Raw genomic sequence first — 55931 nt, forward strand, 5'->3', positions numbered from 1 at the left:
GCGTCGAGCGCGGGTATCTCCTCGAGCAACGCCTCGGTGACCCCGTCCACGACCGACGTCATCTGCGTCGGGTCGGTCCAGAAGTGCGGATCGGTCGCGCCGGACGCGGTCTCGAGGACGTCGACGAGCGAGCCGGCCTCGACGATCGGCACCCCCTCGTCGGCCGCGGTCTCCAGGTGCTGGGTGAGTCCCTCCTCGAGTCCCAGGCCGTTCGACACGAGCAGCTGCGCACCGGTGATGCGCGCCGCCTGCCGCGCGGAGATCTCGAAGGAGTGCGGATCGGCGTCGGGCGGCATGAGGGTCATGACCTCTGCTTGGTCACCGACGAGTTCACCGACGACGTCGCCGAGGATGTTCGTGGTCACGACGACGAGTGGGCGGTCGTCGGCGCTCGCCGCACAGCTCGTCAGGCCGGTGCCCAGCACGAGGCCGGCCGTGAGGACGGCGGTCGTGCGCAGGAGGACGGTCGTCCGGGGGATGGTCGCTCGCATGGTCAGCGTCCCGTCTCGGCGAGGAACGCCGGTGCCGTGTCGAAGGTGAAGGTGCGGGCGATCCGCGCGGCGTCGCCGTAGTCGATCTCGGAGACGGTGCGCGTGCCCGGGGTGTTCAGGTAGGCGCGGTTCTGGTCGACCTCCAGCTGGACGCCCGTGGCGAGGTCGGCTGCACCGACGAGTGCGGCCGCGGTCCCCGTCACGGCGCCGGTGGCACCGTCGATGACGAGGAGGTCGCCGGTCGTCGTGAGGCCGACGACGTGCTGGTCGCGGTCGTCGACGGCGGTGACCAGCTGCAGGGGTGCGGGGGTCGGCAGCAGCGCCCAGCTGCGCTCGCGGGTGTCGAGCAGCCAGGCGCCGGAGGTGCCGGCGACGGCGGCGACCGTCGGACGGCCGGGACGCGCGTGGAAGGACGTCGCGCGGTCGGCGGCGGCGACAGCCTGCGGATAGGGGATCGCCTCGAACGTGGGGACCGGGTCGGCCCCGCTCGAGCTGCGGTCGACGACGGCGAGGAGCGCGCCCTCCGCGCAGCCGATGACGACGCCGACGTTGGTCGTGATGCTGCCGGCCGGATCGGTGCACCCGGCGAGCACAGTGTCGGCAGCGGTCACGGACGCCGACGAGGGGTCGAGGAGGTCGCCGTCGATGCCATGGAGATGCAGCTTGCCGGTCCCGTCGGTCGCGACGACCGTCTCGCCGATCGGCACGGTGATTCCGGGAGCACCGGGCGTGGTCCGGATCCGACCGGACTGCGTGATGTCGCCTGTGCCGAGTGCGGCGGAGTCGAGGAGGAGTGTCTCGCCCGAATCGGCGAACCGCACGGCGGTGGTCGTCGAACCGGCGGTGATCGTCGCAGGTCCGTCGCCCTCGATCTCGCCGACGACCCGCGCCTCGGCGCGGTAGTAGTGCTGGTGGTCCTCGTGGTCGACCGTCCACACACCGGTGTCGATGATCGTCACGGTGCCGGCGGGCTCGGACTGCGCGGCGACGAACCGGCCGTCGCCCGTGAGCGCCGAGATCGGGCCGAGCTCGGCGAGCGTCGTGCGCTCCTCGCTGAGCAGGTCGGTCAGCTCGACGGTGCCGTCGACGTCGGCGGTCGCGAGGTGCAGTTGCGGCTCGGGGAGCTCGCTCGCGCCCTCGACGTAGCCGTGTCCGCGAGGTTCGTCCGAGGCCGTCGCGGTGGGTGAGGCCGACCCCTGCGGCGCGCAGGCGCTGAGCGTCAGTGCGAGGGCGCCGAGAGCGAGCGCGGTGCGTGTGGCGCGGGGGAGCCGGTCGTCGGTCGGGCGGAGGCCGCCTGGTCGGATGGTCGGTCGGAGGAGTCGGTGCACGGTGCGCTTTCCAGGTGGGTCGGTTCGGTGAGGTGGTCGTCGGGGTGGTCGAGGTGTCGGTCGATGGGCCGCCGGAGCCGTCCGACGAGCGCCCGCGCGCCCCACGACACCGTGGCGAGCAGGATCGAGCAGGCGGCGATGGACGCTCCGGCCGCGGTGTCGCCGTACCAGGAGAGGAGCAGGCCGAGCAGCACGGCGAGGCCGCCGAAGCCCGCGGCGAGCAGCATGATGAGCGGGATGCGGCGTGCCCAGTGGGCCGCGGCGACGGCCGGCCCGAGGAGGAGCGCCACGACGAGCAGGGTGCCGACGGCGCTGTACGAGGCGACGACTGCGAGCGTCACGAGGCCGACGAGCATCGCGTGGGCGAGTCGCGGCCGGAGGCCCATGGTCTGAGCGACCCGGCGATCGAAGGCGAGGGCGACGAACGGGCGGTGGAATGCGACCGCGACGCCCACGGTGACGAGGAGTGCGATGGCGAGGCCCACCAGGTCCGCTGGCCGGATGGCGAGGATGTCGCCGAAGAGGATCGCCGTGAGGTCGGTGGCGAACGATCTGCTCGACGACACGATGATGACCCCGAGGGCCAGCATGCCGACGAAGAGGAGACCGATCGAGGTGTCGTGGGACAGCCTGCCGCGCCGCGAGACGAGACTGACGCCGGCGGTCATGACGACCGCGCTGACGGCCGCGCCGGCGACCGGCGGCAGGCCGAGGAGTGCCGCGGTGGCGACGCCGGGCAGCATGCCGTGGGCCATCGCCTCCCCGAGGAACGCGAGGCCGCGGAGGACGACCCAGGTGCCGACGACACCGCAGACGGCCGCCACCAGCAGACCGCCGATGAGGGCGCGCAGGAGGAAGGCCGCGGTGAACGGCTCGGTGATCCAGGTCATGGTCGAGCACTCTACATGAAAATGATTCTCAGTATTGATAGGGTGATGACATGCGATCCGCGACGAGCACCCCTCGCCCTCCGATGGCGGGACGGCCCGTCGTGTCCGGCATCCGACTCCACGACGTGTCGGCCGAGTACGACGGCGCGCGCGTCCTGCACGGGATCTCAGCCGAGGTCGGGGCGGCGGCCATCACCGTCGTCACCGGGGCGAACGGAGCGGGGAAGTCGACGCTGCTCGCGGTGATCGCGGGCCTCCACCGACCGACCTCGGGCGGCGTCGACGGCCTCGACGGTCGGTCCGCCGCCTACGTCCCGCAACGCAGTGCCGTGCCTGAGCGCTTCCCGGTCACGGTGCGCGACGTCGCGTCGATGGGACGCTGGCCGACGCTGCGTCGCTGGTGGGGTCGACTCGGGGCTCGGGACCGACGCATCGTCGACGAGAGCCTCGCCCGCCTCGACGTCCTGCACCTCGCCGGGCGCACCTTCGGTGAGCTGTCGGGCGGGCAGCGCCAGCGGGTCCTCGTCGCGCAGGCGCTCGCGCGTGAGGCCGACCTGCTGCTGCTCGACGAGCCGACCGTCGGCCTCGACCGTGTTGCCGGGCTGGCGATCCGCGAGGTGCTCCGGGCGGAGGCCGACCGTGGCGCGACGGTGGTGGAGGTGACGCATGATCCGGTCGCGGTCGCGGAGGCCGACGCGCGGGTGCACCTCGAGGCGGGATGTCTCGTCGAGGATCCGCGGTGAACCGGCTGGGGGATCGCCCGGTGACCCGGCTCCGGCCCCCGGCGCGTTGCTAGAGTTTTCGCATGAGCCAGGCCGAGCAGCAACCCGAACCCACGACCGGCGCCGCTGCGGCGGACGCCCAGGCGGCCACCGAGCGATTGGGCCGCCTGCGGAGCAGCATCGACAACATCGATGCGGCACTCGTCCACCTGCTGGCCGAGCGGTTCAAGTGCACGCAGGAGGTCGGTCGCCTGAAGGCCGAGCACGACATGCCTGCGAGCGACCCGGCGCGCGAACAGCGGCAGATCACCCGTCTCCGGGCGCTCGCCGAGGAGTCGCACCTCGATCCGGCCTTCGCCGAGAAGTGGTTCAACTTCGTCGTCGCCGAGGTCATCCACCACCACGAGCGTCTCGCCAACCAGCACTGATCCCGCGTGTTCCGTTCCGCCAGCGCGGTGCGCTGACGCGAGCGCGGGTCTGTGGCGTGAGCGCGGGTCTCCGGAGGGTCGCGCCCACGCGTGTGGCCCGCGGTCACGCCCGTTCGTGTGCGGTCAGGCCCGTTCGTCCACGGTCGGCCCGATTCGCGCGCGGTCACGTCGGCGCACCGCGCTGGCATCTCGGGTGAGCCAGGGCAAGGGGTGGTGCTTCTTCGGGAGGTGTCCAGCGTCCTGCGCCATCATGAGACCATGACCTGGAACGCCGACTCCCTGCCCGATCAGACCGGACGCGTCGTCCTCGTCACCGGAGCGAACGCCGGCCTCGGTTTCTGGACGAGCCTCGGGCTCGCGCGAGCGGGCGCGGAGGTCGTTCTCGCGTCGCGGAGTGCGACCAAGACGCAGGCGGCGATGCGGGCGATCCGGGTGAAGGTGCCCGATGCCCGACTCAGTCACCTCCCCTTCGACACCTCCTCCCTCGATTCGGTTCGAGCGGCGGGTGAGCGGATCGCGGACCTCGACCGACTCGACGCGCTCGTCGCGAACGCCGGCATGGTGCACATGCCGAAGGAACGCCAGGAGACCGCCGATGGCATCGAGTTGGTCTTCGCGACGAACGTCGTCGGTCACGCCGCGCTGCTCGCCGAGGCGCTCCCGATCCTGCAGCGCACGGCGGACGAGCACGACGTCGCGCCGCGGGTCGTCCTCCTCGGCAGCCTCTCCACCCTGCTCGTCCGGTTCCACGGTGACGACCTGCAGCTCCGCGACGGGTACAGCGGCTGGCAGGCGTACGCCCAGTCGAAGATCGCCCTCTCATCGCTCGGCTTCGAGCTCGACCGTCGGCTCGCGGCGTCGCACAGCACCGTCCGGGCACTCGTCGCGCACCCCGGCTACTCGGTCAACGGACTCGACCGTCGCGTCCCCGGCGTCAACGAGCCGACCCGCGGGCGCCGCTTCTCCGACGCCCTGCAGTCCGTCTACGCGCAGAGCAAGCAGCGTGGTGCCGAGCCGACGCTCCGAGCGGTCACCGACGAGTCGGCCGACGGTGGTTGGTTCTACGGTCCCCGGTGGCTCACGAAGGGCGACGCCGTGCGGCAGACCCCTGCTGCGATCACGACCGATCAGGACGTCGCGGCGGCGCTGTGGACCGACCTCGAGCGGCTCATCGGCACGCCCATCCTTCCGACCTCCTGACCACAGTCGTCAGCGCACCGCGCTGGCGCAACCAGACCTCAGTCGGCGGGGGTCGCCGGCGGCTGCAGGACCCGCAACCACTCCTCGGTCTGCGCGACGTGGGCTGACGCCGCCCCGGCCGCCCCGACGGGGTCGCGCGAGATGATCGCCTCGGTCATCGCCCGGTGGCCGCGGTTGCTGACCCGACGCAGCTCGTCGCCGGCGGGGAGGCTGAAGACGTCGTAGGCTCGCGAGCGCGACCGGAAGACCTGCAGCAGGGCCGTCAGCGTGGCGTTCCCGGCCGTCCGCGCGATGAGCTCGTGGAACCGGTGGTCCAGCTCGCTCGACTCGGCGGGGTCGGTCGTCCGTTCCATCGCCTCCACGAGTTCGGCGAGTTCGGCGCGCACCTCGTCGCTGGCGCGAGCAGCCGCCTGCGAGGTGGCATGGGTCTCGAGCACCCGCCGCAGCTCGTACATCTGCAGGAGACCGTCGAGGGGGAGGAGGTCGACCGTGAGCGACAGGCTGCCGATGATCTCCTCGGGCCGGAGCATCGACACGTAGGTGCCCGAGCCGTGCCGCGACTCGATGATCCCGAGGGCGGCCAGCATGCGGACGGCCTCACGCAGGGACCCGCGGGACACGCCGAGTTCGTCGCAGAGCTCGTTCTCGGCCGGGAACCGCTGCCCCGCCACGAGCCGTCCCGACGCGATCATGTGTCGCAGGCCGTGGAACGCGGTGTCGACTGCGGACATGCGGCTCCTCCTCAGGGGTCGTCCCGCCATCGTAGCGGGCCCTCACCGGTGATCCGCGAGCCGCCCTGGGCTGCGAGACGTCCGATGAATCCATGCTCGAACGTCAAGTCATCCGATGAATTGATCCCGAAACGACCTGAGTGATCACTTGTAACACGACAGAAACCCAAGTCATCAAACGTTGCCCCTATGGTTATCGGACAATCCACTGCATAATCGACTCGGAGGAACGTCACTGTGGACACTCGCACCATCGCACGGCCAGCGCCGCTCACGCTCGGCGACGGCCGACCGGCAACGGCCGGGTGGACGCTGGATCCGACCAAGCGTCACATCAACCACGGATCCTTCGGGGCGGTCCCGATCGTCGCGCAGGAGCACCAGCAGGCCCTCCGCCGCGAGATGGAGGCGGCACCCCTCACCTGGTTCCCGGCCCTCCCGGCCAAGGTCGGCGCGGCCCGTGTCGGGATCGCCGACTTCCTCGGGGCCTCGGTCGACCAGCTCGCCATGGTTCCGAACGCGAGCGCCGGGGCGAGCGTCGTCTTCTCCAGCCTCCCCGTGCAGCGCGGCCTCGAGATCATCGTCACCGACCACGGCTACGGCGCCGTCACGATGGGTGCCGAGCGACTCGCGCGTCGCTGGGGCGGCACCGTCCGGACCGCCCGCATCCCGCTCGACGCCGATGCACAGACCGCCCACGACGCCGTCGTCGCCGAGTTCAGCGACCGCACGGCGCTCGTCGTGATGGACCAGATCACCTCGCCGACCGCGAGACTCCTGCCGGTCCAGCAGATCGCCGCCACCGCGCGCGCCGCCGGCATCCCCACGCTCGTCGACGCCGCGCACGTCCCCGGCCTGTACGCCGATCCCATGCGCGACCTCGACTGCGACTTCTGGGTCGGCAACCTGCACAAGTTCGGGTGCGCCCCGCGCGGTGCCGCCGTCCTCGTCGCCCGCAGCCCGCTCGCGCAGGAGCTCTACCCGCTCATCGACTCCTGGGGTTCGCCGTACCCGTTCCCGCAGCGCTTCGACACCCAGGGCACGGTCGACGTCACGAGCTACCTCGCCGCGGCGACCTCGCTCGGGTTCATCGAGGACATGTGGGGCTGGTCGGCCGCAAGGGACTACATGACCGAGCTCGCCGACTACGCCGTCGAGGTGGTCGCCGACGCCGTGACCGCCATCACCGGCGAGGACAGCCACGTCGACGTGGGCATGCCCGTCAACGCCCTCCGGCTCGTCAAGCTCCCGACCGGCCTCGCGACGACCCACGCGACCGCCGACGGCCTCCGCGACCGCGTCTCCGCCGAGCTCGGGGTCGAGGGCGCGTTCACGAGCCTCGACGGGATCGGCTACGTCCGACTCTCCACCCACGTCTACAACACCCCCGAGGACTTCGAACACTTCGCCGAGCACGCCGTCCCGGTGCTCGCGCGATGGGCCGACGAGGAGCGCGCGGCCACGAGCTGAGCGCGGAACCGCCCGACCCGACACCACCACACCAGCACCACCGCACCGCACCGGCACCACAGCACCCACCCCCGCAGCACCCCCATCAGCACCACTCAAAGGAGAAGCGAGCATGAGGAAGTCACGCGCAACGGCAGCCATCGGCCTGTCCGTCGTCACCGGCCTCGCCCTGTCGGCCTGTGCCGGCGGCGCGAGCGACGGCACCGTCACCCTGCAGATGGTCGAGAGCCTGACCAACCCCGCCCGGACCGAGGTCCTGAAGTCGCTCATCGCGGACTTCGAGGCAGACAACCCCAAGATCAAGGTCGAGCTCATCTCGCCGCCGACCGACCAGGCCGACCAGAAGATCACCCAGATGCTGCAGTCCGGCTCGGGCGTCGACGTGCTCGAGGTCCGCGACATCACCGTCGGCCCCTTCTCCACCAACGGCTGGCTCGACGACATGAGCGGCGAGCTCGAGGACTGGAAGGGCTGGGACGACCTCACCGACAACGCGACGAAGTACGCGAAGGGCGAGGACGGCAAGGTCTACTACGTGCCCTACGGCTTCTACGGGCTGAGCCTGTTCTACCGCACCGACCTCATCAAGGAAGCCGGTTTCGACGGGCCCCCGACGAGCTGGGACGACCTCCTCGAGCAGGCCTCGGCGATCCAGGACCCCTCGAAGAACCAGTTCGGCTACGCCTTCCGGGGCGGCACCAACGCGAACAGCAACGTCGTCGCGGCCATCGAGGCCTACGTCGCCGACGACCTCGACACCGAGAACGCGTTCAAGCTGACGAACGGCGACACGATCTTCTCCGCACCGGAGGCGCTCGACGCCGTCAACACCTACTTCGACCTCTTCAAGGAGGCTTCGCCGCCGTCGTCCGTCGCGTGGGGCTACCCCGAGATGGTCGAAGGCTTCTCGAACGGTTCGACCGCGTTCCTCCTGCAGGACCCGGAGGTCATCGCGACCGTCGAGCAGTCCGAGGCGATCACAGCCGAGCAGTGGAGCACCGCTCCGCTGTTGACCGGTCCGACCGGCAAGGCTGCGCAGCCCATGGCGACCGCGGGCTGGGGCACGGCGGCGTCGAGCGAGCACAAAGCCGAGGCCGCGAAGCTCATCGAGTTCCTCTCCGAGGACAAGCAGGCCACCACCTTCGCCCAGGAGAACAGCCTCGTCCCGATCGTCAAGAGCGCGGCGGACAGCGACTTCTACAAGACCGGCCCGTGGGCCAGCTACGTCACCATGAACGAGAACCCGGACACCTACCTGAGCGTCACGCAGCCGCGCGGCTCCTCCTGGTGGACCGAGTGGATCCAGAAGTCCGACTCGGAGATCCAGCAGGTCCTCATCGGCCAGCTGACGCCGGAGAAGCTCCTTGCGGGCTGGGACGAGTACTGGACCGAGAAGTGGAAGAGCGAGTAACCGTCCATGACGACCACCACTGACGAAGCGGGTCGCACGCAGCAGCGTGCGACCCCGACACCCCCGGCCGGTCCCTCGCGGACCGCCGGTGGGCGTCGGCGGCGCACCTTCACGGTGCGCCGCGGCTTCGGCCTCCTCGCCTTCCTCGCGCCCGCGTTCATCTTCGTGGCGATCTTCATCTACTACCCGATGATCGCCGGCTCCCAGATGGCGTTCCGCAACTGGAACCTCGCCAACCTCACCGACACCTCCTGGGTGGGATTCGCCAACTTCCTGGCCGTCTTCGCCGACCCGGCCTTCGGCAAGGTCGTCGCGAACACCGTGCTCTGGGTGGTGGCCTCGATCGTCCCGCAGTTCGTCATCGGCTTCGGCATCGCCCTGTGGCTGCGCCGGAAGTTCCGTTTCCGCGGTCTCTACCAGGCGATGATCTTCTTCCCGTGGGCCATCTCGGGCTTCCTCATCGGCATCCTGTTCCGCTGGATGTTCAACAGCGAGTTCGGCGTGATCAACGACCTGCTCCAGAAGGTCGGGCTGATCGACACCCCGATCCCGTGGCTGGCCGACCCGAACACCGCGATGTTCGCCGTCATCGTCGCGAACGTCTGGTACGGCGTCACCTTCTTCGCGATCATGATCCTCGCCGCCCTGCAGTCGGTGCCGGAGGACCTCTTCGAGGCCGCGGCGCTCGACGGCGCGGGCAAGGCGCGCATGCTCTTCCAGATCACGATCCCGTACATCCGCACGACGCTCGCCCTCACGGTGCTGCTCCGCGTCATCTGGATCTTCAACTTCCCCGACATCATCTACGGCATGACGGGCGGCGGTCCGGCGAACCAGACCCACATCCTGACGACCTGGATGATCGCGACCACCCAGCGCGGCGACTACGGCCGGGCCTCCGCGATCGGCCTCATCGTCGTCGCGATCCTGCTGGTGTTCACCGCGTTCTACCTGCTGTCCATGCGTGAGAAGAAGGTGAAGGCATGATCGACCAGGAGACACGGACCGCGAAGGTCGTCAAGTTCCTCTTCCTCGGGCTGTGGCTCGTCATCACGGTGTTCCCGCTGTACTGGATCGTCGTCACCTCGTTCAAGAAGCCGGGCGCGATCTTCTCCTACCCGCTGACGTACTGGCCGGAGGTGTTCTCGATCGAGAACTACCTCGGCCTGTTCAGCAAGGCGCAGTTCGGCACCTACGTCGTCAACAGCCTCATCGTGGCGACGATCGCAGCCGTCGTGGCGACCTTCATCTCGATGCTGTCGGCATACGTGTTGGCGCGGTTCGAGTTCCGGAGCAAGGGGGCGATCCTGCTGGCGTTCCTCGCCACGCAGATGATCCCGTCGTTCATCGCGCTCGGCCCGCTGTACCTGCTGATGACGCAGCTCAAGCTCGTCGACAACCGGTTCGGGCTCATTCTCATCTACATCGCGGTGTGCATCCCGTTCTGCACCGTCATGCTCCGAGGGTTCTTCGAGAACATCCCCGACGCCCTCGAGGAGGCGGCCATGATCGACGGCTGCTCGCGGTTCGGCGCGCTCTTCCGGGTGCTCGTCCCGGTGCTGAAGCCCGGGATCGTGGCGGCGTTCATCTTCAACTTCGTGAACTGTTGGAACGAGCTGTTCCTCTCGGTGACGCTCATCAACAGCGACGCGAACAAGACGATCCCGACGGCGCTCAACGGCTTCATCACGAGCTACAACATCGACTGGGGCTCCATGTCGGCGGCCGCCGTGCTGACGATCATCCCGACGATGGTGCTGTTCGCGTTCGCGAGCCGGTACATCGTGCAGGGCCTGACCGCTGGAGCGGTGAAGGGCTGACCCGTCTCAGTCGCCCAAAAATGGGCCAGCCGACGCCCGTTCGCCCATTCCTGGGCGAGCGGGCGTCGTCATGCGAGGCCGTCCGGTGAACCTGTAAGCCAGCTGATAGTTCGATCGGCTAGCGACCGGCAGGTGGAAGATGAACCATGTTCGGTTCGAAGCAGACGACGAGGTCACTCCGCTATGCCCGCTACGGCGGGCCCGACGTACTCGAGTTCATCGAGTCCGAGATGCCGCATCCCAGATGGGGCGAGGTCGTGGTCGACGTCCTCGCGAGCGGCATCAACCACATCGAGGCGTTCGTCCGCGAGGGGCACCTCGCCGAGACGGTGCCGATCGAGCTGCCGACGGGGCAGGGGAGCGACTTCGCCGGACTGATCCGCGAGGTCGGGACCGGCGTCGAAGGCTGGAAGCGGGGCGACGAGGTGATCGGTCACGCCGTCCGCGGCGCCCACGCCACGCAGGTCGTCGTCCCGGCGTCGTCCCTCGTCCGCAAGCCGAAACGGGTGAGTTGGGAGGAGGCCGGCGGGCTCTACCTCGCTGGGCTGACGGCGCTCGACACGCTCGACGGGCTGCACCTCAAGCAGGGTGACACCCTCGTCATCTCGGCGGCGGCCGGTGGGGTCGGGAACATCGAGGCGCAGCTGGCGAAGTTCGCGGGCGTGCGGGTCATCGGCACGTGCGGTGAGCGCAATCACGACTTCCTGCGGGAGCAGGGCGTCAAGCCGGTCGTCTATGGCGAGGGCATGGCGGATCGGATCCGCAAGCTCGCGCCCGAAGGTGTGACGGCGTTCATCGACAACTTCGGTCAGGACGGCCAGGAGCTCGCGTTCGAGCTCGGTGTTCCACCGGAGAAGTACCGGTCGAGCGAGGATCGGAAGGCCATCGAGCTCGCCGCACTCGAGCCGGACGAGGAGTTCGCCGCGCACGCCACGAAGCAGCTGCAACGTCTCGCGGAGTATGCCGCCGACCACGCGTTGAAGGTCGTCGTCTCGGCGTTCTACCCGTTCGACCTGATCATCGACGCGTTCGAGGATCTCGAGCGGCTGCACGCGCGGGGCAAGATCATCGTCGGTATGCGCCCTGCGAACCCGGAGCGCATCGTCAAGCAGCGAGACCTGCACGACGCCCGACCCTGACGACGGTCAGCGCGGTGCGCTGACCCGAGACGTCGGGTTCCGGCGCCAGTGCGGTGCGCTGAACCGAGATGCTCGGTTCCGGCGCGGGCGCGGGTCCAGGGCGTGAGCGCGACCCTCCGGAGACCCGCGCTCGCGCGTGTGGGGCGCGCTCGCGTCAGCGCACCGCGCTGGCGACCGGGCAGGGAGGGCGGGGCTAGTTGAAGATGAAGCCGAGGACGGTCGCGCCGCCTCCACCGAGGACGAGCGCGACGACGAGGACCCAGGCGATGAGCCGCTGACGACGCTTGCGCTGCTCGCCCCATTCGGCCAGTTCCCGGTCTTCGCTGCTGCTCATCACCCCAGCCTACCGGCGGGGTTCTCGCCGGGCATCAGGCGGCGGCCGGGACGAGCGCCTTCACCGACGTGGTCCTCGCCCGGGCGATCGCGAACGTCGTCGCGGCTAGCGATCCGAGGAGCCAGAGGACGAGACCGACGACGCCGGCCGCTGCTCCCGTGTCGCCGATCGCGATCGCCTGCAGACCACCGAGCGCGGGTGCGATCGGCAGGAACCCGAGCACCTGGTCGAGCACCTGGGGAACCGTCGCGATGATCCCGGTCGCCAGGCCGATGATGGCGACGATCATCGAGATGAACCGTCCCGCACCGCCGAAGAGGGCGTTGAGGGCTTGGTTCGCCGCGGCGAACACGAGGCCCGCGAGCACGGCGATCCCGGCGAAGGCGGTCCACCCGGAGGGGTCCAGGTCGAGCAGCGGTGCGGTGATCACGGCGACGAGCAGGCCCTGCAGCATCCCGATCGCCCCCGCCGGCACGAAGGCACCGAGTGCGAGCCGCAACGAGGACCGCGTGGACCCGAACGCCCGCGAGGGGACCGGCCGCAGCACGAGGAAGCTCGCGAGCGCACCCAGCCAGAGGGCGAGGACGGCGTAGAAGGGAGCGCTGTTCGTGCCGAAGGACACCGTCGCCGAATCGCCGGCCGAGACCGGGTCGGCGACGACGTCCGCGAGCGTCTGCCGGTCGGAGCTCGTGTAGGTCGGCAGGCTGTCGACCGCGCTCTGCAGACCGGACGCGAGCGAGGTGATCCCGCCGGACAACGTTCCGGCGCCCGAAGCAAGCTGGTTCGACGCGTCGGCGAGCTGGGTCGTGCCGGTCGCCGACTGCGCGGCGCCGTCGGCGAGGGCGGATGCACCCGTCTGCAACTGCGCCGTCCCGGAGGCGGCCTTGGAGGCGCCGTCGGCAAGGCCTGCTGCGCCCGCCGCGATCTGTGCCGCCGCGGTGTTGATCTGCGCGATGCCGTCGACGAGTGCGGGCATCTGGCCGGAGAACTGCTTGGTCTTCGTCGCCAGGGAGGTGGTGCCGGGGTATCCGGTCGAGATGTCGCCGTCGGTGAGGGCGGTGGCGGTGCCGAAGGTCGTGAGGATGTCCTTGCACAGCGTCGGGTCGATCGCCGTCAACGCTGCCGCTTTCACCGGGTCCAGGCAGCGAGCCGCCACGGACGTCGCTGCAGCCTTCGTCGCGTCGGCGACGCGGGAGGTTCCGATCGCCGCCTCGGCGAGCCCATTGGCTCCGCCGACCAGCCCCGGGTTCTCCGCGCTCCCGTCACCCTGCGTCCCGGCGTACAACGTCGCGGCTCCGCTCGCGAGCGGGGCCGCCCCGTCGCTCAGCTGCGTCGCACCGGCGGACAGCTGCTTGGCGCCGTCGGCCAGCGCATCCACGCCGTCACTCAGCTGCGTCGCACCCGACGACAACTGCGTCGCGCCCGTGGCGAGCTGTGTGGTGCCGTTCGCGAGTTGCTGCGCACCCTGCGCGAGCGAGAGTCCGCCCGTCGAGAGCTGCTTCGCGCCGTCGGCGGCCTCGCCGAGCTGGTCGTGGAGGGTGTTGAACCCGACGTAGACGTTCTCGAGGTAGGTGGTGGTGAGCTGCCGACCGAGGAGCGAGGCCGCGGTCTGCGTGATCGTCTGGGAGATGGCGTCGTCGACGAGCTTGCTGCGGTCGCTCGTCGTCACGTCGAGGCGGGCGCGCTCGGCGTCGGCGGCGTCGCCGGAGAACGAGGTCGCCGCCTTCGAGAAGTTCTCCGGGATCGTCACGACGGCCGTGTACGAACCGTCGGCGAGGCCCGCCTTCGCGTCGGACGCGTCGGTGATGACCCAGGTGTAGTTGGTCTTCTGGTCGCCGTCGACGAGGCCCGCGGAGAGCTGGCGTCCGAGCGGCACGGTCTGGCCGTTGACGGTCACCGGCTTGTCGTCGTTCACGATGGCGGCGGTCACCTGACCGAGTCGTTCCGCCGGGTTCCACAGCGCCCAGACGAGTCCGCCGGCGATGACGAGCGGCACGAGGATGAGGCCGATGATCGAGACGACCGTGATGCCCTTGCCGGAGCGGGCCCGTTCGAGGCGGTTCAGGATGGTGCTCATGCGTCGACCTTCGATTCAGCGATGGCGGTGGGAGTTGAGGAGGTGGCGGCGCGGTCGAGGTCGAGTACCTCCGGCGCCGTGGTCGGCAGGACGTCGGCGAGCGAGGACGCGTCCGCGGTGCCGACGACGATCGTGAGCGGCCGACGCGAGCGTTCCGCGGCTCTGGTCGCCGTCAGGAGGTGCTCGTACAGTCCGCGTCTCGTGTCGTCGTCCGGCACGGTGTCGACCCCGTCGAGGACGATGACGGCCGGGCGTTCGGCCAGCGCCGAGGCGAGCGTCCCGACGGCGTCGCCGTGGTCGAGACGGACGTACGCGACGCGGGACCGGACGGCCCCGGCGCGGACCGGGAGGACCAGACCGGCGACCTTGAGTCGGCCGTGGTCGGCTTCGAGGCGGCCGGCCAGCGTCAGCAGGAGGGCGGTGACCGCAACCGGGCGCGCGCCCTGCACCGCGAGCACGCCACCGACGGCGACCGTCGTGTCGACGTCCTCGTACAGCGGGCCGTCCGCGCCGGCCAGGGTGACCCCGGCGGCGGCGATGGCGACCTCGTCACCGTTGCGCCACTCGCGCAGCTCGAGTTCGCGCTGCAGGCCCTCGCCCTCGACGTCGAACGACGGCAGGATGCGGTCGAGCCACTTCGGCAGGTACCAGGCGTGGTCGCCGAGGAGCGCGAGCACCGCCGGCACGAGGGTCATGCGCACGATGAACGCGTCGACGAAGACGCCGACCGCGAGGCCGAGGGCGATCGGCTTGATGTTCGTGTCGCCCTCCGGCACGAAGGCGGCGAAGACCGCGAACATGATGACGGCGGCGGCGGTGACGACCTTCGCCGAGCCGAGGAAGCCGGTCTCGACGGACCGCCTCGCGAGTCCCGAATGGACGAAGTCCTCGCGCATCCGGGAGACGAGGAAGACCTCGTAGTCCATCGCGAGTCCGAACAGGACACCCATGAGGATGATCGGCATGAAGCTGATCACCGGACCGGTCCTCGCGACGTGGAGGGCCTCGGCGAACACGCCGTGCTCGAAGACGAGGGCCACGACGCCGAACGAAGCGGCTACCGACAGCAGGTAGCCGAGGGTCGCCTTGATCGGCACCCAGATGGAGCGGAAGACCATCGTCAGGAGCACGAGCGACAGGCCGACGACGATCAGGCCGAAGGGGAGGAGGGCGCCGCCGAGGCGGTCGGAGATGTCGATGCCGATGGCCGTGAACCCGGTGACCTGCAGGTCGACGTCGTACTCGTCCTGGAAGTACTGGTGCAGTCCCCGGATCTCGGCGACGAGGTCCTTCGTCGCCTGGGAGTCGGGACTGCCGCTCGGGATGACCTGGATGATCCCGGTGTCGGCCGTCGCGTTGGGGGTGGCGAGCGGGACGGCGGCGACGCCGTCGAGTCCCTCGATCTCCTGCTTGAGGTCGGCCATGAGTCCGAGCGGGTCGGTACTGCCGACGATGCCGCCGGTGACGATGAGCGGCCCGTTGAAGCCCTCACCGAAGTGCTCGGAGACGAGGTCGTACGTCGTGCGGGCTCCGTCGCCCTCCGGCAGGGAACCGGCGTCGGGGAGCGCGAGTCGGAGTGACAGGGCGGGGATGGCGAGGGCGCCCAGGACGGCGACGACGGCGACGATCGTGACGATGGGGAGTCGCGTGACGCCGCGCACCCAGCCGAGGAAGAAGCGGTTGGGGTGCCCTTCGACAGGCTCAGGGACCGCGTTGGGGTGCTCAGGGACCGCGGTGTTGTGCTCAGGGGCAGCGGTGCGGTGCTCAGGGACCGCGTGGTGGTGCTCAGGGACCGCGTTGTGGGGCTCAGGGACCGAGTCCTGTGGGCCGTCGACCGGCTCGGCAGCGCCCCGGGCCGCCGCGCGCTTCCTGGCCCGCTTCGCCTTGGGCCGGAGGCGTTCGCCGGCGAAGCCGAGCATGGCCGGGATGAGGGTGAGCGAGATGACGACCGCGATCGCGACACCGACAGCCGCGGCGACACCCATCGTCGTGAGGAACGGGATGTTCGCGACCGCGAGCCCGAGGAGGGCGATGATGACCGTGAGGCCCGCGAAGATGACGGCGGAACCGGCCGTCGCGGTCGCACGGGCGGCTGATTCGGCCGGGTCGAGCCCGCTGCGCAGGCCGTCCTGGTGTCTCGAGATGATGAACAGCGCGTAGTCGATGCCGACGGCCAGGCCGAGCATGAGCGCGAGCATCGGCGTTGTGGAGGAGATCGGCCCGAAGACCGTCGCCACGAAGATGAGCGCCATCGAGATGCCGACCCCGAGCAGTGCGGTGACGAGCGGCATGCCCGCGGCGAGGAAGGAGCCGAATGTGAGGATGAGGACGACGAGCGCGACGACCACGCCGACGAGCTCGATGATGCTCAGCGTCGGCAGGCTGTTGCTGAAGAGCTGCCCGCCGAGGGACGACTCGGCTCCGGCCGGGAGGGCATTCGCGAGGCTCGCCTCCGCGTCCTCGACGTCGCTGATCGTGGCGGCGGTGATGTCGGTCTGCGCGCCGTCGAACTGGATCGAGATGAGCGCCGCCCGCTGATCCTCCGAGACCGCCCCCGTCACGTTCTCGTCGAAGGGGGAGACCGCCTGCTCGACCTGCCCGATGTCGCCCAGGGCGGTGACGGCGTCGTCGATCGCCGACCGGACCCCGGCGTCCTCGACGGTGTCGCCCTTCGGTGCGACGACGATGATCTGTGCCGAGGCACCGGCCACCTGCGGGAAGGTGTGGTCGAGCGAGTCGAGCGCCTCCTGCGACTCCGTGCCGGGGATGGAGAAGGCGTTGTCGGTTCCCTGGTTGAAGAGCAGCGCGCCGCCACCCGCGAGGGCGAGCACGGCGATCCAGAGGATCAGCACGAGCTTGCGGGCGCCGAACGCCCAGCGGCCGAGGGTGTAGAGCAGTGAGGACACGCGTCGCTCCTAGGGAGGTCGGCGCTGCTTGCAGGCGAGCCGACGGAGAAATTCGAACAGGATCGATACAGCGGTGTATCCGATACACGACTGTATTGGATACAGTGGTGTATCGGCAAGAAGTCGGTCGAGCTGTCAGTAAGGTGTCAGGATGCGCGTGCACGAAGCGGTCGAGTCCCCGAGCGACGAGGCTCCGGTCGAGTCCGCGCGTCGGCAGCGGACACGCGAGCGGCTCGTCGACGCCGCCTACGAGGTCTTCGCCGAGTTCGGCGTCCACGCGGCGTCCGTCGAGCAGATCAGTGAGCGCGCGGGCTTCACCCGTGGCGCCTTCTACTCCAACTTCGACTCGAAGGAGGAGCTGTTCTTCTCCCTCGAGTCGCGTGAGAACCAGCTCCGACTCGATCGCCTGGAGGCCGGACTGCAGGCGGTCAGCCCGTCGCTCCTCGACGCAGCGGGCCGCTACACCGAGGGTTCGCTCGAGGCCCTGATCCGTGCCTTCCTCGAACTCCAGCCGGACGACCGCCGCTGGTGCCTCGTGCAGTCGGAGTTCCGGATGCTGGCGATGCGCGACGCCGACGTCGCAGCCCGCTACCTGCAGCACCAGGAGAGCGCTGGCCGACAGCTCGCCGCGTGGCTCGACCAGGCTGCCGGACTCGCACACGTCCGGTTCACGATCCCGACGCCCGACATCGCGAACATCGTCGTCGCCCTCTACGAGTCGGCCATCCAGACGGCCGTGCTCATGGACCCGGACGGCGATGAGGGCTCACCGCGCGAGCTCGCGATGCGCACGCTCCCGGCCATCGTCCGCGCCCTCACCGAGTCGATCGCCGACTGACCTCAGGCCGACTCGCCGGCTCGATCCGGCTGCAGCGCCTGGGCCAGCATGACGATGATGCCGCTCGGCCCGCGCACATAGCTGAGCTTGTAGACGCCCTGATAGTCCGCCACGCCGCGGAGTGGGAAGCAGCCGTGTCTGGCGGTGATCGCCAGCGCCTCGTCGATGTCGTCGACGGCGAATGCGACGCGGTGCATGCCGATCTCGTTCGGCAGTGTCGGCTCGGTCTCGATCGCGTCCGGGTGGAGGTACTCGAAGAGTTCGAGGCGTCCGTGACCGTCCGGCGTCTGCAACATCGCGATCCTGGCGTGATTGCCGTCGAGGCCGACGGCCGTGTCGGCCCACTCGCCGCTCACCGTGTCGCGGCCGAGTACGGTGAGGCCGAGGTCGGTGAAGAAGGCGATCGTCGCCTCGAGGTCGCGGACCGCGATCCCGACGTTCTCGAGTCTGATGTCCATGGGCTGCACGCTACCCGGCCGCGCGGGCCCGATCCAGGGTCTCCTGGAGCGGGCCCGCGTCGGAGCAGTCAGGCGGCGGCCCCGACTCAGCCGCTGAGGGCCGAGGTCGGTGGCGTCCTGGCTGCTCGGATCGCCGGGTAGAGGCCGGCGATCGCCCCGATCACCAGGGTCGCGCCGACGCCCGCGAGCAGCACCTCCGGGGGTACCGCCGTCGGCCAGTCGTTCACCGCGGCGACGACGCTCGTGACGCCGGTACCGATCGCGGCGCCCGCGACCCCGCCGAGCGCGGAGAGGAGGAGTGCCTCGGTGAGGAACTGGGACCGGATGTGGCCCCGCGTGGCCCCGAGGGCGCGACGGAGGCCGATCTCGCGTCGGCGTTCCAGGACCGAGATGACCATCGTGTTCGCCACCCCGATGCCGCCGACGAGTAGCGCGACCGAGCCGAGGCCGAGGAGGAGACCGGTGAAGGCTTGATCGGCAGCCTGCTTCGCGGCGAGGGCGTCGGAGGGGCGGGACACCTCGACTTCTTCGGGCGCCGCCGGGTTGACGGTGCGTGGGAGGAGCGCTCGTACGTCGCCGACGCGCTCGTCCGTCGACCGTTCGTACACCATCGTGGGTTTGCCGTCGTAGCCGAAGCGTTCGGCGGCGACGGCCTCGCCGATCATCGCGCTCGTGTCGAGCTCGGGCGCGAGGTCGATCGGGTCCAGGATGCCGACGACGGTGAACGGCTGCTCGCCCACCTGGATGACCGAGCCGACGGTGGCGACGCCGAGTCGTTCGGCGGCCTTCGACCCCAGCACGACGGTGGGATAGCCGCTCGTCGCCCGGTTCAGCCAGTCGCCGGCCGCCAGGGTGCCGCCGACGACGTCGAGCAGTCCCTCCGTCACGGCCGTCACGGCGAGACCGCCGCTCTGGGCCCGGTCGATGAAGCTGCTCCGGTACACGAAGGCGCCGTCGATGGTCGCAGCGCCGCCGACCTGTTCCACACCGTCGATGAGCCCGACCTTGCCGACGGTGCTCTCCGGGAGGGCTGCGTCCTGGCCGAAGAGGCTCTTGCCCGCCTGCACGGTCAGGAGGTTCGTCCCGAGCTCCGAGAGCTGCGCCTGCAGTTTCGCCTGGCTGGAGGAGGAGATGCCGACGACGGCGATCATCGCGGCGATCCCGATCGCGATCCCCAGGGCCGACAGTACCGCGCGTGTCGGGCGGGCGCGGAGCCCGGTGGTCCCGAGCCGGAGGATGTCGCGACCGAGCAGGCGTGATCGACGGTCGTCCTCGGTGCCGCCGTTGCGGTCGGTCATGCCGCCCTCCCTGAATCGTCGACGATGCGGCCGTCGCGGATCGCCACCTGACGGGGCAGTCGGGCTGCGAGTTCGGCGTCGTGGGTGATCACGACGATGGTCGTCCCACCGCGGTGGAGCTCGTGCAGCAACTCCACGATGCTCGCGCCCGAGACGGAATCGAGGTTGCCCGTCGGCTCGTCGGCGAGCAGCAGGGGTGGGTCTCCGACGACCGCGCGCGCGATGGCGACGCGCTGCCGCTCACCGCCCGAGAGCTGCGAGGGCCGATGGTCGAGCCGGTGGCCGAGTCCGACGCGTTCGAGCGCGAGGTGCGCCCGTCGTCGGCGCTCGGCCCGAGGTACTCCGGCGTAGATGAGGCCGTCGGCGACGTTGTCCACCGTGGTGACGCCGTCGGCGAGGTGGAACTGCTGGAAGACGAAGCCGATGCGGTAGGCGCGCAGGGCCGACAGCTTCGCGTCCGAGAGGCGTCCGACGTCCGAGCCCGCGATGCGGGCGGTCCCACTGGTGGGTCGGTCGAGGGTCCCGATGAGGTTGAGCATCGTGGACTTCCCCGATCCGCTGGGCCCCACGATGGCGACGAACTCGCCCTCCTCGACCGTGAGGTCGACACCCGCGAGCGCGAGCGTGGGCGGCTCACCGTACTCGCGGGTGACGCCCTCGAGGTGGATGATCGGTGGGCAGGCCGGCCGATCGGCTGCGGCGGACGATGCCGTCATGGTCTTGGTCATGACACCGGCACCACGACGTCGAGACCTTCGCGGATGCCGTCACCTGAGACCTCGACCCGACCATCGGCGAACAGACCGGTCGTGACCGGGACCTGACGGCGCTTCCCGTTCCCCTCGACGACCTCGACGCCGAACGTCGTGTCATCGATCGCGATGAGCGCTTCCACCGGGACGGAGAGGACGTTCTCACGTCGTTCCGTCGGGAAGCCGACCGTCACGGTCGCGCGCTGCAGATCGGCTGCGGCCGCCGGATCGTCGAGCGTGATGCCGACCGGGATCGTGACCTTCTTCTGTCCGTCCGCATCCGACTCGGTGGGGACGCCGACATCGGTGACCGTGCCGGTCGTCCGCTGTCCGCCGGGGAGGTTGACGTCGACCTTCGTCCCGACGACGCCGAGCCGCTGATCGGCGAGCTTCAGCGGGACGTCGATGCGCTTCACGAGGGACGAGACGGTGACGATCTTGTCCGAGGCGGTGGTGCCGACCGCGGCGTCGACCGATGCGATCCGCACGTCGCCCGTCATGAAGACGACCGATCCGAGCTCCAGGCGTCCGGTCTCCTCGACGCCGAGGGCTTTCTGCCACCGCTCGATTGCACGCACGGTCGACGCGGCGAACTCGTCGTCCGGTTCACGGTCGAAGTAGCCGAGGGCCGCGAGGCTCATCTCGAGTTGACGGACGTCCGGTCCGTCGGTCATACCGGACTCGAACGCCCGCCAGGTCGGGAGCGGTCCGTGGAGGAGCATGACCGGGACGTTGTCGAGGGCGTAGAGGGTGCCGCCGAGCGAGACCGTGCTGCCGGGAGCGGGCACCGCCGTGACGATCCCGGCTCCACCACCGATGGTGCGCTGGTCCGCGTAGTCGAGGGTGCCGCTCGCCTGCGTCGTGCCGGCCAGGTCGCCGCCGGTGATCGGAGCGGTGCCGGTGCGGATGCTGCTGACCGGCTCCTCCTGGTTCGTCCCCTGCGTCGGTACCAGCGTGACCGCCGCGACGGCGCCGCCTGCAAGCAGGACGGCGCCGACGCAGACGGCCACGACGACCCCTCGTCGTCGGTTGCTCATCGGTCGGTGGAGCCGAGCGGCGCGCTCGAGTCGGACGAGAGACCGCAGGCCTCCATCACCTCTTCCGTGACGTCGGAGGGGATCTGCATGGCCTGCCCTTCCACCGGGTCGGCCATCTCGTATCCCTGTTCGCGGAAGCACTCGGCCATCTCGAGCTGCTGCTCGAAGGCGTCGGCGACCGCGGGGTTTCCTCCGGCGGGTACCGGAGGCGTCCCGAGACGATCGATGCAGGTCGCGGAGGCGTCCTGGAAGGCATCCTGGTCTCCGTCGCCGAGGGTCACGGACGCACCGCCAGAGCCGTTCTGCTCGGGGTCGGGCATGTCGACCCCCTCATCGCGCATGCAGGAGGCGAAGGCGACCTGCCAGTCGTCGAACGATTGCACCGCCTTCGGGGTCTGGCTGCTCGAGTCGGGCGAGCCCGAGCTGCAGGCCGCCAACGATCCGATGAGGAACGGGATCGCGATGAATGCGGCGAGTCTGCCGGCCGGACGGCGGACGGAACGGGTGATGGTGATGTCGGACATCTGCACTCCTCAGTGGGTGGGGCTGACTGGTGACGACCAGTCCACTCGGCGGCGCGTTGTCCGGGCGTCAAGGAAAACGTTGACGTTCTCTGAACGTCCCGAACGGCACGATAGATAACCGACACTCGGGGGTTGCTCGATCGGCGTCCGTACGATCCGGGTGTCATCACACCCCATCGAGAGGAACATCATGCGCGTCCTGGTTGCCGAGGACGAGGTCTATCTGGCCGAGGCGATCCGAGCCGGTCTCCGACAGGAGGCCGTCGCCGCGGATCTCGTCCACGATGGCGACGCAGCCCTCGAGGCGCTCACGATCAACGACTACGACGTCCTGCTGCTCGACCGCGACCTGCCGGGCACCCACGGCGACGAGGTGTGCCGAACGGTGGTCGCCGAGCATCCCGGTGTCCGCGTCATGATGCTGACGGCGGCACGCCGACTCGACGACACCGTGTCCGGCCTCGGCCTCGGCGCCGACGACTACCTGGTGAAGCCGTTCGAATTCCCGGAGCTCGTGGCCAGGCTCCGCGCGCTCGCCCGGCGCACGGCGGAGTCGCGCCCTCCGATCCTCGAGCGTGCCGGAGTGCGAGTCGACCCGTTCCGGCGGGAGGTCTTCCGCGACGGCGTGTACGTGAAGCTGTCACGGAAGGAGTTCGCGGTCCTCGAGCAGCTGATGCTCGCCGACGGCGGGGTCGTGAGCGCCGAGACCCTCCTCGAGAAGGCCTGGGACGAGAACGTCGACCCGTTCACGAACACCATCCGCGTGACCATCTCGAACCTCCGCCGACGCCTCGGCTCGCCGTGGGTGATCACGACCGTACCTGGGGCGGGCTACCGGATCGAGGGCGACTGATGCCCCGTTCCGACGCCGCAGGGTTGCTCAGCCGCCCGAACCGCTTGACGGTGCGTCTGCGCTTGACGCTGACGTACGCGCTGCTGTTCACCGTCGCCGGCTCGATCATGCTCGCGCTCATCTACGCCTTCATGCGGTACGTCCCGACGTACGCGATCACCGCGGTGCGGACCGACGAGGCCATCGACGGCGCGACCCGTTGGCGGGCGACCGCGCCGACCGAGGTCGCCGGGGCGGCCACCTATCAGCCGGCCGAGGGGCTGACCTCGGCGAACGGTACTGCGGCCCTCGTCGTCTCGGACCAGAGCGACATCCTGAACACGCTCCTCGTCTGGTCGCTCATCGTGCTCGTCGTCCTCGCGGCGGCGAGCGCGTGGGGTGGCTGGATCCTGTCGGGCCGGCTGCTGCGCCCGCTGCACGCGATCAACGTGGCCGCGCAGCGGGCGGCGACGGGATCCTTCGACCATCGGGTCGCCCTCGCCGGCCCGCGGGACGAGATCACCGACCTCTCCGACACCTTCGACCACATGCTCGAGCGGCTCGACCGGTCGTTCCGCGCCCACCAACGGTTCGCGGCGAACGCCTCGCACGAGCTGCGGACCCCGCTCGCGACGACCCAGGCGATGCTCGACGTCGCCGCGACCAGCGACGACCTCGACGACGACACCGTCAGGGGACTCATCGCCCGGCTCCGTGAGACGAACACGCGCAGCATCCAGACCGTCGAGGCCGTGCTCGACCTCGCCGACCTCGAGCACTCGGAGCTGCGGGGTGAGAACGTGGCACTCGGAGAGGTGGCTTCCGAGGCCTGCGTCGCCGCAGCCTCCGCGGCTCGAGCGCGCGGGATCGACTGCACGGCCGAGGTGCAGGACCTCGCGGTCTGGGGCGACGAGGCCATGCTGCACCAGCTGTGCGGGAACCTCCTGCAGAACGCCGTCCGGCACAACGTCGACGGTGGTTTCGTGCGGGTCTCGGTGCGCCGGTCGGGCGGTCCGTCGGGCGGCGCGGTGGTCCTCCGGGTCGAGAACTCCGGGGAGTCGATCCCGGTGGACGTGGTCGCGAGGCTCACCGAACCGTTCTACCGCGCCGGCGGCCGGGTCGCGCGGGGTCCGGAGCGGTCACGCGGGCTCGGACTCGCCATCGTGGAGAGCATCGCCGAGGTGCACGGGGCTGCGCTCAAGCTCGCCGCGCGGTCGGAGGGTGGGCTGGTGGTGACCGTCACGTTCCCGCCGAGCGGCCCGGACGCCGGCACCGAGGCGTCAGCTCAGCGCGACGTGGCGACGCGCTCGCCGCGGGCCCACACGAAGAAACCGGCGAGGGTGAACGCCCCGTAGAACAGGTACATCGACGCCGAGACCCAGTACCCGGCGCCGAACAGGAGCGGTACGCCGACGAGGTCGACCGCGACCCAGATGAGCCAGAACTCCACCCAGCGTTTCGCCATCCCCCAGGTCGCGAGCAGGGAGCCCATGAAGATCCACGCGTCGGCCCAGACCGGCTCGTAGGAACCGAGTGCCCGGAACACGGGGATCAGGAGCAGCGTGCCGCCGAGCAGGAGGCCGACGAGGACGAGCCGCACACGCCAGCCGGCCCAGCGGGGCCGGATCACGGCGACCGGACCGGTCGTCGCCTCGACCCGCTCGACCCGTCGCCACTGCACCCAGCCGTAGATCGACACGACGATGAACATGAGCTGGCGGCCCGCCTGCCCCAGCAGGTTGGTCGGGTTCGGCGTGTGGAAGACCGCGCCGAGGAAGACGGTCAGGAGGAGTGCGTTGCCGATGATGCCGACGGGCCAGGCCCAGGCACGGCGACGCATGCCGCCGAGGGCGCTCGCCAGGCCGAACAGGTTGCCGACGACCTCCCGCCAGAGGACCACCTGGTCGCCGACCCTGAACGTCGCGTCGAAGAGCCAGAGGAGGATCCCCACTGCAGTGCTCCGATCGGGTCCGTTGCCAGATGATGCGCGGTCACGCGACCGACGGTCCACCGTACAACGTGCAGAGCCGCCTCCCGATCGGGAGGCGGCTCTGTGACGCTCTGCGGCTCGATGGCCCTGTTCGCCGGCTAGCTCGCGGCGGGCAGTCCTCCACCGGCGGCGATGACCTGCTCGAGGAAGGCGTCGGTGGCCTCGGCCTGCTTGCGCATGACGCGCTCGGCGTCCTCGGCGCTACGTGCCTCGGCGGCCGCGACCAGCCCGGTGACGTACGCGGCGAAGATGTCCCACTGGAAGAAGTCGATCGTCGGCAGCGAGGTGTAGGTCACCCGGGTGTTCATCTGACGGGCGACCTGCTGCAGCAGCGAGTTGCCCGAACGCTCGACCATGAAGTCGGCGAAGGCGGAGGACGACCGGAGGACGTGCTTGTCACGCGCTTCGATGTCCGCGAGCACGGCGTCGCCGAGTTCGCGGAACGCCGCGACGTCCTCGTCGGTGAACTGCGGGATGCTCCACCGCGCGCTGAGCTCGTGGAAGCCGTTCAGGAGGCGCAGTGCTTCGGCGTACTGCTCGGCGGTGGGCTTCGCGACGCGGGTGTACCGCTGCGGTGCGGTCTCGACCAGTCCGATGTCGGCGAGCTTGCTGATCGCTTCGCGGATCGGGGTCCTCGAGACGCCGAGCCACTTCTCGAGCTCTTCGTCGTTGAGGCGCTCGCCGGGCTCGAGGGTGCCGTCTTCGATCGCCGTCAGGAGCTGCTCGAAGACGATGTCGCGCAGGAGCTTCCGAGGGCTCGTCTCGACGGTTTTGGGAACAGGCATGGGACTCCGATCGTCGAGCTGGGATATGACCAGTTCAGAATACCGATATCCAAGGTGTGTTGGATAGTTTTGTGCCTCATGTGTTGGTGAACATGCCGGATGCACAGGTGCAGCCGGGTGCGCCGAGCCTTGATATCCTGGCGCGCACGGCGTACCTCGGAGCGGCAGGAAGGTGGGACGCATGTCGGCAGATTCGACGGCCAGCAGGCCCCGCCATCGGCGGATCCATCTCTTCCAGACGCTCGGGGCGCTGCTGGGTGGCGTGACGCGGGTGACCGTGCCCGTCCTCGAGGACGCCGACCGAGCGGCGCTCGTCGCCGAGCTGGACGAGGTGTCGCGAGTGATCGGCTTGCAGGACCCGGTCGCCTACGCCGAGCTCTCGTGGCCGCTCATGGACCATCTCGTCGCCCTCTGCCCGAATCGCATCCTGGTCACGACCGCTCGCGACGCACTCGCGCTGCTGTCGCCGCAACTCGAGGTCACCGCCGACACCGACTGGCTCGATTGGCCGTCACTCGCGGTGGACTTCCCGATCCTCCGGGATGCGGTCGCGGAGGGGGACGCGATCGCTGCGGAACTGGCCGTGGAACGACTGTGGGGGATGGCCGCGACGCTTCAGTGAAGCATTCCAAATGCTGATATGCTGAAGTCGTCGCTTGCGACACCACTGCCGGAGACGCCGGTCAGGACATTCGGGTTCCTGGCTTGAGCGCCCGGTGGTGAGTCGGGTGGGTGGGTTTCGGGTATCCGCCCACCCGGCGATCTGATCCTCTGGCGACGGAGCGGCCACCTCGATGCAGCTCACGCGTCGGCCCCGCGCTGGCCTCTCCTGACACAGCACAGCCCCCACACCGTCGGGCGCAGGGGCTGTGTGCAGGCGGGGCGCTCAGCCGATGACGGGACCGAACCGCTCCGGGAGGACGCTTTTGGAGACGCGGCGCAGTTCGGAGACCGGGATGGTCAGGACGTCCTGGATCTCGAGGGCGGGCTCCGTCGCGTCGCCCACGGCGGAGGCGTCGGTCACGCCGATGCGCAGCACCGGGTAGCCGCGACCCGCGCACAGGCCCTGGAACTTGACGTCGTCCTCGCGCGGCACGGACACGATGACGCGACCGGTCGACTCGGAGAAGAGCGCGGTCGTGAGGTCGACACCGTCGCGGCTGAGCAGCTCACCGAGGAAGACCCGGGCACCGACACCGAAGCGCATGACGCTCTCCGCGAGCGCCTGAGCGAGACCACCGTCGGAGAGGTCGTGGGCGGAGGACACGAGGCCCTCCTTGGCAGCGGCGTGCAGCAGCTCGGCCAGCGTCTTCTCGCCGGCGAGGTCGACCTTCGGCGGCAGGCCACCGAGGTGGTCGTGGATCGTCCCGGCCCAGGCGGAGCCGTCGAGCTCGAGTGACGTGGTGCCGAGGAGGTAGAGGTTGTCGCCCTCGTCCTGCCATCCGCTCGGGATGCGGCGCGCGACGTCGTCGATCACGCCGAGGACGCCGACGACGGGCGTCGGGAAGATCGGGACGTCGCCCGTCTGGTTGTAGAACGACACGTTGCCGCCGGTGACCGGCACGCCGAGCTCGAGGCAGGCGTCCGACAGGCCGGCGACGGCCTCCGAGAACTGCCACATGACCTCGGGGTTCTCCGGCGAGCCGAAGTTCAGGCAGTCGGTGACGGCGGCCGGGACGGCACCGGTGACGGCGACGTTGCGGTAGGCCTCCGCGAGCGCGAGCTGCGCGCCCTGGCGCGGGTCGAGCTGGCAGTAGCGGCCGTTCGCGTCGGTCGCGATGGCGAAGCCGAGGCCGGACTCCTCGTCGACGCGGATCATGCCGCCGTCGTCAGGGAAGGACAGCGCCGTGTTGCCCATGACGTAGTAGTCGTACTGGTTGGTGATCCAGCTCTTGTCGGCGAGGTTCGCCGAGCCGAGGAGTGAGCGGAACTGCTGCTCCAGCTCGGCAGGGGCGTCCGTGCGGGGGAGGGCCGACGCGGAGTCGGCCTGCAGGGCGTCGATCCAGGTGGGGTAGGCGACCGGGCGCTCGTAGACCGGGCCGTCGACCGCGACGGTCGAGGGGTCGACGTTGACGATCTCCTCGCCGTGCCAGTTGATGACGAGGCGACCGGTGTCGGTGACCTCGCCGAGCACGGAGGTCTCGACGTCCCACTTGTCGGTGACCGCGAGGAAGGCGTCGAGCTTGCCCGGCTCGACGACGGCCATCATGCGCTCCTGCGATTCCGACATGAGGATCTCCTCGGGCGTGAGCGAGGGATCGCGCAGCAGCACGTGCGAGAGCTCGACGAACATGCCGCCGTCGCCGTTCGCTGCGAGCTCGCTCGTGGCGCAGGAGATGCCGGCGGCACCGAGGTCCTGGATGCCCTCGACGAGACTGTCGCGGTAGAGCTCGAGGCAGCACTCGATGAGCACCTTCTCGGCGAACGGGTCGCCGACCTGGACGGCCGGACGCTTCGTCGGGCCGTTCGCGTCGAAGGAGTCGGACGCGAGGATGGAGGCGCCGCCGATGCCGTCGCCACCGGTGCGGGCACCGAAGAGGACGATCTTGTTGCCGACACCCGAGGCGTTGGCGAGGCGGAGGTCCTCGTGACGCAGGACACCGACCGACAGGGCGTTGACGAGCGGGTTGCCCTGGTACACCTTGTCGAAGTAGGTCTCGCCGCCGATGTTCGGCAGGCCCAGGCAGTTGCCGTAGGAGGAGATGCCGGCGGTGACACCGTGCACGACGCGCGCGGTGTCGGGGTGGTCGATGTCGCCGAAGCGGAGCTGGTCCATGATGGCGACCGGTCGGGCACCCATCGAGATGATGTCGCGGACGATGCCGCCGACGCCCGTGGCCGCACCCTGGAAGGGCTCGATGTAGGAGGGGTGGTTGTGGCTCTCGACCTTGAAGGTCACGGCCCAGCCCTCGCCGACGTCGATGACGCCGGCGTTCTCGCCCATGCCGACCATGAGGTTCTTCTTCATGTCGTCGGTGACCTTCTGGCCGAACTGGCGCAGGTAGATCTTGCTGGACTTGTAGGAGCAGTGCTCGCTCCACATGACCGAGTACATGGCGAGCTCGCCGCTCGTGGGACGACGGCCGAGGATCTCGCGGATCTTCGCGTACTCGTCGGCCTTCAGGCCGAGGGCGCCGTAGGGCTGCTCTCGGTCCGGTGTCGCGACGGCGTTCTCGACGGTGTCGGCGACGGCGGAGCTGGTGGGGGTGGTGGTCGTCACGAGGGCAGGACTCCAAAGGAAGTGGTGGGATGCCGGACCCACCAATCTTAGCGGCGCGCGGCGACGAACAGATCCTCGGGTGGGCGTCGGAGGTCGACGCCGATTCGTCACGGTGCGGTGCCTGATTCGCGGTCTCTTCACGAGCTTCGAGATCGACCGTGACGATCGGTGCGATGGTTGCGTCCTATCACCAACGAAGCGATCAACCGCTCGCTCGAGACGAACCAGGAAGGGCAACACCATGTCGAACACCACCAACTCCCCGAAGCCCACCGTCACGAAGGGTGTCGTCGGCGAGAACAACGCCGCCACGCAGACGAACACCCACGGCAAGACGGTCATCGACAACGGCGTGGTCGCGAAGATCGCCGGCATCGCAGCCCGCGAGGTCCGCGGCGTGCACGCCCTCGGTGGTGGCGCAGCCCGTGCCTTCGGTGCCATCCGCGACGCCATCGGCTCCTCCGACCTGTCGCAGGGCATCCGCGTCGAGGTCGGCAAGACCCAGGTCGCCGTCGACGTCGTGATCGTCGCCGACTACCCGGTCGACCTGCAGGCCGTCGCGAGCGAGGTCCGCGCCTCCATCATCCGCGCGATCGAGCAGTTCGTCGGCATGGAGGTCACCGAGGTCAACGTGACCGTCAGCGACGTCTTCATCCCGTCCGACGACGAGGACCAGAACGCCGAGGCGCGAGTCCAGTGACCGCCACCAACACCGGCATCCTGATCGGTGCCGTCCTCGCACTCAGCTGGGTGGCCTTCGGGTTCTGGGCGTTCGTGTTCGTCGCGGTCGCGATGGGGATCGGCGCCCTCGTGGCCCGCATCGTCACCGGCCAGACCGACCTGAACGCGATCGTCGACGCCGTCCGCGGGAAGCGCGTCTCGTCATGACCACCGCCGTCCTCGACCGGGGTGTCCCCTCGGTCGCCGAAGCTCCCGGCGTGCACCCGCACGGCGGGCCGGGCCGGACGCGGATCACCGCGAAGGCCCTCGAGCACGTCGCCGTGAACATCGCGGCCGAATCGCTCGGGGTCCCGGCGGGACGCGTGAAGGTCGAGCTGGCCGACGACCGGGGCGCACTCGCGCTCATCGTCACCTCGCCGATGCGTGCGATCCCGCTGGCGCGCGTCTCGGCCACCCCCGACGCGCTCCAGCGCTCCGGGGGCTCCATCGTCGAGCGCGTCTCGGCCGCCACCGGTGCCATCGCCGCTCGCGTCGAGCAGTTGTCCGGTTCGAGCGTCTCGCGCGTCTCCATCCGCGTGAGCGGACTCGAGATCGACCAGGAAGGACGCGTGTCATGACCCCCACAGCCACGACCCCGGTCACCGGCCCGACGCGGGTGCTCCGGCGCCTGGCTCGCCGCGAACTGCACTCGCCGCGCTCGACCGCCGCGATCCTCCTCGCGGTCCTGCTCGTGCTCGTCGCGCTCTGGATCGCCGTGGAGACGGTGCTCGCCCTCATCGGCGTCCGCCCGCTCCTCGTCGCCCCGGGTGAGATCCCGGGAGCCGCGGCCAGCCTGCCGACGACGCAGCCCGTCATCCTCGCCGTCGCAGGCGCACTCGTGCTCCTGCTCGGGGTGGTCCTCATCGGGATCGCGCTCGGACCGGGGCGTCGTCACCGCCATCTGTTGTCGACCGGGCGCGTACTCGCGGTCGTCGATGACGAGGTCATCGCGTCGGCCCTCGCACAGCGCGCTTCGACGACGGCTGCCACGCATCCTGACGGCACCTCCGTGGCCGTCGGCCGGCGGAGCGCCGCGATCCGGATCACCCCCGCCAGCGGCATGCCCGTCGACCGGTCCGAGGTCGACCGCGCCGTCGCCGCCGACCTCGACGCGTTCGGCCTGCAGCCGTCGCTCCGGGCGACCACCTCCATCTCGTCGAACGGGAAGGTCGGACAGTGAACTCCACCAACCGCGGACTGAACCGTCTGCTCATCCTCCTCATCGGACTCGTGTTCGTCGTGATCGGGGCGGCGGCGCTCGCCGTCGTCACCGTGCCCGTCGTCGCCGACTGGTGGCGCGACAACCGTGACGCGGTGCTCGACACGATCGACGGCTGGTTCGCCTGGAACCCGTTCGCCGCTGCGCCCGGCGCGGACGCCGGACAGACGGCCCCGGTCCTCGTCCCGATCGTCGGGATCGTGCTGCTCGTGATCGTCGCCGCCCTGCTCATCTCGTTCGTCCTGCGTCAGGGTCGTGGCCGTTCCGGCGTCGTGCATCGCGCGACCGTCGAGCACGGCGACATCGTGCTCGAGACGGACGTCGCGGCCAACGCGCTCGGCGATGCGCTCGACGACACCGAAGCGTTCTCATCCGTCCGCGTCTCCGCCTGGGACGTGAACCGGGCGCAGGCGCTCAAGGTCGCCGTCACCTGCCGGCGCGGCGTCTCGCCCCGCACGGCGGTGGAGACCGTCAGCACGGCGGTGGAGTCGCTCGATCGCCTGCTCGGCGTCGAGCTCCCCGTCCTCGTCGAGGTCGGTGGCGGCTTCCGCGCCGCCAAGCCGAAGCGCGTCCTCCAGTGACCGTCTCTGATCCGGACGTGCCGGCGCAATTGCAAGCCCCCGTCCGAATCGGCTGATCCGCAGCCGCGCGTCGCAGAATGCCAGTGTCGCGGGAAGAACCATCGGGACACATCAACGCCCCACGGCGATCCGTGGGAGAGGGAGCAACACCATGGGTAAGAAGATCCTCCTCATCATCGTCGGCCTCATCGCCTTCGGTGCCTACACGCTCGGCGCGAAGGCCGGACGCACCCGGTACCGCGAGATCAAGCACGCCGCAGAAGAGTTCTGGAACGACCCTCGCGTCGAGAAGGCGCGCAAGAAGGCCGTGAAGAACGCGAAGAAGGCCACGGCGAAGGCCCAGAAGGAAGTCCAGAAGAAGCTCCACTGAGCCCCTTCGCCCGCCCGTCCTCGGGTGGAACGCCGCCCGCTCGCCCAGGTCTGGGAGAGCGGGCGGCGTTCGTGCTCACAACACCTTCGACAGGAACGCGCGCGTCCTGGCGTGCTGCGGATTGGCGAGTACCTCGCGGGGCGCTCCCGTCTCCACGACGACGCCGCCGTCCATGAACACGAGCGAGTCGGCCACCTCTCGGGCGAACCCCATCTCGTGCGTGACGACGATCATCGTCATGCCGTCCTTCGCGAGTCCCTTCATGACGTCGAGGACCTCGCCGACCAGCTCCGGGTCGAGTGCCGAGGTCGGCTCGTCGAACAGCATGAGCTTCGGGTCCATCGCGAGGGCCCGCGCGATCGCGACCCGCTGCTGCTGACCGCCTGACAGGTGGCCGGGGTACGCCGCCGCCTTGTCGCTCAGACCGACCCGGTCCAGAAGTTCCCGGCCGCGCTGCTCGGCGACCGCTCGCCGTTGGCCTTTCACCTGCATGGGTGCCTCGATGATGTTCTCGAGCGCCGTCATGTGGGGGAACAGGTTGAACCGCTGGAACACCATGCCGATGTCGCGCCGCTGCTTCGCCGCCTCCTTGGGCTTCAACTCGTAGAGCTTGTCACCCCGCTCGCGGTATCCGATGAGGTCACCCTCGACGAGCAACCGTCCGCCGTCGACCCGCTCCAGGTGGTTGATGCAGCGCAGGAAGGTCGACTTGCCGGAGCCCGACGGCCCGACCAGGCACATCACCTCGCCGCGTCGTACCGTGAGCGAGATGTCCTTGAGAACCGTGTTCGAGCCGAAGGACTTCACCACGCCCTCCGCGCGGACCATGTCGGTCGTGTCCGTGATCGTCATCGTCGTTCTCCGCTCTCGCCGTCGGCAGGACTCTGCTTGGCGCGCGCCTCGGCCTCCTGGACCTGGATGGCCTCGGTCGTGACCGGTGCCCCCGCGTCGATCCTGGTGAGCCCGCGCGCGAACCGCTTCTCCAGGAAGTACTGACCCACCATCAGGATCGAGGTGAACAGCAGGTACCAGAGCGACGCGACGATGAGCAGCGGGATCGGGTTGAACGTCTCGGACGAGATGTCCCGCGACCTCGTGTAGAGCTCCTGCGTGAACGGGACGGCCGTCACGAGCGAGGTGGTCTTGAGCATCGAGATCACCTCGTTGCCCGTCGGCGGGATGATGATCCGCATCGACTGCGGCAGGATGACCCGCCGCATCGTCTGCGCCCAACTCATCCCGAGCGCCGTCGACGCCTCCTCCTGTCCGCGGTCCACCGACAGCAGACCGGCGCGCACGATCTCCGACATGTAGGCGGCCTCGTTGAGCGCCAGCCCGATGACGGCGATCCAGAACGTGTTCAGCGCGGCGTCCGTCGGCAGCTGCGCGATCGGCGGGAGGAACGGCAGTCCGATGTTGAGCGTCGGGTAGATCGTCGCGAGCAGGCCCCAGAAGACCAGCTGCACGTAGACCGGCGTCCCGCGGAACAGCCAGACGAAGCCCCATGCGATGGCTTTGAGCACCGGGTTCGGCGACAGTCTCATGATCGCGAGCACGACGCCGAGGACGATGGCGCCGATCATCGAGTACACCGTCAGCTGCAGCGTGATGAGCGCTGCCATGGTGATCCGCCGGTCGAAGACGTACTTGCCGACGGCCGGCCAGTCGTACGCCGGTCGCGTCGCCGCGTCGACCACGAAGGCGACGAGCAACAGCACGATGATGACGGCGAACACGTTCCGCCACGGATGGCGGAGCTTGACGACCTTCAACGGCACCGGGGGCGCGGACGCCGTTCCGGTGGTTCTGGAGTCGCTCACGGTCAGCTCGTCGCGCCGTTGATGTCGATCTTGTCGATGGCGCCGGACTCGACGCCCCACTTGCTCAGGATCGAGCCGTAGGTGCCGTCCTCCATGAGGGACTGCAGGGCGGCCTGGAGGGCCTTGCCGAGGTCGCCACGATCCTTGGCGATCGGCATGCCGTAGAGGAACGTGGAGTACACGTCGCCGGACAGTTCGAGCTTGCCGTCGCTCTGCTGCACGGCGTACTGCACGACCGGGGAGTCGGCGGTCATCGCGTCGGCGCGGCCGAGCGTGACCGCTGCCGTCGCCTCGTCCTGCGTGTCGTAGCCGAGGGCCTCGATCGCGGGCTTGCCGGCGTCGGTGCAGGCCTGCGACTTGGCGGGGACGTCGTCGAGGGCCTCCGTCGTGCCGTTCTGGACGGCGACCTTCAGCCCACAGGCGTTGTCGGGGTCGACGGACTTGCCCGCGAGGGTCGCCCACTGGATCCCGGCCGTGAAGTAGTCGACCATGTCGACCTGCTGCTGACGTTCCTTGGTGTCGAAGAAGGACGACAGCCCGACGTCGTACTTGCCACCGGTGATGCTCGGGATGATGTTGTCGAACTTGGCCACCTGGTAGTCGGTGGTGAGGCCGAGCTTGCCGGCCATCGCGTCGGCGAGCTCGATCTCCCACCCGATCGGGTCGCCGTTCGCGTCCTTGAACTCGTTGGGCGCGTAGGTCGCGTCGGTGCCGAGGATGAGCTTGCCGGCCTGACGGATGTCGTCGGGGAGCAGTGCCTCGGCGGCCTTGTCGATGGTCACCGCGGCAGCTGAGCCGGTGGCGTCGGGTGTGGCGACCTCGTTGTTGACGCAGCCGGTGAGCAGCAGCGCGGCGGCGGCCGTGAGTGCGGCCGGGAGCAGGTATCGGTTCTTCATGTCAGGTTCCTTGCTCGGTTGATGTGGTGGTGGAGGTGAAGACGCGGCGTCCGGCGATCCAGGTCCCGACGGTCCTGGTGTGCGCGATCTGGGTGGTGGGGCCGGCGAACGGGTCGCGATCGACGAGGACGAGGTCTGCGACGGCGCCGACCTCGATCACTCCGGTGTCGTCGCGGTGGTCGATCCGGTTGGACCCGTGCGTGTACGCGGCGATCGCCGCCCCGAGCGTCAGCGACTGTCCCGGGTTGAGCGGTTCGGGGTGGTGGTCGGGATCGTCGGCCGGGAGCGTCCGGTTGACCGCCACATGCAGGGCCTGCCACGGGTCGGGGGTCGTGACGGGCCAGTCCGATCCGGCGCAGAGCAGGGTGCCGAGTCGTGCCGCATCGCCGAACGGATACTGCCAGGAGGCGCGATCCTCGCCGAGCAGGGGCAGGTTCAGCTCGACCATCTGGGGCTCCCACGTGGCCCAGAGCGCCTGCATGTTCATCGTGACGCCGAGTCGGGCGAACCGTGGCAGGTCGTCGGGGTGGACGATCTGCACGTGCGCGATGTGGTGCCGGTTGTCGCTCTCGCCGTTGCGCTCCCGCGCGGCCTCGAGGGCGTCGAGGCACTCGCGGACCGCCCGGTCGCCGATCGCGTGGAAGTGGACCTGGAATCCGGCGGCGTCGAGCCTCGTGACCGCCTCGACGAGGGTCGCGGGCTCCAGGAAGGAGATGCCGCGCTCGGGCGCGGTCTCTCCGCAGTGGCAGGTGCGGAGGTAGGGGTCGATCATCGCGGCGGTCCGGTTCTCGGGGATGCCGTCCTGCATGATCTTGACGGTGCCCGCCGTGAAGCGCCCGGTCGTCGTCCCGAGGGCTGCGGCGCGGCGTGCGATCGCGTCGCGGCGTGCGATGAGTTCGTCGATCTGCTCGAGTCCACGATCCCGGTCCCACCAGAGCGCCCCCACGACGTCGCTGGTGAGTGACCCGTCCGCCATCGCCTGCAGGTAGGCGTCGCTCGTGTCGGTGTGACTGCCGTAGTCGCCGACGATCGCATCCTGCCAGCCGGTGACGCCGAAGCCGTGGAGGGTCTGCTGGGCTGCGACGAGGGCTGCCGCGACGTCCTCGTCGGTGTCGACGGGGACGAACCGGGACACGAGCGAGCGGGCACCCTCGTGGAGCATGCCGTTCGGGGTGCCGTCCGCGTCCCGCTCGATCCGGCCGTCGGCGGGGTCCGGTGTGGTGTCGTCGATGCCGGCGAGGCGGAGTGCCGCGGTGTTCACCCAGGCACCGTGGTGGTCGCGGTTCTGGAGGAAGACGGGGCGGTCCGGCACCACCCGGTCGAGGTCAGCGGCGAGCGGGGTGCCGCCGGGGAAGGCGGCTTGTTGCCAGCCGCCGCCGACGATCCACGGGCGCTCGGGGTGGGCCTCGGCGTAGGCGGCGATCGTGGCGAGGTACCCCTCGGGGGTGCGCTCGGCCGACAGGTCGCACGCGAGCTGTTCGAGTCCGGCCTCAATCGGATGGACGTGCGCGTCGACGAAGCCGGGGAGCAGCAGACCGCCTCGGAGGTCCACGATCTCGGTGTCGGGACCGATCGCCGCGTGTGCGTCGGCGTCGAGAGCGACGATCCGGCCGTCGGAGACGGCGACGGCACCGGTCTGCGGCGTGAGCAGGGCGTTCCGGAAGACGGTGCCTCCGGTGAAGACCGTGTCCGCGTTGCTCGTCATATCACCTGCTCGAAGCGTCGGTGGTGCCGTCTGGCCGGCGCGTCATCCTCGGCGCGCTAGCGGTATCGAGAGCATAACCCGGATCGAGGTGACGGATTCGTGCGTCGGATCGCGTTTCTGCAACGGATTCCTCCAGCCGTGGCGTCAGCGCACGCGAACGGGCCCGGAGCATGTGCTCCGGGCCCGGCTGATTGCAGGAGGTGTGGACGCGGCTCAGGCGACGAGCGTGCGCAGTCCTTCGATCAGGGGCGTGGTCGGACGCCCGATCAGCCGACCGAGGTCGCCGCTCGTGTCGGCGAGGAGCCCGTCACGGGTGTTACCGTCGAGGGCGACGACGAATCCCGCGGTGCCCTCGTCGAGACCGGCGGCCAGCAGGGCCGTCAGGTGGTCCTCGGGGGAGAGGTCCTGGTACACGACCTCGCGGCCGACGACCTCGCCGATCGCCTGCGCCAGCTCGTTGTGCGACCACGCGACGTCGCCGGCGAGCTCGTAGGCCTTGCCCTCGTGTCCGTCGGTGGTGAGGACGACGGCGGCCGCCTCCGCGTAGTCGGTACGCGACGCGCTCGACACGAGACCGTCGCCGACGCTCCCGACGAACGATCCGGTCGCCTTGGCCTGGTCGACGGACTGGCCGTAGTTCTCGGTGTACCAGCCGTTGCGGAGGATGGTGAAGGGGAGGCCGGACGCGTGGATGAGCTCCTCGGTCGCCTTGTGCTCGGGGGCGAGGATCAGTGGGGAGGTGTCGGCCCGGAGCGCGCTCGTGTAGACGAGGCGGGCGACGCCGGCGCGCTTGGCGGCGTCGATGACCGCGGCGTGCTGGGCGACGCGCTGGCCGACCTCGCTGCTGGAGACGAGCAGGACCGTGTCGCCGGCCTCGAGGGCGGCGTCGAGAGTGGCCGGGTCGGCGAAGTCGACCTTGGCGGTGCGGACGCCCTGCGCGGCGAGATCGGCGAGCGCCTCGGTCCGGCGGCCGGTGGCGACGATGGTGGCGGGGTCGGTGCCGCGGGCGAGCAGGTGCTCGACGACGAGGTGGCCGAGCTGGCCGGTGGCTCCGGTGACGACGAGAGACATGTGAGGGTCCTTTCGATGGGGTTCGCTGAGGAGGAACCCGCTTCCGATCACATTACTTCCCGATCTGCAGTACCCACTTTGAGGTAAGCTACTGTCCGATAAGTAAGGAATGAGCCATGACAAGCGTAGACACGCGGCTGGGAAGACGCCCCGGATTCACCGACGGCATCCTGCCTGCCGCCTGCCCCTCGCGCACGGTGCTCGACCACGTGACCAGCAAGTGGGGCGTCCTCGTCCTCCTGGCGCTGTCCGACGGCACCCATCGCTGGGGTGAGCTGCGACGGGTGGTCCAGGGGATCAGCGAGAAGATGCTGGCCCAGACGCTCCGCACGCTCGAGGAGGACGGCCTCGTCGTCCGCGTCGCGCACCCCGAGATCCCGCCCCGTGTCGAGTACAGCCTGAGCGACCGGGGTCGCGACCTCAACGAGCACCTGATGCCCTTGATGGCGTGGATCGACCACAACGCGTCGGAGATCCTCGGACGCTAGGCGGTCCGGCCGAGCGCTGCGAGGACGTCGACGAGCGTCGCCGGGTCGCCGACGTTGCCCGGGACGACCACGTAGAGCTTCTCCTCGTCCTCGGGTGTCACCACGCTCCACACCGAGACCCCGGGCAGCACCTGTCCGAGGACGCGCGCGCGTCTGGCGCCGAGTCCGACCCGGGCGACCTCGGCGGAGGTGATGCCGCCCTTCGACACGACGACCTCCACCGATCGTCGGAGCGCGGCGGTCGCCGACGTCAGCGCGATCATCACCCGCTCGCCGTGGTCGAGCGTGTTGTGCGAGGCGTCCCGTTCCCGCTCGGACGAGATCGCGGCGAACCCCGTCGCGGTGAGTCGCGCTCGAGCGGCGTCCGCCACGGCCCGTCCGGTGGCGACGGCATCCTGGAGGGCGTCGCTCGTGGGGACGATCTCGGCGGGGCCGAACGCCGCCTCGACGGGCGCGAGCTGTCGAGTCGCACCGATGGTGTGGGAGCCGCAGACGAGGAGCGCGGCGACCGGCTTCGCGACGAGCGGCGAGGGGAGGAGGCCGTCGCTCTCGACGCCCGCGATGGCCGCAGCGAGGGGTGACGCTGACCGGACGACCACGTCGGCTCCGTCGGCCCAGGCCGCCGTGATGGCCTGCGCGATGATCCGGACGTCGTCTCCCGTCTCCGCGTCCGGAAGGAGCACCGTTCCGGGAACGGCTTCGCGGAGAGCTGCGCGGAACTCGGCGGCGCCGTCGCGGAGACCCGCCAGACCGAAGTGGGTGGCCTCCCGCCCGGACTGTTCGCGCACGTAGTCCGGCAGGTGTCCCGAGCGGAACGGGAAGACGGGGTCCTGGGCGTACTCCGTCTCGTGGGCCGGCAGTGTCTCGTCACCGATCCGGACGTAGTGGGTGCCGTCGATCGTCGTGCGCCCGCCCTCCGGGAAGGCCGGGACGAACACGATGACGCTGCGGTCCCCGGTGAAGACGGCGGTCTCGGCGAACACGTGCCCGCGCAGGGTCGAGTCACCTCGGAGGACGATGTGGATGCGTTCTCCGAGACGACGGCCGGCCTCCGCCGCCTGCTCGCGGGTGCGTTCCAGGAGCGCGACGGCCTCGTCCTCCGGGACGGCGCGGGTGTTGGTGAGCAGGTAGACCGCGTCGGCTCCGCCGAGGGCCTGCTCGATGAGGTCGGCGTCCCACTCCAGCAGGACGTCGACGCCGGAGGCCGACTGCGTGCCGGTGGGGTCGTCGTCGAGGATGAGGGTCTTCATGCGTGGGGATCCTGGTAGGTCTCGATCACGCGGGAGTCGTCGCGTGCGCCGAGGCCGGACGCCGCAGCGGCGAGGAAGCGTTCGCGCGCCGCGTCGAGGACGGGGGTCGCGGCTCCGGCGGCGCTCGCCGCATCGGCGACGAGGCCGGTGTCCTTGACGAAGATGTCGACGCGGCTCATCACCGGGGCATCGGTGTCCTGCAGCATGCGGGGTCCGCGGTCCGACAGCATCCAGGACGCGGCTGCACCGGACTCGACGAGGGGGAGGACGGCCGCCGGGTCGAGTCCGAGCGAGGACGCGAGGGCGAGGGCTTCGGCGGCAGCGGCGATGTGCACCGCGCAGAGGTGCTGGTTGACGACCTTGATCGCCTGGCCGTCGCCGATGGCTTCGCCGACGAGCCTGGCTGTGCCGAGGGCGGCGAGCGGCTCCGCTGCGGCCGCGGTGGCGGCGGGGGATCCGGATACGAACATGGTGAGCTCGCCGGTGCTGGCGCGTGCCACGCCGCCGGTGACCGGTGCGTCGACGACCGCTGCGCCCGCGGCTTCGAGACGGGCGGCCTGCTCGACGACGGAGGCGGGGCCGACGGTGCTCATGATGATCCAGGTCTGGCCGGCGGGATCGGTGTCGGCGAGGGCGAGGGTGACGAGTTCGGCGAGCTGGTCGGGCGTCGCGACCATGACCACGACGGTGTCGGCTTGCGGTGCCTCGGTGATGGATCCGACCGCGCTGATCCCGGCGCCGGCCGCGCGTTCCCGTGCGGCGGGGAAGGGGTCGACGCCCGTGACCCGGTGGCCGGCCGCGGCGAGCTGGGTGGCCATCGGCAGGCCGATCGCGCCGATACCGACGAAGGTGATGGTGCGTGCGGGCAGTGGCGTCGATGCCATGGCGTCCTCCGGGCGATTGGTTGGACCAATCGTAGCTGCCGGTGTCGACACGGGCAAGCGCCCGGTGGTGGGCGCCCGGCTGCCCGTCGACACGGGGGACGCGGCTCCTTCCGGCCATTGAGCTTGTCGAAATGCCCCCGAGGACCCGTCGACAGGCGCACTGCGGCGCAGCTCAGCGATCGAGGGTGATTCGGGGAACCCTAGCCCGATGGCCGAGGTGGCGCGGCTCGGCTGCCCTTCGACGGGCTCAGGGACCGGGCCATCCGGGTGAACCTTTCCCGCTCATCGAGGCGGCGCGACCCGAGTGCCCTTCGACAGGCTCAGGGACCGAAAGCGTGCGAGCACAGGCCAGCCCGGTCACTGAGCTTGTCGAAGTGCCCACGAGGAACCCTTCGACTGGCTCGTGTACCGAAGCGTTCCGGGTTCACCTCTGCCGGTCACTGAGCTTGTCGAAGTGCCCACGAGGACTCCTCGTCGTTCCGGGTACACCTCTTCCGGTCACTGAGCTTGTCGAAGTGCCCACGAGGAACCCTTCGACGGGCTCAGGGACCGGCGGGGGTCAGAACGGTGCGGGGTCCGGTTCCGTTCGATGGTGTTTCCCGTCGGGTGTCGTCCAGTCGAGGACGCCGCCGGGTCCGTGGTCGAGGTTCCATCCGGGCAGATGCTTCATCCGGTGATGATGTCGACACAGGCAGGCGAGATTGCCGACATCCGTTGCCCCGCCGTCCTCCCAGGCAACCGAGTGGTCGAGGTCGCAGGCCCGGGCGCGTCTGCCGCAGCCTGGTGCGCGACAGGTGCCGTCCCGGAGGCGCACTGCGCGCTGCAGGTCGGCGGGAACGCGGTACTGGTTGCGTCCGACGGAGAGGATCGCGCCGGTTTCGGGTTGGACGAGGATCCGGGTGAAGCTTGGCGCGTTCACCGCGATGCGGGCGGCGGTCTCGGGGTCGATCGGACCGTAGCCGTCGAGCATGCCGGGTGCGTCGGAGACGCCGGCCACGGTGAGCGCGGGGACGGTGATCTGCACGGTGGGCTTGATGTGCTCCTGGACCTCGATCGGATGCGGAAGCACCCGGCTCGACATCACGTCTTCCGGGGTCACACCGGTGAGCGCGAGCGCCGCGAGGGCATCCGCCTGCAGCTGAGCGCAGGTGCGAGTGTCGCCCGCCTTGCGTGACTCCGCCGCGGCCGCTTCGACGCGCTCGACGATGCCCTGCGCGATGGGCGCCGTGGTGAACAAGTGCACCCACGCCATGCCGTCGGCTTCGGGTTCGAACTCGACCCGGCGGTCGGCTTCGGAGCGGACCGCTCGGGCGGTGATCGATTCGGGGTGGAGGCGCTCCCGCAGGACACGAGCGCGCCTGCGAAGGTTCGCGTTGGTCGTCTCCTCCGCGACCTGTAGTACCTCAGCGAGGAACGCCGCCCGTCCTGCGGTCGGCACGTCACTGAGTTGGTCGATGATCGTCTGCGCGTGCCGGGCCGAGATGCGACCGGCCTCGAGCGAGGCGAGCACGGCGGGTGCGTCATTGACGAGCCGTTCCGCGTCGTTCGTCGCCCGCTGGACCGTCCGCTCGGGAGTGCGCGTCGCCATCGCGAGGGCCGCGCAGGTCGAGCGGCGCGAGAGCGCCTGCCGTTCGGCCGGCGGGAACACGGCCGGAACGACCGAGTCCGCGAGCGCGTCGGCGTAGGCCGCGGAACGGGCCAGCAACCGAGCCTCCTCGGCGTCCAGACCAGCACGCCGACGCTGGATGTGCGCGTAGTGATCCGAGAACTCCGCAAGCTGCGCGGCGTGCTCGTCGCTCGCGCGGATCGCTGCGGAAGTGGTCTCGGTCATGACTTCAGTCCATCATGGACCACTGACATTCCAGATGCTGAGTCGGCCCGGTTGTGGAAGTTGCTCGTGGGCCCTTCGACAAGCTCAGGGACCGGGAGAAGATCACTGGAGCACAGGAGCTCCCTCGTGGGCCCTTCGACAGGCTCAGGGAGCGGAGGAGGCGTACCGGATTCGCAAGGTTCTCCGCGTGCCCTTCGACAAGCTCAGGGAGCCGGAGGGGGTGCTTCTGGGACCGGAGGGGGTGCTCTGGGGCCGGAGGGGGTGCTCTGGGGCCGGAGGGGGTGCTCTGGGGCCGGAGGGGGTTGCTCAGGGGCCGGGGGGGTTGCTCTGGGACCGGAGGGTTTTCGCATGCACCTCTTCCGGTCACTGAGCTTGTCGAAGTGCTGACGTGGGCACTTCGACAGACTCGGAGGCCGGAGGGGTGTGGCCGGACTCGCGGGGTTCCATCGTTGGCCCTTCGACAAGCTCAGGGAGCGGGGAAGGGTTGCTCGTCGACGGGGTTGGTGAGTGGGAGGGTGCGCCGGTTTGGATGTGTTCCGCGGGCCCTTCGACAGGCTCAGGGATCGGCTGAGGTTGCCGGACGGCGTCGGGGTCGCGACGCGTCAGCTCGCGCCGTCGTCGGTTTCGAGCTGCAACCAGTCCTCGAAGTGCCGGCGCATCGCGCGTCGGGAGGCCTCGGCGTCTCGAGCGGCCAGGGCGTCGACGACGGCGTAGTGCACGCTGTCGGTCCGCCGGACGCCACGCTCGTCCGGCTGCTCCACCTCGATCGCGCGGAGTCGACGCTGCCGGATCGTCTCGCGCAGCACGTGACTGAAGCCCTCGTGCATGAGTCGGAAGATCGGGTCGTCGACGATGGCGTTCAGTCGGCTGTGGAAGTCGACGTCGGCCTCGAGCGCCGCATCGTGATCCCCGGCGAGCGTCGCGGCGATCATGCGGTCGACGTCGTCGCGCAGCACCGCGACCGCTTCGTCGGTGACGAGCCCGGCCGCCGCCTCGGCGACGGTCTCCTCCAGCATCATGCGCGAGCGGGCGAACTGATCGTCGGACAGGTAGCCCAGCTGACGGGAGATGGTGAACCAACTGCGGACGAAGTCGTCGCCCGGAGCGTCGATGGAGGTGCCCCGACCCTGGGTGCGGTGGAGGAAGCCGAGCCGTTCGAGGACCGCGAGCTGTTCGCGAAGGGCGCCGCGGCTCATCTGCAGTGCCTCGCCGAGCTCGCGTTCCGGAGGCAGGCGCCGCGCGGTGGTGCCGGGCTCCGGCGTGGCCAGCTCAACGAGCCTCGCCACGAGCGCTTCGAGCGGCTCCGCCATGCTGCCCCCTCGATTGGTCCGACCAGTGTCGATGGTAGCCGGTGGTGCGGGCCGCCCTTCGACAAGCTCAGGGACCGGATTGGGGCTTAGGGACCTGATTGGGGCTTAGGGACCGGATTGGGGCTCGGGGACCGGATTGGCGCTCTGGGACCGGGTTGAGGCTCAGAGACCGGATTGGGGCTCAGTGACCGGATTGGGGCTCAGTGACCGGATTGGGGCTCAGTGACCGGGGTGGGGCTCAGGGATCGGATTGAGGCTCAGGGACCGGGCGGCGCTCAGGGACCTGGGCGGCGCTGCGGGATCCCTCCACCGACGCAACACGCCCGCCCCGACGGATCGGGACGGGCGTGGAGACGACGTGTGTTGGCTAGACCGCCTGGAGGGCCTGCACAGCGCTCGTGAAGAAGGCGAGACCGTCGACACCGGAGCGCATGGCGAGCGGGGTGTCGGGACCGAAGCCCGGCTCGATCGCGTGCTCGGGGTGCGGCATGAGCCCGACGACGTTGCCGGCCGGGTTCGTGAGGCCGGCGATGTCGTCGAGCGAACCGTTCGGGTTCACGCCCGCGTAGCGGAAGGCGACCAGGCCCTCGCCCTCGACGCGTGCCAGGGTCTCGGCGTCGGCGATATAGCCGCCGTCGGCGTTCTTGAGCGGGATGGTGATCTCCTGCCCCTTCGAGAACTGGTGGGTCCAGGCGGTGTCGGCGTTCTCGACCGTGAGTAGCTGGTCGCGACGGATGAACTGCTGGTGGGCGTTCCGGATGAGGCCACCGGGCAGCAGGTGCGCTTCGACGAGCATCTGGAAGCCATTGCAGATCCCGAGGATCGGCATGCCCTTGCCAGCGGCGTCCTTCAGCTCGGTCATGATCGGCGAGACTGCGGCGATCGCGCCGGCGCGGAGGTAGTCGCCGTAGCTGAAGCCACCCGGCAGGATGACGGCGTCGACACCCTGGAGGTCGTGGTCGCCGTGCCAGAGCGCGACGGGCTCGGCACCCGCCATGCGGACCGCGCGCTGGGCGTCGCGGTCGTCGAGCGAACCGGGGAAGGTGATGACACCGATACGGGTCGTCATGCCTCGGAGCCCTCGGGGTAGTGGATGGCCACGACGTCCTCGATCACGGCGTTCGAGAGGATGTCGTCGGCGATCTGCTGCACCGTGGCGCGCGTGGCGTCGGTGATGGGGCCGTCGACCGTGAGCTCGAAGCGCTTGCCGATGCGGACATCGGTGAACTCGCTCTTGCCGAGACGCGCGAGGGCGCCGGCGACGGCCTTGCCCTGGGGGTCCAGCAGTTCGGCTTTCGGCATGACTTCTACGACGATGGTCGGCACGGAGGTCTCTTTCGTTGCGACGCGGCGGGGATGCGAACAGTCTAGCGCCGAGCGCACGACGCCCGTCCGACGAGGCGCGTCGGACGGGCGTCGTGGTCATCGGGTCATTCCGGGAGGGCGGCGTCCGCTTCGTTCGCGTCGCCGGCGATGCCGCGGGCGAGCGTCTTGTTGCGGAAGAAGTCCGGTCGGAGCTTCGCCTGGATGAGCATGATGACGATGCCCGCCACGATGATGATCATGCCGAGGATGAACACGAGTCCGACACCGCCGATGTTCGACCCGCTGCCGTAGTCGGGGTCGGCGCTCTCGATGATCGTGGTGAAGAAGAGCACGCCCAGGATGAGACCGCCGACGAGCGGGGAGAAGAACTGGAAGAAGAAGTTCCGTGCGCTCGAGAACCACTGCTTCCGGAAGTACCAGACGCACGCGAACGCCGTCAGGCCGTAGTAGAAGCAGATCATCATGCCGAGGGTCGTGATCGTGTCCCAGAGCACGTCCTCGGAGATGAAGCGCATGACCGCGTAGAACACCGACGCGACGACACTCGAGACGATCGTCGCGTAGCCGGGCGTGAAGAACTTCGGGTGCACCTTCGAGAACTTCGGCGACAGCGCGCCGTAGTGCCCCATCGCGAGCAGGGTCCGCGCGGGGGAGACGAACGTCGACTGCAGCGAGGCGGCCGAGGACGACAGCACCGCGATCGACACGAGGATCGCGAGCGGACCGAGGATTGGCCCCGCGAGCGAGAAGAACACGTTGCCCTGGATGTCCTCGTTGCCGAGCCCGAACTCGCCGTCGCCGACGCCCGCGTAGTTGATGAGCGCGACCGACAGGAACAGGTAGAGGACGACGATGATGACGACCGTGGCCGTGGCGGCCTTGCCTGGCGTCGAGCTCGACCCCTTCGTCTCCTCGCTCATCGTCAGCGTGACGTCCCAACCCCAGAAGATGAAGATGGAGAGCGAGAGGCCGGCGGCGAATGCGCTGAACGACCCGACGGCGAACGGGTTGAACCAGTCGAGCGAGATCGGGAGGGCGTCGAACGCGTCCCCGCCCGCGACGTGCGCGAAGGCGACGATGCCGAACAGCACCATCACGAGCAACTGGAAGCCCACGAGCACGTACTGCAGCTTCTGCGTCGTCTGCATGTCGCGATAGGAGATGAGCGTCGCCCCGAGCATGAACGCCAGACAGGTGATGACGTTGATGAACGGGTTCGACGTGAGACCGGCGATGTCGGGGTTCTGGAAGATCTGCGACAGCATCAGGTAGAAGAAGTCGACCGCGATGCCCGCGAGGTTCGAGAGCACGACGATGGTCGCGGCGATGAGGCCCCAACCGGCCATCCAACCGACCCACGGGCCGAACGCGCGCGTCGCCCAGGTGAACGAGGTGCCGGAGTCCGGCATGCGGCTGTTGAGCTCCCGGTAGCCGAAGGCGACGAGCAGCATCGGGATGAAGCCGACGAGGAAGATGGCCGGCACGTGGGTGCCGACCTCCGCGACGGTCGGACCGAGGGCACCGGTCAGCGTGTACGCCGGGGCGATGCACGAGATGCCGATGACGATCGCGCCGACGAGGCCGACGGTGCCGGCGCCGAGGCCCTTCTTGGAGAGGGCGCCCGTCGCGGTCGTCTCGGGGTGGGCGACGTCGCGCGGCGGGGTGGTTTCGGGAGGAGTCATGTCGGGTCTCCGAGGGTCAGCACGGAGTCGCGGGGCACGACCACCATGGGCACGGGGAGCTCACGCAGCATCTTCGCTGCCGTGGAGCCGAGGAAGAGGTGCTTGGGGGTGGCGAGTCGGCTGGAACCGACGAGCACGATCTCCGCGGGCTTCCACTCGAGGTGCGAGACGGCGTCCTCGATGCGGGTGCCCGAGGCGATCTCGGTGGTCACGTCGATGTCCTTCGGCAGGTGCTCGGTCGCGTAGGCGAGGACTTCCGCCGCGTGAGACTCGGCCCGGGCGGTCGCCTCGGGGTGCTCGGCGCCCTCCGGCTGGTCGAGTGCGACGAGCGAGACCAGGCGGAGCGGGATGACCGCGTTCTTGGCGACGACGATGGCCGCGTCGAGCAGCTGGTGCGCGCCGGCCCGGGTGCCGATCGCGCAGGTGATCCGGCTGACCGTGCCGCCGGTGGGCTGCGCGTCGAGGAGGTCGCGGCTGCCGACCGGAGCGAGGGCGACCGGGACGACCGCCGAGTGCAGGAGCGTGTTCGCGACGCTGCCGAGCGTGAACCGGCCGAGGAGTCCGCCGCGCGCCGCACCGATGATGATGAGCCCGCCCTCGAGGATGCGGGAGGCCTCCAGGAGGCCCTCCGCGAACGACTCGTCGTACACGAGGTGCGTCTTGGCCGTGATGTCGGCTGGGACCGCGTCGAGCGCCTCGGCGAGCCAGCGTTCGGCCGTCTCACGGAGGAACCGTTCGTAGCCGGGATCGGCCGGGGTGATCGTCGGGCGTTCCTCGTTCGCGAGCACGAGGACGATGTCGAGCCGGGCGCCGGTGGTCCGAGCGATCCGGATGCCGAGCGCGAGCGCGTCGCGTCCCGCCGGCGTATCGGTGTAGCCAACGATGTATCTCATCTGGTGTTCGCTTTCGATCGGGTGCGAGCGTGTGATGGCGGTTCCTGCCCTTCGACAAGCTCAGGAACCGCCGGTTAAGGAACCGGGACCAGGATGCACGGCGGTGTGCGGGTGTTTCGTTGGTGCAGGGTATCGACGGGGGTGGCCCTTCGACAAGCTCAGGGACCGGAAGTGGTGCTCAGGGACCGGAAGTGGTGCTCAGGGACCGGAGGCGGTGGGCGGGGAGCGGAGCGCCCTTCGACACGCGGTTCCTGAGCTTGTCGAAGGGCAGGGACCGAGGCCCTTCGACAGGCTCAGGAACCGGGAGACGCTTACGCCTGGTGGCGGGCGATGATCGCCTCCGCGGTGTCGGCGCCCTTGCGGATCGCGCCGTCGACGTGCTGGTAGCCCTCGGCGGCGAGGTCGCTCGTCGACCAGAAGATCGGACCGACCGGCGTCGACTGCATGGCGCCGTAGCGCGAGAGTCCACCGAGGTCGAAGCTCGCCGCGTACGCGCCGCGCGTCCACTCTTCGCTGCCCCAGTCGCTCTCGTAGTAGACGACCGGCGAGAGGGCCTGCTCGCCGTAGTAGTGGGACAGCGAGGTGAGGATCCGCTCGCGGCGCTCCTCGGCGCTCAGCTTGAAGACCTCGTCGGCGCGCTCGTCCGAGACGAACCCGACGAGCGTGCCGCGCGGGTCCTCGTGGTTCGTGTTGTCGTAGGCCTCGTGGACGAGCTCGTACGGGCTGAACGCGGTCGCCGACAGGCCGTCCTCGCGCCAGAACGGCGTCTCGTACACGGCGTGGACCTTGATGACGAGCCCGAGCGACATGTGCTGGTGCATCTGGTGGCTGAGGCGCGGCAGCGGCGGCTGGAAGTCGATGCGGGAGTAGAGGTTCGGCGGGACGGCGACGATCGCGTACCGCGCGTTGACCGTCACGCTGTCCGCCTCGGCCGAGACGCCGGCGTCGGACCACTCGAGGCGACGCACGGGCGAGGACAGGTGGACGTCGTCGCCGAGGGCCTCGGCGAGCTTGATCGGAACCTGCTGCAGGCCGCCGACGACGCGCTTGTCGAGGATGAAGTCGGCCTCGACGAGGTGGGTGAAGCTGCCGGCGGACGCCGCCATGAGCAGCGCCTGCAGGAGCGAGAAGGAGTGGGAGGGCTTCGTGAGCATCGCGGCGGCGATGAAGAGGGCGATGTTGTCGCGTGCCTCGACGTCGTCCGTCTGCTCGGCGAGCCAGGCGCTCCACGAGATGCGGTCGTACTCCTTCGCCCGGGCGTGCGCCCACGGCTCGGTGACGCCGACCTCCTCCACGAGCTCGTCGAGGAGGGTGATGAGTCGCTCCATCTCGGCCGCGGTCGACTCGGCGACGGGGAAGATGTCGCCCGTGAAGCGGGTGCGCACGCCCTCGGCATCGACGTAGACGCTGTCGCCCTCGCGGTAGCGGGAGTAGGTGTCGAGTCCGAGCTCCTCGAGCGTGGCGAGCAGCGCGGTCTGGTCGGGGGAGACCCACTGGCCGCCCAGCTCGAGCATGGCTCCGTCGATGTGGTTCGTCCAGAGGCGACCACCGACGCGGTCGCGCGCCTCGAGGACGGCGACGGACAGGCCCGCCGCGCGGAGCTTGGTGGCGGCCGTGAGCCCGGAGGCCCCGGCGCCGATGATGACGACGTCGCGTTCGATAGCGCTCATGAGGTGTCTTCCTGTTCGTGGCCCTTCGACAAGCTCAGGGACCGGGGTGGTGCTCGGGGGACCGGGGTGGTGCTCGGGGGACCGGGGTGCTGCTCGGGTGGCCGGGTGGTGCTCAGGGCCGGGTGGTGCTGGTGTCGGCTGGTGCTCGGGACCGGCGCCGATAGTCGAGTATGGCGGATCCGGCGGTCGGATGGAACCGAGGATGGCGAGGTCGCCGGTCGGATCGGCGATCGGCGACGGTTTCCGTTGTGCCGACCGAGGCGGGTCAGCCGATGGGCGTCATGGTGTACTTCGTGTACAGGTACTCGTGGATGCCCTCGAGCCCGCCTTCGCGTCCGATACCCGACTGCTTGATGCCACCGAACGGTGCTGCGGCGTTCGAGATGACGCCGACGTTGAGGCCCATCATGCCGGTCTGCAGGCGGCCGATCATGCGCTGTCCGCGGGCGAGGTCGGTGGTGAACACGTAGGAGACGAGCCCGTACTCGGTGTCGTTCGCGAGCCGCACGGCCTCGTCCTCGTCGTCGAACGGCACGATCGCGAGGACCGGGCCGAAGATCTCCTCGCGAAGGATGTCGGACCCCGGCACGACGCCGGTGACGACCGTCGGCTGGAAGAAGGTGCCGGGGCCCTCGACGGCCTCGCCGCCGGTGAGGACCTCGGCGCCGCGCTCGACGGCGTCGCCCACGAGGGTCTTCGCCTTCGTGACCGCGCGGTCGTCGATGAGCGGGCCGATCGTCACGCCGTCCTCGGTGCCACGACCGATGCGGAACGCGTTGACCTTGTCCGTGACGCGCTTCGCGAACTCGTCCGCGACGTCGCGGTGGACGATGAAGCGGTTCGCTGCGGTGCACGCCTGTCCGATGTTGCGGAACTTGGCGGCCATCGCGCCCTCCACGGCCTTGTCGAGGTCGGCGTCCTCGAACACGACGAACGGGGCGTTGCCGCCGAGCTCCATCGAGGTGCGGAGGACGTTCTTCGCGGACTGCTCGATGAGCTTCTGACCGACGGCCGTCGAGCCCGTGAAGCTCAGCTTGCGGAGCCGCGGGTCGGCGATGATCGGGCCGGAGACCGCGGAGGAGCTGGAGGTGGTGATGACGTTCACGACGCCGGCGGGGAGCCCGGCGTCCTCGAGCAGCTTCACGAAGTACAGGGTCGTGAGCGGCGTGAGCTCGGCGGGCTTGACGACGACCGTGCAGCCGGCGGCGAGCGCCGGGGCGATCTTGCGGGTCGCCATCGCGAGTGGGAAGTTCCACGGCGTGATGAGGAAGCACGGACCGACGGGGTGCTGTGAGACGGTCATCATGCCGGTGCCCTCGGGGTTCGACCCGTAGCGTCCGGAGATGCGGACAGCCTCCTCGGAGAACCAGCGGAGGAACTCGCCACCGTAGGTGACCTCGCCGTTCGCCTCGGCGAGCGGCTTGCCCATCTCGAGCGTCATGAGGAGGGCGAACTCCTCGCGGCGCTCCTGGAGGAGGTCGAAGGCCTTCCGGAGGATGTTCGAGCGGGTGCGGGGAGCGGTCGCCGCCCACTCGTCCTGAGCGGCGACGGCTGCGTCGAGGGCCGCGGTGCCGTCGGCGACCGAGGCGTCCGCGATCGTCTTGATGACGTCGCCGGTGGACGGGTCGCTCACGTCGAGCGTCGCGCCCTCCGTCGCGTCGCGCCAGACGCCTCCGATGAACAGGCCGTTCGGGACCTTGGCGAGCAGATCGGTTTCACGTGCGTCGGTCATGGGTGGAGCTCCTTGGTGGTGTCGGTGCCGTCGGTCACAGTGTTTCAGCGTGCATGCCCCTCGACAAGCTCGGGGACGACCACATCGGTCCCTGAGCTTGTCGAAGGGCGGGGCCGCCTCGGTCCCTGAGCCTGTCGAAGGGCGGCCCTTCGACAGGCTCAGGGACCGGCGGGCGTGGCGTCAGTTCGCGGCGAGCGCCTCGAGGACGACGTCGAGTCCTTCGTCGAGCAGCTCGAGGGGGATGGTCAGCGGCGGGAGGAAGCGGACCACGTTGCCGTAGGTGCCGCAGGTGAGGACGATGACCCCGGCCTGGTGGGCAGCCTTCGCGACGCGTGCTGTGAGGGCGGCGTCGGGCTCGCCGGTGGCCGGGTCGACGAACTCGACCGCCATCATGGCGCCGCGCCCGCGGATGTCGCCGATGCGGGGGTCGGAGGCCTGTGCCGCGGTGAAGCGGTCGACGATACGGGTTTCGATCGCCCGGGCCGAGGCTGCGAGGTCCTCCTCCTCGTACGCTTCGATCGCCGCAAGGGCAGCGACACAGGCGAGTGGGTTGCCGCCGTAGGTGCCGCCGAGGCCGCCGGCGTGCGGGGCGTCCATGATCTCCGCGCGTCCGGTGACGGCGGAGAGTGGCAGGCCGCCCGCGATGCCCTTGGCGGTGATGATGAGGTCGGGCACGATGTCGAAGTGCTCGGACGCGAACATCGCACCTGTGCGGGCGAAGCCGGTCTGGACCTCGTCGGCGATGAAGACGACGTCGTTCGCGCGGGCCCAGTCGAGCAGGGCCGGCAGGAAGCCGTCCGCCGGGACGATGAAGCCGCCCTCGCCCTGGATGGGTTCGATGATGATCGCCGCGAGGTTGTCGGCGCCGATCTGCTTCTCGATCTGGGTGATCGCGCGCTGCGCCGCTTCGGGGCCGGTCAGTCCGCCGTCGCGGAAGGGGTAGGACAGCGGTGCACGGTACACCTCGGAGGCGAAGGGGCCGAAGCCGCTCTTGTAGGGCATGGACTTCGCGGTGAGGGCCATCGTCAGGTTCGTGCGGCCGTGGTACGCGTGGTCGAAGGCGACGACCGCCTGCTTCTTCGTGTGGCTGCGGGCGATCTTCACCGCGTTCTCGACCGCTTCGGCGCCCGAGTTGAACAGTGCCGTCCGCTTGGCGTGGTCGCCGGGGGTGAGGCGGTTGAGCGCCTCGGCGACCTCGACGTAGGAGTCGTAGGGGGTGATGGTGAAGCAGGTGTGGGTGAACTCCTGCAGCTGTCGGGTGACGGCCTCGACGACGCGCGGGTTGCTGTTGCCCACACCGGTCACGGCGATGCCGGACCCGAGGTCGATCAGGGAGTTGCCGTCGACGTCGACGAGGACGCCACCGCCCGCGCCGGCCGCGAACACCGGCATCGTGGTGCCGACGCCGGACGCGACCGCGGCGTGCTTCCGCGCCATGAGTTCCTCAGAGATCGGTCCGGGGATGGCGGTGACGAGGCGACGTTCCTGGGGGAGCGAGGGTCCGCCGAGGATGGAGGGCGCGGGGGCTGCGGTGCTGCTCGTCATCGGTTCTCCTTCGGCTGCCGCGTCCGGCGGGGGCGCCGAGGTCGTCCGCGAGCAGTGCCACCAGGCTAGGCAGCGGTCCGCCTCGGGGCAGTCGACAGTCTGTCCATGCCAGCGGCATCGGTTGGACGATTCGGCATCCATGCGTAGACTCACGCCATGGCGCCGACGCTGCAGAACCTCCTCGACCACCGCGCGCTCGGCCTCAAGCTCGTGGTGGCCGGGACCGAGGGTGCGCTCGACCGGCAGGTCGCCTGGGTGTCCGGGTCCGACCTGCCGGACCCCACGCCGTTCCTCCTCGCCGACCAGGTGCTGCTCACGACGGGCACGCAGTTCGGGACCGCGGTGTCGACGACGCAGGTCGAGGCGTACGTCGCCCGCCTCGCCGACGCCGGTGTCGCCGGACTGGGGTTCGGCACTGAGGTGATCACGGCCGGGACACCGCCGGAACTCGCCGAGGCCTGCGCGGCGCACGGGATGCCGCTCATCGAGGTTCCGTACCGCACGCCGTTCATCGCCGTCATCCGGTACGCGTCCGACCTCCTCACCGAGGCGGCGCGGGCGAGGGACGCCTGGGCACTGGGCGCCCAGCGCGCCATCGCGTTCGCCGCGCTCCGCCCCGACGCGACGGCCGCCGTCGTCACCGAACTCGCGCGGTCGCTCGGTGCCTGGGTCGTGCTCTTCGACGCGCATGCGACGCCGGTGGCGATCGCGGGCGACGGGCCCTCCGCCGGTCCCGAGACCGAGCGCCTCCTGGAGCGGGTGGCCGGCGAGGCCACCATGCTCCTCAGCCGCGGACAGCGGTCGGGTGCGACGCTCGCGAGCCGCACCCGCACGGTCTCGCTCCAGACCCTCGGTCGGCGTGGGGACCTCCGGGGTGTCCTCGCCATCGCCGGGACCGACGGCCCCCTGGACGCCGCAGCCCAGAGCGTCGTCACCTCCGTCGTCGCCATCGCCGGGCTCACCCTCGAGCAGGGCGGCGCGCTCGGACGGGCTGGGCGCTCGCTGCGCACCGGCGTCTGGCAGCTGCTCCGCGCCGGACAGACCACCGCGGCGCGTGAGGTCGCCGAACAGCTCGGTACGCCGTTGCCGACCGGAGCGGTTCGCGTCGGCGTCTGCTCCGGGCCGACTGAGGCACGCGAGGCACTCCTCACCGAGCTGGAACGGGCCGAGACGCTCAGTCCAGGTTCGCTCTTCGTCGCCGAGCAGGACGGACGGCCCGTCCTCCTCCTCGCAGCGGCCGAAGGGGACAGCGGGACGGACGTCGATCGGGCGATCGAAGCGGTGATCGCGGCGGCACCCGCTCGGCGGCTCGGCCTCTCCCGAGCCGTCGCGCTCGCCGAACTGACGACGGGGATCGAGCAGGCGGTCTCCGCACACGAGCACGCCGTCTCCGCCGGCGAGGCCGTCGTGCGGTTCGGTGCGCTCGCCGCAGCGGGGATGGCAGGGTTGCTCGACCCCGTCCGCGCCGCCGCCGTGGCCGAGGAGCTGCTCGAGCCCGTGCTCCGCGTCGACCGCGAGGAGGGCTCCGACCTCGTGCCGAGCCTCCGCGGCTGGCTCGAGGCGAACGGTCAGTGGGAGCCCGCCGCGCGGCGACTCGGGATCCATCGACACACGCTCCGCAACCGCATCACCCGGGTGGAGCAGGTGCTCGGGCGGCCGCTCGACACCTTCGCCGCTCGGGCCGAACTCTGGCTCGCACTGGTCAGCCTGCCGGACGGCGACGCGTTGCGGTCCCACGCGGCCGTTCTGTAGCCTCGACCGCACGGCGCGCGTGTGCTCCGTGGAACCACGAAGGGGGCAGCGCGCATGAGGATACGAACGGTGGTCGGCCGGGTGCCGGTCACGATCGCCCTGGTGCTGGTCGTCCTCGTCGTGGGCGTCGTCGGGCGTGGCCTCTGGGAGTCGACGACGGCGCAACCGTGGTGGGACGCGGTCGCCTACGGCTTGCCCGCCTTCGAGGCCGGGCGCTGGTGGACCCCCGTCACCGGGACGTTCCTCGTCGTGGAGCCCTGGGCCTACGTGTTCGCGGTGATCGGGTTCGCCTGGGTCGGCCTGCTGGAGTGGTGGCGGGGACCGAAGGTGGCGCTCATCACCTTCGCCGCCGGTCAGCTCGTCGCCGTCCTCGCCACCGCCGGGTTCCTCTGGGCCGCGAGTCAGCTGCCCTGGCCGTGGGCAACGAGCCTCGCCGGGATGCTCGACGTCGGTCCGTCCGGCGGGACGATGGCCTGTTTCGCCGCCTGTGTGTCGCTCTTCGCCTCGCCCTGGCGGCAGCGGGGCTGGATCATCGTCGCGTCCTACGCCGCGATCGGGGTCCTCTTCATCGGCTCGCTCGCGGACCTCGAGCACGCCTTCGCGGTGCTCTTCGTCCTCGCGGTGAACCGCTCCTTCCGCATCCAGCGGGCCAGCGTCCGCGAGCGCCGACTGCTCGCGTTCACGACGAGCGTGGCCCTCGGCGTCGTCCAGATCGTCGCCCTGCTCGTGCCGACCAACGGCCCGTTCGGTCCGACCGCTCCGGCGGAGGGCCCGTGGCTCGACGTCGCGATCGACACGGTCGTGATCATCCTGGTCGCCAACGGTTTGCGGCTCGGTCGCCGTTGGGCATGGGTGCTGAGTGTCGTCTGGGCGATCCTCAACGTCCTGGTCGCGGTCCTGTACCTGGCGCTGTCGCCGCTGGACCCCGCCGAGCTCCCGATCGACTGGGGCGACACCGACGTGTTCCTGGCGACGTCGATGCTCTGGCTCGCCTTCCTCGTCTACCTCCTCGCGACCCGCAGCGCGTTCTCGTCCCACCGACGCCGGCAGCTCGGCGTCGGGCGCAAGCAGCAGCAGGACCTGCCGTCGGCGGACGACGCCCGCGCGCTCATCCGGACCGACGGCGGCGGCTCGCTCTCCTGGATGGCCACGTGGGACGGCATGGAGTACTTCCGCACCTCGGTGGGCCTCGTGCCCTACCAGAAGCACGCCGGTGTCGCGATCGTGCTCGCCGACCCGCTCGGCCCGCCGGAGCACCTCCAGGCCAGCGTCGAGGAGTTCGTCCAGGCGGCCGAGCGTGACTCCCTCATCCCGTGCTTCTTCAGTTCCAGCCAGGCGACGAAGGACGCGATGCCCGAGGGATGGCGCGACCTCATCATCGCCGACGACACGATCGTCGACCTCCCGGGTCTCGCGTTCACCGGCAAGGCCTGGTCGAACATCCGCACGGCGCTCAACAAGGCGGAGCGCGAGGGGATGGTCTTCCGGATGAGCACCTACGCCGCCGAGACCTGGGGCGTCCGACAGCAGATCCGCGCCATCTCCGAGGGCTGGGTCGGCGACAAGGGTCTGCCGGAGATGCGGTTCACCCTCGGGACCCTGCAGGAGGCCGACGACCCGGAGGTCCGTCTGGCACTCGCGATCTCACCGGACGGCGACGTCGACGGCTTCCTCAGCTGGCTCCCGGTCTTCGGCCCCGACGGCGAGCACCGCGGGTGGACGCTCGACCTCATGCGGCGACGCGAAGAGGGCTTCGGTTCGGTCATGGAGTTCCTCATCGCCTCCTCGGCCAAGGTCTTCGCCGAGGAGGGCGCGCAGATCCTCTCGCTCTCGGGCGCGCCGCTCGCGCACCGGGTGGAGGACGACGAGGGGCGCATCGCGCACCTGCTGGGTCAGCTCAGCGGCATCCTGGAGCCGGTGTACGGCTTCTCGTCCCTCCACCGGTTCAAGCAGAAGTTCAACCCCCGATCGGAGCCGATCTACCTCCTGTACCGCGACGAGGGCGACCTCACGCGGATCGCCGCGGCGCTCACCCGCGCGTTCCTGCCGGACGCGACGCTCCGCCAGTTCGCCGGCGCCGGCATCGACATGCTCAAGCGCGACTGAGCGGAGGCCGACCCTCAGGCGGTGTCGCCGCCCGGGAGGCCGGCGGCGCCGAGGTGCGTCGCCCCGCGGGACCGCGCACGCTGCTCCGCGAGCGCGGCGGCGAACTCCGCCTCCCAGTCGGGAGCGACCTCGATGCCGAGGCGCCCGGCCTCCTCGATGGTCAGCTCCTTCGGGAAGCCGTTCGTATCCGACAGTCGGAACACGTCGTGTCCCGTCATGACCCGCCCGGCGTACCCCTGGACCATCTGGAGGCCTGCGCCCAGCGTGCGTCGGAACGACTGCTCCTCCTTGACGAGGACGGCCACGACCTCGTCGCGGGCGGCGGCCACCTCCGGGTAGTCGTCGGCGTACAAGCCGGCGATGACGGGCACGATCTCGCCGAAGAAGTTCTCGTGGAGG

General features: G+C 70.0%; 53 protein-coding genes (2 of these 53 cut by a window edge). 21 read left to right on the plus strand and 32 right to left on the minus strand.

Annotated elements, in window-relative coordinates; translation table 11 throughout:
• The 3 genes in view from aztC to aztB are tightly spaced (at most 2 nt apart) and all read right to left on the minus strand, a layout consistent with a single transcriptional unit that may run on beyond the window.
• A protein-coding gene (gene aztC / locus ACLIME_RS18290) for a zinc ABC transporter substrate-binding protein AztC (RefSeq protein ID WP_411557843.1) crosses the window boundary here: on the minus strand, positions 1–491 show its 5' portion. It extends 442 nt beyond the left edge of the window; only the first 491 of its 933 coding nucleotides appear in the window; its start codon is at positions 489–491; its stop codon lies beyond the left edge, outside the window.
• 2 nt (positions 492–493) lie between these two features.
• Positions 494–1819 carry a hypothetical protein gene (locus ACLIME_RS18295; protein WP_411557844.1) on the minus strand — a complete coding sequence of 442 codons (1326 nt, stop codon included), beginning with the start codon at positions 1817–1819 and terminating at the stop codon, positions 494–496.
• Complete coding sequence (gene aztB / locus ACLIME_RS18300; protein ID WP_411557845.1) at positions 1711–2709, minus strand: zinc ABC transporter permease AztB; 999 nt, start codon at positions 2707–2709, stop codon at positions 1711–1713. Before aztB ends, ACLIME_RS18295 begins: the two co-directional genes overlap by 109 nt.
• A 50-nt stretch (positions 2710–2759) precedes the next feature.
• Here aztB and aztA point away from each other — a divergent pair, with 50 nt between their 5' ends.
• The 3 genes from aztA to ACLIME_RS18315 all read left to right on the plus strand — a co-directional run bounded on the left by aztA (position 2760) and on the right by ACLIME_RS18315 (position 5059).
• The gene (gene aztA / locus ACLIME_RS18305) at positions 2760–3452 is read left to right on the plus strand and encodes a zinc ABC transporter ATP-binding protein AztA (protein ID WP_411557846.1); all 693 of its coding nucleotides are present in this window, start codon (positions 2760–2762) and stop codon (positions 3450–3452) included.
• 62 nt (positions 3453–3514) lie between these two features.
• Positions 3515–3859 (plus strand): chorismate mutase, encoded by a 345-nt coding sequence (locus ACLIME_RS18310; RefSeq protein ID WP_064296108.1) that lies wholly within the window; start codon positions 3515–3517, stop codon positions 3857–3859.
• A gap of 258 nt (positions 3860–4117) precedes the next feature.
• Positions 4118–5059, plus strand: a complete 942-nt coding sequence (locus ACLIME_RS18315) for an SDR family NAD(P)-dependent oxidoreductase (RefSeq protein ID WP_411557847.1) — start codon at positions 4118–4120, stop codon at positions 5057–5059.
• 38 nt (positions 5060–5097) lie between these two features.
• On the opposite strand, the gene ACLIME_RS18320 is transcribed toward ACLIME_RS18315, so the two are convergent.
• Positions 5098–5790, minus strand: coding sequence for a FadR/GntR family transcriptional regulator (locus ACLIME_RS18320; protein ID WP_071262252.1), 693 nt, complete (start codon positions 5788–5790; stop codon positions 5098–5100).
• A gap of 237 nt (positions 5791–6027) precedes the next feature.
• Between ACLIME_RS18320 and ACLIME_RS18325 the strand changes: the two genes are divergently transcribed.
• The 5 genes from ACLIME_RS18325 (at position 6028) to ACLIME_RS18345 (ending at position 11630) form a co-directional block, all read left to right on the plus strand.
• On the plus strand, positions 6028–7260 hold the full coding sequence (locus tag ACLIME_RS18325; protein WP_411557848.1) for an aminotransferase class V-fold PLP-dependent enzyme: 1233 nt from the start codon (positions 6028–6030) through the stop codon (positions 7258–7260).
• Positions 7261–7372: 112 nt separating this feature from the next.
• Positions 7373–8671, plus strand: a complete 1299-nt coding sequence (locus ACLIME_RS18330; protein WP_064294151.1) for an ABC transporter substrate-binding protein — start codon at positions 7373–7375, stop codon at positions 8669–8671.
• A gap of 6 nt (positions 8672–8677) precedes the next feature.
• Positions 8678–9658, plus strand: a complete 981-nt coding sequence (locus ACLIME_RS18335) for a carbohydrate ABC transporter permease (RefSeq protein WP_079705023.1) — start codon at positions 8678–8680, stop codon at positions 9656–9658.
• A complete protein-coding gene (locus ACLIME_RS18340) occupies positions 9655–10491 on the plus strand; it encodes a carbohydrate ABC transporter permease (RefSeq protein WP_085511878.1) in 837 nt (278 codons plus the stop codon). The genes ACLIME_RS18335 and ACLIME_RS18340 overlap by 4 nt, the downstream gene beginning before the upstream one ends.
• 146 nt (positions 10492–10637) lie before the next feature.
• The gene (locus ACLIME_RS18345) at positions 10638–11630 is read left to right on the plus strand and encodes an NADP-dependent oxidoreductase (protein ID WP_411557849.1); all 993 of its coding nucleotides are present in this window, start codon (positions 10638–10640) and stop codon (positions 11628–11630) included.
• Positions 11631–11823: 193 nt separating this feature from the next.
• Here ACLIME_RS18345 and ACLIME_RS18350 read toward each other — a convergent pair whose 3' ends face one another.
• The 3 genes from ACLIME_RS18350 to ACLIME_RS18360 are packed head-to-tail and all read right to left on the minus strand — an operon-like array spanning position 11824 to position 16947.
• On the minus strand, positions 11824–11964 hold the full coding sequence (locus ACLIME_RS18350) for a hypothetical protein (RefSeq protein ID WP_162852291.1): 141 nt from the start codon (positions 11962–11964) through the stop codon (positions 11824–11826).
• A gap of 34 nt (positions 11965–11998) precedes the next feature.
• Positions 11999–14041, minus strand: a complete 2043-nt coding sequence (locus ACLIME_RS18355) for a YhgE/Pip family protein (RefSeq protein ID WP_411557850.1) — start codon at positions 14039–14041, stop codon at positions 11999–12001.
• Positions 14038–16947: an MMPL family transporter gene (locus ACLIME_RS18360; RefSeq protein ID WP_411557851.1), complete on the minus strand. Its 2910-nt coding sequence runs from the start codon at positions 16945–16947 to the stop codon at positions 14038–14040. The genes ACLIME_RS18355 and ACLIME_RS18360 overlap by 4 nt, the downstream gene beginning before the upstream one ends.
• A 151-nt stretch (positions 16948–17098) precedes the next feature.
• Here ACLIME_RS18360 and ACLIME_RS18365 point away from each other — a divergent pair, with 151 nt between their 5' ends.
• Positions 17099–17785 (plus strand): TetR/AcrR family transcriptional regulator, encoded by a 687-nt coding sequence (locus ACLIME_RS18365; RefSeq protein WP_411557852.1) that lies wholly within the window; start codon positions 17099–17101, stop codon positions 17783–17785.
• Positions 17786–17787: 2 nt separating this feature from the next.
• Here the strand turns inward: ACLIME_RS18365 and ACLIME_RS18370 are convergent, their stop codons facing one another.
• The 5 genes from ACLIME_RS18370 to ACLIME_RS18390 all read right to left on the minus strand — a co-directional run bounded on the left by ACLIME_RS18370 (position 17788) and on the right by ACLIME_RS18390 (position 21854).
• Entirely contained in the window at positions 17788–18243 is a 456-nt protein-coding gene (locus ACLIME_RS18370; protein ID WP_411557853.1) for a VOC family protein, read from the minus strand.
• 86 nt (positions 18244–18329) lie between these two features.
• Positions 18330–19541 carry an ABC transporter permease gene (locus tag ACLIME_RS18375; protein ID WP_411557854.1) on the minus strand — a complete coding sequence of 404 codons (1212 nt, stop codon included), beginning with the start codon at positions 19539–19541 and terminating at the stop codon, positions 18330–18332.
• Positions 19538–20269 (minus strand): ABC transporter ATP-binding protein, encoded by a 732-nt coding sequence (locus ACLIME_RS18380; protein WP_411557855.1) that lies wholly within the window; start codon positions 20267–20269, stop codon positions 19538–19540. The genes ACLIME_RS18375 and ACLIME_RS18380 overlap by 4 nt, the downstream gene beginning before the upstream one ends.
• On the minus strand, positions 20266–21330 hold the full coding sequence (locus ACLIME_RS18385; protein WP_411557856.1) for a peptidoglycan-binding protein: 1065 nt from the start codon (positions 21328–21330) through the stop codon (positions 20266–20268). Before ACLIME_RS18385 ends, ACLIME_RS18380 begins: the two co-directional genes overlap by 4 nt.
• A complete protein-coding gene (locus tag ACLIME_RS18390) occupies positions 21327–21854 on the minus strand; it encodes a hypothetical protein (RefSeq protein WP_137242347.1) in 528 nt (175 codons plus the stop codon). The genes ACLIME_RS18385 and ACLIME_RS18390 overlap by 4 nt, the downstream gene beginning before the upstream one ends.
• 190 nt (positions 21855–22044) lie before the next feature.
• Between ACLIME_RS18390 and ACLIME_RS18395 the strand changes: the two genes are divergently transcribed.
• Both ACLIME_RS18395 and ACLIME_RS18400 read left to right on the plus strand, forming a co-directional pair.
• The gene (locus tag ACLIME_RS18395) at positions 22045–22707 is read left to right on the plus strand and encodes a response regulator transcription factor (RefSeq protein ID WP_411557857.1); all 663 of its coding nucleotides are present in this window, start codon (positions 22045–22047) and stop codon (positions 22705–22707) included.
• Complete coding sequence (locus tag ACLIME_RS18400) at positions 22707–24041, plus strand: sensor histidine kinase (protein ID WP_411557858.1); 1335 nt, start codon at positions 22707–22709, stop codon at positions 24039–24041. Before ACLIME_RS18395 ends, ACLIME_RS18400 begins: the two co-directional genes overlap by 1 nt.
• Here ACLIME_RS18400 and pnuC read toward each other — a convergent pair.
• Together pnuC and ACLIME_RS18410 are read right to left on the minus strand one after the other, a co-directional pair.
• Positions 23972–24637 carry a nicotinamide riboside transporter PnuC gene (pnuC, locus tag ACLIME_RS18405; protein WP_079705035.1) on the minus strand — a complete coding sequence of 222 codons (666 nt, stop codon included), beginning with the start codon at positions 24635–24637 and terminating at the stop codon, positions 23972–23974. The two genes, ACLIME_RS18400 and pnuC, sit on opposite strands and share 70 nt — an antisense overlap.
• 137 nt (positions 24638–24774) lie before the next feature.
• Positions 24775–25461 (minus strand): GntR family transcriptional regulator, encoded by a 687-nt coding sequence (locus tag ACLIME_RS18410; RefSeq protein ID WP_064294165.1) that lies wholly within the window; start codon positions 25459–25461, stop codon positions 24775–24777.
• Between the two features lie 181 nt (positions 25462–25642).
• On the opposite strand from ACLIME_RS18410, the gene ACLIME_RS18415 reads away from it, so the two are divergent.
• On the plus strand, positions 25643–26083 hold the full coding sequence (locus ACLIME_RS18415) for a hypothetical protein (protein WP_411557859.1): 441 nt from the start codon (positions 25643–25645) through the stop codon (positions 26081–26083).
• Between the two features lie 264 nt (positions 26084–26347).
• On the opposite strand, the gene purL is transcribed toward ACLIME_RS18415, so the two are convergent.
• On the minus strand, positions 26348–28681 hold the full coding sequence (gene purL / locus ACLIME_RS18420; RefSeq protein ID WP_411557860.1) for a phosphoribosylformylglycinamidine synthase subunit PurL: 2334 nt from the start codon (positions 28679–28681) through the stop codon (positions 26348–26350).
• Positions 28682–28922: 241 nt separating this feature from the next.
• On the opposite strand from purL, the gene ACLIME_RS18425 reads away from it, so the two are divergent.
• The 6 genes from ACLIME_RS18425 to ACLIME_RS18450 all read left to right on the plus strand — a co-directional run bounded on the left by ACLIME_RS18425 (position 28923) and on the right by ACLIME_RS18450 (position 31571).
• Positions 28923–29381, plus strand: a complete 459-nt coding sequence (locus tag ACLIME_RS18425; RefSeq protein WP_411557861.1) for an Asp23/Gls24 family envelope stress response protein — start codon at positions 28923–28925, stop codon at positions 29379–29381.
• Positions 29378–29569 carry a DUF2273 domain-containing protein gene (locus tag ACLIME_RS18430; protein ID WP_056008790.1) on the plus strand — a complete coding sequence of 64 codons (192 nt, stop codon included), beginning with the start codon at positions 29378–29380 and terminating at the stop codon, positions 29567–29569. The genes ACLIME_RS18425 and ACLIME_RS18430 overlap by 4 nt, the downstream gene beginning before the upstream one ends.
• Positions 29566–29979 carry a hypothetical protein gene (locus tag ACLIME_RS18435; RefSeq protein ID WP_079705038.1) on the plus strand — a complete coding sequence of 138 codons (414 nt, stop codon included), beginning with the start codon at positions 29566–29568 and terminating at the stop codon, positions 29977–29979. The genes ACLIME_RS18430 and ACLIME_RS18435 overlap by 4 nt, the downstream gene beginning before the upstream one ends.
• A complete protein-coding gene (locus ACLIME_RS18440) occupies positions 29976–30581 on the plus strand; it encodes a DUF6286 domain-containing protein (RefSeq protein WP_137242342.1) in 606 nt (201 codons plus the stop codon). Before ACLIME_RS18435 ends, ACLIME_RS18440 begins: the two co-directional genes overlap by 4 nt.
• The gene (locus ACLIME_RS18445) at positions 30578–31201 is read left to right on the plus strand and encodes a hypothetical protein (protein ID WP_411557862.1); all 624 of its coding nucleotides are present in this window, start codon (positions 30578–30580) and stop codon (positions 31199–31201) included. The genes ACLIME_RS18440 and ACLIME_RS18445 overlap by 4 nt, the downstream gene beginning before the upstream one ends.
• 151 nt (positions 31202–31352) lie before the next feature.
• Positions 31353–31571 carry a hypothetical protein gene (locus tag ACLIME_RS18450; RefSeq protein WP_064294172.1) on the plus strand — a complete coding sequence of 73 codons (219 nt, stop codon included), beginning with the start codon at positions 31353–31355 and terminating at the stop codon, positions 31569–31571.
• Positions 31572–31646: 75 nt separating this feature from the next.
• Here ACLIME_RS18450 and ACLIME_RS18455 read toward each other — a convergent pair whose 3' ends face one another.
• From ACLIME_RS18455 to ACLIME_RS18475, 5 genes are all read right to left on the minus strand, one after another.
• Positions 31647–32423: an amino acid ABC transporter ATP-binding protein gene (locus ACLIME_RS18455; protein WP_274598595.1), complete on the minus strand. Its 777-nt coding sequence runs from the start codon at positions 32421–32423 to the stop codon at positions 31647–31649.
• Positions 32420–33391, minus strand: a complete 972-nt coding sequence (locus tag ACLIME_RS18460) for an amino acid ABC transporter permease (RefSeq protein ID WP_079705041.1) — start codon at positions 33389–33391, stop codon at positions 32420–32422. Before ACLIME_RS18460 ends, ACLIME_RS18455 begins: the two co-directional genes overlap by 4 nt.
• A 2-nt stretch (positions 33392–33393) precedes the next feature.
• Entirely contained in the window at positions 33394–34287 is an 894-nt protein-coding gene (locus tag ACLIME_RS18465) for an ABC transporter substrate-binding protein (protein ID WP_411557863.1), read from the minus strand.
• 1 nt (position 34288) lies between these two features.
• Positions 34289–35992: an amidohydrolase gene (locus ACLIME_RS18470; RefSeq protein ID WP_411557864.1), complete on the minus strand. Its 1704-nt coding sequence runs from the start codon at positions 35990–35992 to the stop codon at positions 34289–34291.
• Positions 35993–36205: 213 nt separating this feature from the next.
• Positions 36206–37063, minus strand: coding sequence for an SDR family oxidoreductase (locus ACLIME_RS18475; protein ID WP_411557865.1), 858 nt, complete (start codon positions 37061–37063; stop codon positions 36206–36208).
• Positions 37064–37179: 116 nt separating this feature from the next.
• Between ACLIME_RS18475 and ACLIME_RS18480 the strand changes: the two genes are divergently transcribed.
• Complete coding sequence (locus tag ACLIME_RS18480; protein ID WP_411557866.1) at positions 37180–37551, plus strand: winged helix-turn-helix transcriptional regulator; 372 nt, start codon at positions 37180–37182, stop codon at positions 37549–37551.
• On the opposite strand, the gene ACLIME_RS18485 is transcribed toward ACLIME_RS18480, so the two are convergent.
• The 11 genes from ACLIME_RS18485 to gabT form a co-directional block, all read right to left on the minus strand.
• A complete protein-coding gene (locus ACLIME_RS18485; RefSeq protein WP_411557867.1) occupies positions 37548–38801 on the minus strand; it encodes a four-carbon acid sugar kinase family protein in 1254 nt (417 codons plus the stop codon). The genes ACLIME_RS18480 and ACLIME_RS18485 overlap by 4 nt on opposite strands.
• On the minus strand, positions 38798–39685 hold the full coding sequence (locus ACLIME_RS18490; RefSeq protein ID WP_411557868.1) for an NAD(P)-dependent oxidoreductase: 888 nt from the start codon (positions 39683–39685) through the stop codon (positions 38798–38800). Before ACLIME_RS18490 ends, ACLIME_RS18485 begins: the two co-directional genes overlap by 4 nt.
• A gap of 559 nt (positions 39686–40244) precedes the next feature.
• Positions 40245–41516 (minus strand): DUF222 domain-containing protein, encoded by a 1272-nt coding sequence (locus ACLIME_RS18495; RefSeq protein WP_411557869.1) that lies wholly within the window; start codon positions 41514–41516, stop codon positions 40245–40247.
• A gap of 602 nt (positions 41517–42118) precedes the next feature.
• Positions 42119–42826: a FadR/GntR family transcriptional regulator gene (locus ACLIME_RS18500; protein ID WP_124768647.1), complete on the minus strand. Its 708-nt coding sequence runs from the start codon at positions 42824–42826 to the stop codon at positions 42119–42121.
• Positions 42827–43193: 367 nt separating this feature from the next.
• Positions 43194–43895, minus strand: coding sequence for a phosphoribosylformylglycinamidine synthase subunit PurQ (gene purQ, locus ACLIME_RS18505; RefSeq protein WP_064294181.1), 702 nt, complete (start codon positions 43893–43895; stop codon positions 43194–43196).
• Complete coding sequence (purS, locus tag ACLIME_RS18510; RefSeq protein ID WP_064294182.1) at positions 43892–44152, minus strand: phosphoribosylformylglycinamidine synthase subunit PurS; 261 nt, start codon at positions 44150–44152, stop codon at positions 43892–43894. The genes purQ and purS overlap by 4 nt, the downstream gene beginning before the upstream one ends.
• A 104-nt stretch (positions 44153–44256) precedes the next feature.
• Positions 44257–45834, minus strand: a complete 1578-nt coding sequence (locus ACLIME_RS18515; RefSeq protein WP_079705048.1) for an APC family permease — start codon at positions 45832–45834, stop codon at positions 44257–44259.
• Entirely contained in the window at positions 45831–46727 is an 897-nt protein-coding gene (locus ACLIME_RS18520) for a universal stress protein (RefSeq protein WP_086474644.1), read from the minus strand. Before ACLIME_RS18520 ends, ACLIME_RS18515 begins: the two co-directional genes overlap by 4 nt.
• A gap of 311 nt (positions 46728–47038) precedes the next feature.
• On the minus strand, positions 47039–48397 hold the full coding sequence (locus ACLIME_RS18525; RefSeq protein WP_314139949.1) for an NAD(P)/FAD-dependent oxidoreductase: 1359 nt from the start codon (positions 48395–48397) through the stop codon (positions 47039–47041).
• 265 nt (positions 48398–48662) lie between these two features.
• A complete protein-coding gene (locus tag ACLIME_RS18530; RefSeq protein ID WP_411557870.1) occupies positions 48663–50129 on the minus strand; it encodes an NAD-dependent succinate-semialdehyde dehydrogenase in 1467 nt (488 codons plus the stop codon).
• 180 nt (positions 50130–50309) lie between these two features.
• Positions 50310–51674, minus strand: coding sequence for a 4-aminobutyrate--2-oxoglutarate transaminase (gene gabT, locus ACLIME_RS18535; protein WP_159877678.1), 1365 nt, complete (start codon positions 51672–51674; stop codon positions 50310–50312).
• Positions 51675–51830: 156 nt separating this feature from the next.
• Here gabT and ACLIME_RS18540 point away from each other — a divergent pair, with 156 nt between their 5' ends.
• Together ACLIME_RS18540 and ACLIME_RS18545 are read left to right on the plus strand one after the other, a co-directional pair.
• Positions 51831–53426, plus strand: a complete 1596-nt coding sequence (locus ACLIME_RS18540) for a PucR family transcriptional regulator (RefSeq protein WP_411557871.1) — start codon at positions 51831–51833, stop codon at positions 53424–53426.
• 54 nt (positions 53427–53480) lie between these two features.
• Complete coding sequence (locus ACLIME_RS18545; RefSeq protein WP_411557872.1) at positions 53481–55532, plus strand: bifunctional lysylphosphatidylglycerol flippase/synthetase MprF; 2052 nt, start codon at positions 53481–53483, stop codon at positions 55530–55532.
• Positions 55533–55546: 14 nt separating this feature from the next.
• On the opposite strand, the gene ACLIME_RS18550 is transcribed toward ACLIME_RS18545, so the two are convergent.
• A protein-coding gene (locus ACLIME_RS18550) for an alanine--tRNA ligase-related protein (protein WP_411557873.1) crosses the window boundary here: on the minus strand, positions 55547–55931 show its 3' portion. 1046 nt of this gene lie beyond the right edge of the window; 385 of the gene's 1431 nt are visible here — the last part of the coding sequence; the start codon falls outside the window, past its right edge — the gene reads right to left on this strand; it ends in the stop codon at positions 55547–55549.

This window comes from Plantibacter sp. MPB07 (assembly GCF_046619465.1).
Taxonomy (GTDB): Bacteria; Actinomycetota; Actinomycetes; order Actinomycetales; family Microbacteriaceae; genus Plantibacter; species Plantibacter auratus.

Excerpts from the sequence above, each read along its gene's own strand:
- aztB (WP_411557845.1), bottom strand. The coding sequence starts at position 2,709 with ATGACCTGGATCACCGAGCCGTTCACCGCGGCCTTCCTCCTGCGCGCC.
- aztA (WP_411557846.1), top strand. The coding sequence starts at position 2,760 with ATGCGATCCGCGACGAGCACCCCTCGCCCTCCGATGGCGGGACGGCCC.
- ACLIME_RS18310 (WP_064296108.1), top strand. The coding sequence starts at position 3,515 with ATGAGCCAGGCCGAGCAGCAACCCGAACCCACGACCGGCGCCGCTGCG.
- ACLIME_RS18315 (WP_411557847.1), top strand. The coding sequence starts at position 4,118 with ATGACCTGGAACGCCGACTCCCTGCCCGATCAGACCGGACGCGTCGTC.
- ACLIME_RS18320 (WP_071262252.1), bottom strand. The coding sequence starts at position 5,790 with ATGTCCGCAGTCGACACCGCGTTCCACGGCCTGCGACACATGATCGCG.
- ACLIME_RS18330 (WP_064294151.1), top strand. The coding sequence starts at position 7,373 with ATGAGGAAGTCACGCGCAACGGCAGCCATCGGCCTGTCCGTCGTCACC.
- ACLIME_RS18335 (WP_079705023.1), top strand. The coding sequence starts at position 8,678 with ATGACGACCACCACTGACGAAGCGGGTCGCACGCAGCAGCGTGCGACC.
- ACLIME_RS18340 (WP_085511878.1), top strand. The coding sequence starts at position 9,655 with ATGATCGACCAGGAGACACGGACCGCGAAGGTCGTCAAGTTCCTCTTC.
- ACLIME_RS18345 (WP_411557849.1), top strand. The coding sequence starts at position 10,638 with ATGTTCGGTTCGAAGCAGACGACGAGGTCACTCCGCTATGCCCGCTAC.
- ACLIME_RS18350 (WP_162852291.1), bottom strand. The coding sequence starts at position 11,964 with ATGAGCAGCAGCGAAGACCGGGAACTGGCCGAATGGGGCGAGCAGCGC.
- ACLIME_RS18355 (WP_411557850.1), bottom strand. The coding sequence starts at position 14,041 with ATGAGCACCATCCTGAACCGCCTCGAACGGGCCCGCTCCGGCAAGGGC.
- ACLIME_RS18365 (WP_411557852.1), top strand. The coding sequence starts at position 17,099 with ATGCGCGTGCACGAAGCGGTCGAGTCCCCGAGCGACGAGGCTCCGGTC.
- ACLIME_RS18370 (WP_411557853.1), bottom strand. The coding sequence starts at position 18,243 with ATGGACATCAGACTCGAGAACGTCGGGATCGCGGTCCGCGACCTCGAG.
- ACLIME_RS18375 (WP_411557854.1), bottom strand. The coding sequence starts at position 19,541 with ATGACCGACCGCAACGGCGGCACCGAGGACGACCGTCGATCACGCCTG.
- ACLIME_RS18380 (WP_411557855.1), bottom strand. The coding sequence starts at position 20,269 with ATGACCAAGACCATGACGGCATCGTCCGCCGCAGCCGATCGGCCGGCC.
- ACLIME_RS18385 (WP_411557856.1), bottom strand. The coding sequence starts at position 21,330 with ATGAGCAACCGACGACGAGGGGTCGTCGTGGCCGTCTGCGTCGGCGCC.
- ACLIME_RS18390 (WP_137242347.1), bottom strand. The coding sequence starts at position 21,854 with ATGTCCGACATCACCATCACCCGTTCCGTCCGCCGTCCGGCCGGCAGA.
- ACLIME_RS18395 (WP_411557857.1), top strand. The coding sequence starts at position 22,045 with ATGCGCGTCCTGGTTGCCGAGGACGAGGTCTATCTGGCCGAGGCGATC.
- ACLIME_RS18400 (WP_411557858.1), top strand. The coding sequence starts at position 22,707 with ATGCCCCGTTCCGACGCCGCAGGGTTGCTCAGCCGCCCGAACCGCTTG.
- ACLIME_RS18410 (WP_064294165.1), bottom strand. The coding sequence starts at position 25,461 with ATGCCTGTTCCCAAAACCGTCGAGACGAGCCCTCGGAAGCTCCTGCGC.
- ACLIME_RS18415 (WP_411557859.1), top strand. The coding sequence starts at position 25,643 with ATGTCGGCAGATTCGACGGCCAGCAGGCCCCGCCATCGGCGGATCCAT.
- ACLIME_RS18425 (WP_411557861.1), top strand. The coding sequence starts at position 28,923 with ATGTCGAACACCACCAACTCCCCGAAGCCCACCGTCACGAAGGGTGTC.
- ACLIME_RS18435 (WP_079705038.1), top strand. The coding sequence starts at position 29,566 with ATGACCACCGCCGTCCTCGACCGGGGTGTCCCCTCGGTCGCCGAAGCT.
- ACLIME_RS18440 (WP_137242342.1), top strand. The coding sequence starts at position 29,976 with ATGACCCCCACAGCCACGACCCCGGTCACCGGCCCGACGCGGGTGCTC.
- ACLIME_RS18450 (WP_064294172.1), top strand. The coding sequence starts at position 31,353 with ATGGGTAAGAAGATCCTCCTCATCATCGTCGGCCTCATCGCCTTCGGT.
- ACLIME_RS18455 (WP_274598595.1), bottom strand. The coding sequence starts at position 32,423 with ATGACGATCACGGACACGACCGACATGGTCCGCGCGGAGGGCGTGGTG.
- ACLIME_RS18465 (WP_411557863.1), bottom strand. The coding sequence starts at position 34,287 with ATGAAGAACCGATACCTGCTCCCGGCCGCACTCACGGCCGCCGCCGCG.
- ACLIME_RS18470 (WP_411557864.1), bottom strand. The coding sequence starts at position 35,992 with ATGACGAGCAACGCGGACACGGTCTTCACCGGAGGCACCGTCTTCCGG.
- ACLIME_RS18475 (WP_411557865.1), bottom strand. The coding sequence starts at position 37,063 with ATGTCTCTCGTCGTCACCGGAGCCACCGGCCAGCTCGGCCACCTCGTC.
- ACLIME_RS18480 (WP_411557866.1), top strand. The coding sequence starts at position 37,180 with ATGACAAGCGTAGACACGCGGCTGGGAAGACGCCCCGGATTCACCGAC.
- ACLIME_RS18485 (WP_411557867.1), bottom strand. The coding sequence starts at position 38,801 with ATGAAGACCCTCATCCTCGACGACGACCCCACCGGCACGCAGTCGGCC.
- ACLIME_RS18490 (WP_411557868.1), bottom strand. The coding sequence starts at position 39,685 with ATGGCATCGACGCCACTGCCCGCACGCACCATCACCTTCGTCGGTATC.
- ACLIME_RS18495 (WP_411557869.1), bottom strand. The coding sequence starts at position 41,516 with ATGACCGAGACCACTTCCGCAGCGATCCGCGCGAGCGACGAGCACGCC.
- ACLIME_RS18500 (WP_124768647.1), bottom strand. The coding sequence starts at position 42,826 with ATGGCGGAGCCGCTCGAAGCGCTCGTGGCGAGGCTCGTTGAGCTGGCC.
- purQ (WP_064294181.1), bottom strand. The coding sequence starts at position 43,895 with ATGACGACCCGTATCGGTGTCATCACCTTCCCCGGTTCGCTCGACGAC.
- ACLIME_RS18515 (WP_079705048.1), bottom strand. The coding sequence starts at position 45,834 with ATGACTCCTCCCGAAACCACCCCGCCGCGCGACGTCGCCCACCCCGAG.
- ACLIME_RS18520 (WP_086474644.1), bottom strand. The coding sequence starts at position 46,727 with ATGAGATACATCGTTGGCTACACCGATACGCCGGCGGGACGCGACGCG.
- ACLIME_RS18525 (WP_314139949.1), bottom strand. The coding sequence starts at position 48,397 with ATGAGCGCTATCGAACGCGACGTCGTCATCATCGGCGCCGGGGCCTCC.
- ACLIME_RS18530 (WP_411557870.1), bottom strand. The coding sequence starts at position 50,129 with ATGACCGACGCACGTGAAACCGATCTGCTCGCCAAGGTCCCGAACGGC.
- gabT (WP_159877678.1), bottom strand. The coding sequence starts at position 51,674 with ATGACGAGCAGCACCGCAGCCCCCGCGCCCTCCATCCTCGGCGGACCC.
- ACLIME_RS18540 (WP_411557871.1), top strand. The coding sequence starts at position 51,831 with ATGGCGCCGACGCTGCAGAACCTCCTCGACCACCGCGCGCTCGGCCTC.
- ACLIME_RS18545 (WP_411557872.1), top strand. The coding sequence starts at position 53,481 with ATGAGGATACGAACGGTGGTCGGCCGGGTGCCGGTCACGATCGCCCTG.